43 protein-coding genes (1 of these 43 running past the window's edge) are annotated in these 47,733 nt (G+C 54.8%); 28 read left to right on the forward strand and 15 right to left on the reverse strand.

Features of this window, described 5'->3' with window-relative positions; all coding sequences use genetic code 11:
* Window positions 1-1,314 carry the 3' portion of a putative bifunctional diguanylate cyclase/phosphodiesterase gene (locus tag M6D89_RS14670; protein WP_253968835.1) on the forward strand. Its footprint begins 1,092 nt before the window's first position, so 1,314 of the gene's 2,406 nt are visible here — the last part of the coding sequence; its start codon lies beyond the left edge, outside the window; it ends in the stop codon at window positions 1,312-1,314.
* Between the two features lie 8 nt (window positions 1,315-1,322).
* Here M6D89_RS14670 and M6D89_RS14675 read toward each other — a convergent pair whose 3' ends face one another.
* Window positions 1,323-1,961 (reverse strand): fumarylacetoacetate hydrolase family protein, encoded by a 639-nt coding sequence (locus M6D89_RS14675; protein ID WP_253968836.1) that lies wholly within the window; start codon window positions 1,959-1,961, stop codon window positions 1,323-1,325.
* Between the two features lie 118 nt (window positions 1,962-2,079).
* On the opposite strand from M6D89_RS14675, the gene M6D89_RS14680 reads away from it, so the two are divergent.
* Together M6D89_RS14680 and M6D89_RS14685 are read left to right on the forward strand one after the other, a co-directional pair.
* The gene (locus tag M6D89_RS14680; protein WP_253968837.1) at window positions 2,080-2,613 is read left to right on the forward strand and encodes a hypothetical protein; all 534 of its coding nucleotides are present in this window, start codon (window positions 2,080-2,082) and stop codon (window positions 2,611-2,613) included.
* Between the two features lie 33 nt (window positions 2,614-2,646).
* A complete protein-coding gene (locus M6D89_RS14685; protein WP_253968838.1) occupies window positions 2,647-3,030 on the forward strand; it encodes a hypothetical protein in 384 nt (127 codons plus the stop codon).
* Between the two features lie 50 nt (window positions 3,031-3,080).
* Here the strand turns inward: M6D89_RS14685 and M6D89_RS14690 are convergent, their stop codons facing one another.
* Together M6D89_RS14690 and M6D89_RS14695 are read right to left on the reverse strand one after the other, a co-directional pair.
* Entirely contained in the window at window positions 3,081-5,885 is a 2,805-nt protein-coding gene (locus tag M6D89_RS14690; protein ID WP_253968839.1) for a M16 family metallopeptidase, read from the reverse strand.
* A gap of 372 nt (window positions 5,886-6,257) precedes the next feature.
* Window positions 6,258-6,809 carry a gamma carbonic anhydrase family protein gene (locus M6D89_RS14695; protein WP_253968840.1) on the reverse strand — a complete coding sequence of 184 codons (552 nt, stop codon included), beginning with the start codon at window positions 6,807-6,809 and terminating at the stop codon, window positions 6,258-6,260.
* 75 nt (window positions 6,810-6,884) lie between these two features.
* On the opposite strand from M6D89_RS14695, the gene prlC reads away from it, so the two are divergent.
* Window positions 6,885-8,975: an oligopeptidase A gene (prlC, locus tag M6D89_RS14700; protein ID WP_253968841.1), complete on the forward strand. Its 2,091-nt coding sequence runs from the start codon at window positions 6,885-6,887 to the stop codon at window positions 8,973-8,975.
* Window positions 8,972-9,220 carry a YheV family putative zinc ribbon protein gene (locus tag M6D89_RS14705; RefSeq protein WP_253968842.1) on the forward strand — a complete coding sequence of 83 codons (249 nt, stop codon included), beginning with the start codon at window positions 8,972-8,974 and terminating at the stop codon, window positions 9,218-9,220. The genes prlC and M6D89_RS14705 overlap by 4 nt, the downstream gene beginning before the upstream one ends.
* A 1-nt stretch (window position 9,221) precedes the next feature.
* Here M6D89_RS14705 and M6D89_RS14710 read toward each other — a convergent pair whose 3' ends face one another.
* The 3 genes from M6D89_RS14710 to M6D89_RS14720 form a co-directional block, all read right to left on the reverse strand.
* Window positions 9,222-11,066 (reverse strand): sensor domain-containing phosphodiesterase, encoded by a 1,845-nt coding sequence (locus M6D89_RS14710; protein WP_253968843.1) that lies wholly within the window; start codon window positions 11,064-11,066, stop codon window positions 9,222-9,224.
* A gap of 96 nt (window positions 11,067-11,162) precedes the next feature.
* Window positions 11,163-11,843: a hypothetical protein gene (locus tag M6D89_RS14715; protein ID WP_253968844.1), complete on the reverse strand. Its 681-nt coding sequence runs from the start codon at window positions 11,841-11,843 to the stop codon at window positions 11,163-11,165.
* Between the two features lie 154 nt (window positions 11,844-11,997).
* Window positions 11,998-13,356, reverse strand: a complete 1,359-nt coding sequence (locus M6D89_RS14720) for an MATE family efflux transporter (RefSeq protein ID WP_253968845.1) — start codon at window positions 13,354-13,356, stop codon at window positions 11,998-12,000.
* 334 nt (window positions 13,357-13,690) lie between these two features.
* Between M6D89_RS14720 and coxB the strand changes: the two genes are divergently transcribed.
* From coxB to M6D89_RS14740, 4 genes are read left to right on the forward strand one after another with little or no spacing between them, the layout of a single operon-like run.
* Window positions 13,691-14,833, forward strand: coding sequence for a cytochrome c oxidase subunit II (gene coxB / locus M6D89_RS14725; RefSeq protein ID WP_253968846.1), 1,143 nt, complete (start codon window positions 13,691-13,693; stop codon window positions 14,831-14,833).
* Between the two features lie 11 nt (window positions 14,834-14,844).
* Window positions 14,845-16,395, forward strand: coding sequence for a cytochrome c oxidase subunit I (gene ctaD / locus M6D89_RS14730; RefSeq protein WP_253968847.1), 1,551 nt, complete (start codon window positions 14,845-14,847; stop codon window positions 16,393-16,395).
* 32 nt (window positions 16,396-16,427) lie between these two features.
* Window positions 16,428-17,003: a cytochrome c oxidase assembly protein gene (locus M6D89_RS14735; protein WP_253968848.1), complete on the forward strand. Its 576-nt coding sequence runs from the start codon at window positions 16,428-16,430 to the stop codon at window positions 17,001-17,003.
* 43 nt (window positions 17,004-17,046) lie between these two features.
* Entirely contained in the window at window positions 17,047-17,958 is a 912-nt protein-coding gene (locus M6D89_RS14740) for a cytochrome c oxidase subunit 3 (protein WP_253968849.1), read from the forward strand.
* Between the two features lie 59 nt (window positions 17,959-18,017).
* Here M6D89_RS14740 and M6D89_RS14745 read toward each other — a convergent pair whose 3' ends face one another.
* Complete coding sequence (locus M6D89_RS14745) at window positions 18,018-18,245, reverse strand: DUF2909 domain-containing protein (RefSeq protein ID WP_253968850.1); 228 nt, start codon at window positions 18,243-18,245, stop codon at window positions 18,018-18,020.
* Between the two features lie 83 nt (window positions 18,246-18,328).
* Between M6D89_RS14745 and M6D89_RS14750 the strand changes: the two genes are divergently transcribed.
* Genes M6D89_RS14750 through M6D89_RS14775 form a run of 6 tightly spaced genes read left to right on the forward strand, consistent with a single transcriptional unit; the run spans window position 18,329 to window position 22,694 of the window.
* Complete coding sequence (locus tag M6D89_RS14750) at window positions 18,329-19,102, forward strand: SURF1 family protein (protein ID WP_253968851.1); 774 nt, start codon at window positions 18,329-18,331, stop codon at window positions 19,100-19,102.
* Between the two features lie 10 nt (window positions 19,103-19,112).
* Window positions 19,113-19,733 carry a hypothetical protein gene (locus M6D89_RS14755; RefSeq protein WP_253968852.1) on the forward strand — a complete coding sequence of 207 codons (621 nt, stop codon included), beginning with the start codon at window positions 19,113-19,115 and terminating at the stop codon, window positions 19,731-19,733.
* Entirely contained in the window at window positions 19,723-20,736 is a 1,014-nt protein-coding gene (locus M6D89_RS14760) for a COX15/CtaA family protein (RefSeq protein ID WP_253968853.1), read from the forward strand. Before M6D89_RS14755 ends, M6D89_RS14760 begins: the two co-directional genes overlap by 11 nt.
* Window positions 20,737-20,781: 45 nt before the next feature.
* Window positions 20,782-21,693: a heme o synthase gene (cyoE, locus tag M6D89_RS14765; RefSeq protein ID WP_253968854.1), complete on the forward strand. Its 912-nt coding sequence runs from the start codon at window positions 20,782-20,784 to the stop codon at window positions 21,691-21,693.
* Window positions 21,694-21,727: 34 nt separating this feature from the next.
* The gene (locus M6D89_RS14770; protein WP_253968855.1) at window positions 21,728-22,375 is read left to right on the forward strand and encodes an SCO family protein; all 648 of its coding nucleotides are present in this window, start codon (window positions 21,728-21,730) and stop codon (window positions 22,373-22,375) included.
* A gap of 31 nt (window positions 22,376-22,406) precedes the next feature.
* Window positions 22,407-22,694, forward strand: coding sequence for a hypothetical protein (locus M6D89_RS14775; RefSeq protein ID WP_253968856.1), 288 nt, complete (start codon window positions 22,407-22,409; stop codon window positions 22,692-22,694).
* Between the two features lie 40 nt (window positions 22,695-22,734).
* Here M6D89_RS14775 and M6D89_RS14780 read toward each other — a convergent pair whose 3' ends face one another.
* The 4 genes from M6D89_RS14780 to M6D89_RS14795 all read right to left on the reverse strand — a co-directional run bounded on the left by M6D89_RS14780 (window position 22,735) and on the right by M6D89_RS14795 (window position 24,407).
* Window positions 22,735-22,929, reverse strand: coding sequence for a type II toxin-antitoxin system YoeB family toxin (locus M6D89_RS14780; protein ID WP_253968857.1), 195 nt, complete (start codon window positions 22,927-22,929; stop codon window positions 22,735-22,737).
* 49 nt (window positions 22,930-22,978) lie between these two features.
* On the reverse strand, window positions 22,979-23,251 hold the full coding sequence (locus M6D89_RS14785; RefSeq protein WP_253968858.1) for a type II toxin-antitoxin system Phd/YefM family antitoxin: 273 nt from the start codon (window positions 23,249-23,251) through the stop codon (window positions 22,979-22,981).
* 106 nt (window positions 23,252-23,357) lie between these two features.
* A complete protein-coding gene (locus tag M6D89_RS14790; RefSeq protein WP_253968859.1) occupies window positions 23,358-23,741 on the reverse strand; it encodes a DUF4112 domain-containing protein in 384 nt (127 codons plus the stop codon).
* Between the two features lie 3 nt (window positions 23,742-23,744).
* Window positions 23,745-24,407 carry a DsbA family oxidoreductase gene (locus tag M6D89_RS14795; protein ID WP_253968860.1) on the reverse strand — a complete coding sequence of 221 codons (663 nt, stop codon included), beginning with the start codon at window positions 24,405-24,407 and terminating at the stop codon, window positions 23,745-23,747.
* Window positions 24,408-25,231: 824 nt separating this feature from the next.
* Between M6D89_RS14795 and M6D89_RS14800 the strand changes: the two genes are divergently transcribed.
* From M6D89_RS14800 to M6D89_RS14815, 4 genes are all read left to right on the forward strand, one after another.
* Window positions 25,232-26,281, forward strand: coding sequence for a DUF4062 domain-containing protein (locus M6D89_RS14800; protein ID WP_253968861.1), 1,050 nt, complete (start codon window positions 25,232-25,234; stop codon window positions 26,279-26,281).
* 932 nt (window positions 26,282-27,213) lie between these two features.
* Window positions 27,214-27,852 carry a DUF2959 domain-containing protein gene (locus tag M6D89_RS14805; RefSeq protein WP_253968862.1) on the forward strand — a complete coding sequence of 213 codons (639 nt, stop codon included), beginning with the start codon at window positions 27,214-27,216 and terminating at the stop codon, window positions 27,850-27,852.
* A gap of 214 nt (window positions 27,853-28,066) precedes the next feature.
* The gene (locus tag M6D89_RS14810) at window positions 28,067-28,372 is read left to right on the forward strand and encodes a Dabb family protein (protein WP_253968863.1); all 306 of its coding nucleotides are present in this window, start codon (window positions 28,067-28,069) and stop codon (window positions 28,370-28,372) included.
* A 107-nt stretch (window positions 28,373-28,479) separates the two neighbouring features.
* On the forward strand, window positions 28,480-28,773 hold the full coding sequence (locus tag M6D89_RS14815) for a hypothetical protein (protein ID WP_253968864.1): 294 nt from the start codon (window positions 28,480-28,482) through the stop codon (window positions 28,771-28,773).
* Between the two features lie 227 nt (window positions 28,774-29,000).
* On the opposite strand, the gene M6D89_RS14820 is transcribed toward M6D89_RS14815, so the two are convergent.
* Entirely contained in the window at window positions 29,001-32,324 is a 3,324-nt protein-coding gene (locus M6D89_RS14820; protein ID WP_253968865.1) for an ExeM/NucH family extracellular endonuclease, read from the reverse strand.
* 142 nt (window positions 32,325-32,466) lie between these two features.
* The gene (locus tag M6D89_RS14825; RefSeq protein WP_253968866.1) at window positions 32,467-33,492 is read right to left on the reverse strand and encodes an AraC family transcriptional regulator ligand-binding domain-containing protein; all 1,026 of its coding nucleotides are present in this window, start codon (window positions 33,490-33,492) and stop codon (window positions 32,467-32,469) included.
* A gap of 143 nt (window positions 33,493-33,635) precedes the next feature.
* Between M6D89_RS14825 and lpxC the strand changes: the two genes are divergently transcribed.
* The gene (gene lpxC / locus M6D89_RS14830) at window positions 33,636-34,559 is read left to right on the forward strand and encodes a UDP-3-O-acyl-N-acetylglucosamine deacetylase (protein ID WP_253968867.1); all 924 of its coding nucleotides are present in this window, start codon (window positions 33,636-33,638) and stop codon (window positions 34,557-34,559) included.
* A gap of 39 nt (window positions 34,560-34,598) precedes the next feature.
* Here lpxC and M6D89_RS14835 read toward each other — a convergent pair whose 3' ends face one another.
* Window positions 34,599-37,685, reverse strand: coding sequence for a DUF748 domain-containing protein (locus M6D89_RS14835; RefSeq protein WP_253968868.1), 3,087 nt, complete (start codon window positions 37,683-37,685; stop codon window positions 34,599-34,601).
* Window positions 37,686-37,973: 288 nt separating this feature from the next.
* Between M6D89_RS14835 and M6D89_RS14840 the strand changes: the two genes are divergently transcribed.
* Window positions 37,974-39,737, forward strand: coding sequence for a hypothetical protein (locus M6D89_RS14840; RefSeq protein ID WP_253968869.1), 1,764 nt, complete (start codon window positions 37,974-37,976; stop codon window positions 39,735-39,737).
* Here the strand turns inward: M6D89_RS14840 and M6D89_RS14845 are convergent.
* Window positions 39,726-40,880, reverse strand: coding sequence for an L-lactate dehydrogenase (locus M6D89_RS14845; protein WP_253968870.1), 1,155 nt, complete (start codon window positions 40,878-40,880; stop codon window positions 39,726-39,728). The genes M6D89_RS14840 and M6D89_RS14845 overlap by 12 nt on opposite strands.
* 108 nt (window positions 40,881-40,988) lie before the next feature.
* On the opposite strand from M6D89_RS14845, the gene fucP reads away from it, so the two are divergent.
* The 7 genes from fucP (at window position 40,989) to M6D89_RS14880 (ending at window position 47,627) form a co-directional block, all read left to right on the forward strand.
* Window positions 40,989-42,275, forward strand: a complete 1,287-nt coding sequence (gene fucP, locus M6D89_RS14850; RefSeq protein ID WP_253968871.1) for an L-fucose:H+ symporter permease — start codon at window positions 40,989-40,991, stop codon at window positions 42,273-42,275.
* Complete coding sequence (locus M6D89_RS14855) at window positions 42,268-43,161, forward strand: amidohydrolase family protein (RefSeq protein WP_253968872.1); 894 nt, start codon at window positions 42,268-42,270, stop codon at window positions 43,159-43,161. The genes fucP and M6D89_RS14855 overlap by 8 nt, the downstream gene beginning before the upstream one ends.
* Window positions 43,133-43,930, forward strand: a complete 798-nt coding sequence (locus tag M6D89_RS14860) for an IclR family transcriptional regulator (RefSeq protein ID WP_253968873.1) — start codon at window positions 43,133-43,135, stop codon at window positions 43,928-43,930. The genes M6D89_RS14855 and M6D89_RS14860 overlap by 29 nt, the downstream gene beginning before the upstream one ends.
* 376 nt (window positions 43,931-44,306) lie before the next feature.
* Window positions 44,307-45,326 (forward strand): aldo/keto reductase, encoded by a 1,020-nt coding sequence (locus M6D89_RS14865; protein WP_253968874.1) that lies wholly within the window; start codon window positions 44,307-44,309, stop codon window positions 45,324-45,326.
* Between the two features lie 3 nt (window positions 45,327-45,329).
* A complete protein-coding gene (locus M6D89_RS14870; RefSeq protein ID WP_253968875.1) occupies window positions 45,330-45,656 on the forward strand; it encodes a UxaA family hydrolase in 327 nt (108 codons plus the stop codon).
* Entirely contained in the window at window positions 45,649-46,875 is a 1,227-nt protein-coding gene (locus tag M6D89_RS14875) for a UxaA family hydrolase (protein WP_253968876.1), read from the forward strand. Before M6D89_RS14870 ends, M6D89_RS14875 begins: the two co-directional genes overlap by 8 nt.
* A gap of 29 nt (window positions 46,876-46,904) precedes the next feature.
* Window positions 46,905-47,627, forward strand: a complete 723-nt coding sequence (locus tag M6D89_RS14880) for an SDR family oxidoreductase (protein WP_253968877.1) — start codon at window positions 46,905-46,907, stop codon at window positions 47,625-47,627.
* The last annotated feature ends 106 nt before the right edge of the window (window positions 47,628-47,733 follow it).

Here is a 47,733-nt window from a genome sequence, read left to right on the forward strand (position 1 = left end):
GCCTATTGCGATACCCTGACCGGGCTCGCTAACCGCAACCGCATTCTCGAGCAGCTGCAAGAAGACTTACACAAATGCAAAGCCAGCAACCGCTACGGCGCCGTGCTGCTGATTGATTTAAACGATTTTAAGCGCATTAACGACACCATGGGCCATAGCCTGGGGGATGAGCTGCTGTTACACATTTCCCAACGCATGGCGATGCGGGTGCGCGAACCCGAAACACTGGCGCGCTTGGGCGGCGATGAATTTATTCTCAGTATGCCCGAAATTGGCGCCAGCCCCGAAGAGGCTCGCCACCGCGCTGAGCAGGTCGCCGATCGCTTTTTGCAAACCATTCGCCAGCCCGTTACCCTCGCCAATCAGGACTTTTCTATCAATGCGACGGTGGGTATTGCGCTTTACCCCCAGCGCGACGTTACCGTTGAGTTATTACTCTCTCAGGCCGATACCGCCCTTAACGAGGCCAAGCGTCGCCCCCACGGGCACTACCAGGTGTTTGAGCCGCAAATGGCCGAAGAGGTAAACCGCTTGTTGCAGCTCGAGTCGGATATTCGCGCCGCTTATCAAGAGCATCACTTTACGTTTTACCTGCAACCGCTAATTGATCTGCACGCCCGCGTATTGGTCGGTGCCGAGGCGCTGATTCGCTGGGAGCACCCCACCCGCGGATTGGTGCAGCCGGGTGCGTTTATCGGCTTTTTGGAAAACTCCGATATGATCAACCCGGTGGGCTTGCAACTACTGGACGACGTCTGCCAGTTTATTCGCCGGCAAAAAGAACTGGGGCGGTTTCCTGCCGAATTGCGGGTGGCGGTTAATATCAGCGAGCGCCAGCTTTACGATGCCGACTTTGTAGGCAAATGCTTAAGCGTACTGCATAAATACAAATTGCCCGGCAGCTGCCTGGAATTTGAAATCACCGAAGGGGCGGCGTTGCACAATATCGACGAAGTCGTGGATAAAATGCGCAAGCTGCAAAACGAGGGGATCACCTTTGCCCTGGACGATTTCGGTACTGGCTACAGCTCGCTCAGCTATCTTAAGCGTCTGCCGGTGAATAAAATTAAAATCGATAAATCCTTTATCGACGATATTACCATCGACCCCCAAGACGCTGCCATGGTGGCCTCGATTATCGCCATTGCCAGCAATATGAATTTGCTGATTGTCGCCGAAGGGGTAGAGACGGATGCCCAGGCCCAGTGGCTCAGTCAGTACGAGGGTATTCTGATTCAAGGGTATTTATTCGACAGGCCGCTCCAGGCTCAGGCGTTTGCGCAAAACTATTTGCCCGAATCGCCCACCTTTTAAAAACTCGTTTAAACCACTTTTACCTTTAATTCACAGACATCGTCCAAGGTTGCGACCAGGGTGTCGCCGCGCTCGACCGGGCCCACACCCGCTGGGGTTCCGGTAAAAATTAAATCGCCCGGAGTTAGCGCAATGTAGCGCGACACCTGGGCGATTAGCTCGGGAATACTCCAAATCATATCTCGCCACTCACCGGTCTGAACCAGCGAGCCATTGCGAGTGAGGGACAGTGTAGAAGTTTTCTCTAGATCGGCGAGAGCGCCGGTAACAAAATCAGAGCAGGGCGCCGAGCCGTCAAACCCTTTGGCCAATTCCCAGGGCCGTCCCTGTTGTTTAGCTTGGCGCTGTAAATCCCGGCAGGTCATATCCAGACCAATAGCGTAACCACTTATCTCTGCCTGTTTTGGTTGTAGGTGGCGTCCGCACACGGCAACACGCACCACCAGTTCCAGCTCGTGGTGTACCTCGCGGCTAAAATCCGGGTAGATAAAGTCCCCACCGGATAGCAGCAAAGCGCTGGCCGGCTTAAAAAAGAAAAAGGGCTGGCTGCGCGCCGGGTCGTGGCCCATTTCTGTGGCGTGCTCGGCGTAGTTGCGACCGATACAAATGATTTTATTAGCCGCTGTCGCCATGTTGGTGTGTTGCACTATAGTTTCTCCGTCCGATAGTGCGGTTTCCCGCCTGATGGGTTGTTAACCTTAACTTGCGCTCGGCCACCTTAATGGATTTTAATGACCTTAGTCTAATAGCAAAAGGAATCTTGCCATGTCCAAATACGCTCAGCCCTCACCTCGCTCCACTTTTGTTTCCGTTCTCGCATGGATATTCATTATAGGTGCATCGTTTACCTTACTGGTTAGCGTACTGCAATCGCTAATGGTAACCCTCTTTTTTGATCGTATGAACTGGCAGGCCAGCGCGCAAGGCCATCCCGCCCTGGTGGATTTTATGCTGCAAAACTTTCGCTGGATTGTCTACAGCTTTACCCTAGTAGCGCTGTTTACCCTGATATCGTCGATAGCGCTATTAAAGCGCAAAAACTGGGCGCGCTGGGCGTTTGTAGTCATACTGTCATTGGGTATTTTATGGCAGCTGGCGGGTTTCGTTTTGCAATTTACAATGCTGGAAGAATTTCAACAAATGTCTCCGGTAAGCCCCGATGAGGGCGTTGTGCGTATGCAGCAAGCTGTGCAGTATTTTAGCCTGACATTTGGTTTAGTGATAATCGCGTTGTTCGCCTGGTTGATCAAAAAACTTCTAAGCCGGGAAATAGCGGCGGAGTTTTCTTTAGTCACCTAGTTTACCTTAATGTACTTTAAAAAGGAGAGAGTGATGAACAAAGCAACAAGATTGGCTCTTGGGGTGCTGGCGATGCTGATAGGCATGTGGGCGGTCGGTGAGGGCCTAGCCCTTTTCAATTGGCCCGTTAACACATGGGCAAAAGGCTCTTTACAATATTTTATCGCGGCTGGCATTGGTGCGGCAATCGCGAGGCGTGGCTTTGTTTTCCCCGCTTTTACAGTCTGGGCCATTGTCTGGGGGGTAAGCGTTTATATTTTGTATCAGGTGGCTTTGCCTGCACAACAAGCGCGACCCTTGATCAATATTGTGCTGCAAAATAGTTCAGCAATTGTCGCTACAGCGGTAGCCGTTGTTTTAGGGGTATTGTTAGGGCAAAAACTTCGGAAGGGAAAGTGGTGTGCGACGCATCAATAAACATCAGCCCGCGCCTATTTGTTCGGCACGGGCTGATTAAGTCGGTGTAATTACTCGGCGCCGCTTGCTTGAGCGTCCGTACGGGCTTTATTCATATCCCCCGCTTTAATATAAAGCATATCCTCAGGCGATAAATACTCTTTCATGACTCGCAGCACGTCCTCTTTATTGCTGTCCGCAATGTCGGCTTCAAACGCCTGATGTTGTTCCAAGGTTTCATTGTAAAACATCATCTGCTGCAGCATTTGCGCGAGCTTTTCGTCATCGGCGCGTTGGACTTTGTTGCTTTGCAAAATACCCGAAATACCGTTTTCGACTTCTTGCTCGGTAAAGCCCTCATCCAGAACTTTTTGCAGCTCTTCTTTAAAGCCTCGTTCGATATTGTTCAAGTTTTCCGGGCCACCGATCGCCCACCCCCAGAAAACGGTACGCGGTTGTATGCGGTTTGGATTTAGGGACGATCCTACACCGTAACTCCAGCCCTCTTGCTGGCGCAGTCGAGTCGCCAGTCGACTATTGATAAAGCCGCCGCCAAATAGGTAGTTACCCAACACTAACTCCGGGGCATCTTCGTCGCGAGCATCCAGATCGTAAAGGTTGATGGCAAAGAAAGATCCGTTTTCTTTATCGGGGGTATCAATGATCTTGTCGCTGGTATCAATGGGCTGATAGCCGAGCACGATGGGTTCATAGCTATTGCCAGTGGTCCAGTCGGCAAAATGTTTTTCCAGCGCTTTTACCACTTGGTCGCGGTCGTAGTCGCCCACTATGGTCACCAACATATTGTCGGCACCAAAAAACTCTCGGTGATAATCTACCAGTTGTTGGCGCTCGACATTTTGGTAAAGCGCCAGCTGCTCATCAAAGGTGCGCACATATTGGGGGTGGTCTTGTGCTACAGGTGTTATGCGCCGGTGGGCGAAATTACTGGCCAGGGCCTGGGGCTGACTGAGCGATGACTCGACACTCGCCTGGGCTTGCTGGAGTAACTGATTCAGTTCTTCTTGCGGGAAAGTGGGGTTTTTTAAGCCCTCGGCAATAATGCCCAGCGCCGGCACCAAATTATCGCGGTTACTGGCCAGCCAGGCCCAGCCGCCGCCGGCATTGGCACCAAAGCCGCCGTAGGTTTGAATCCGGTCAAAGGCGCTTTTCATTTCCTCGCGGCTGTATTGCTTAGAGCCACGGCCCAGCATATCGCCCACAATGCCAGCATACTGCGCTTTCCCGGTCAGGCTTTCTAAGCTGCCGTAATTAAATTGAATGTTAAGCCGCACACTCTCGCCGCGGGTGTTCTTTTTAAGCGCCGCCACGCGAATGTTATCGCCGAGGGTAAAAAACTCCGTGCGCGCGGCGATATTTTCCCACGAGGGGTCAAAAGCTTCGCCTATGACAATATCTTTGCGCCCAGTGTAACCCTCAAGCATAGCGTCAATGCTCTCTACCTCGGGCAGCTCGACGCGCTCGGGTTTTTCGGTAGGAATAAAACGCCCGAGGGTGCGGTTATTGCGCTGTAAATAATCACCGGCGACGCGCTGCACGTCCTCAAGGCTGACTTGTTCTATGCGGTCGCGGAATAGAAACAGTAATCGCCAGTCGCCGTTGGTTAGCCAGTCGCTTAACTGAATGGCAATGGCTTGGGGCTGTTCCATGCTTTTTTCAAAACCATTCAGAATCGTGAGCTTGGCACGTTCCAATTCTTCGGGTGTTACGGGGGTTTGCGCAAAACCTTCCAGTTGCTGCAGCAGCGCTTGTTCGGCTGCCTCCAAGGATTGATCGGCATTGAGCAGGGTAAAGCCCATAAACATACTGGAATCGGCTTTTGCGTCTAACCACGCACCGGTGCGCGCGGCTATGCCGGGTTCTACCAGCGCCTTGTGTAAACGCCCGCGGGGTTGGTCGGTTAATATATTGGCCAATACCGCCAAAGCCGCCGAGTCCGAATGCGCCGCCGGGGGTGTGTGATAACCCACCATGGCCAGAGGGGTATCGCCCACCCGGCGTACGGTGACGCTGCGTTCGCCGTCCGAGGCGGGCTCGCGGGTATACATCTCGGGCAGGCTGCGTTCGGGCTTGGCAATACCGCCAAAGTGTTGCTGGATTTTATCCAGAGCTTTAGCGCTATCAATTTTCCCCGCGACAATCAGTGTGGCATTGTCCGGCTGGTAGTACATCTCATAGAAGGCGCGCAGCTTTTCAATAGAAACATGTTCCAGATCAGAGCGTGCGCCCAGAGTATGGTTGCCGTAGTTGTGCCACAGAAAAGCTGACGAGCGAAGCTTTTGCATGGTGACGTGAAAAGGGCTGTTCTCGGCTCTTTGGAGCTCGTTATATACCACCGTCATTTCCGATTCTAAATCCTCGGCACTGACAAACGAATTGACCATGCGGTCGGATTCCATCGACAGCGCCCAATCTAAATTATCGTCGTTAGCGCTAAAAGTTTCGAAATAATTGGTTCGGTCCAACCATGTAGTGCCGTTTGATTGCGCGCCGCGCTGGCTCATCTCGTCGGGAATATTGGGGTGGTTGGTAGAGCCCTTAAACAACAAATGCTCCAGCAAATGGGCCATACCGGTCTCACCGTAGTTCTCGTGCTTAGAGCCCACGTGGTAGGTCACATTAACGGTGATGTTTTCTTTGGTCGGGTCCGGAAACAACAACACTTGCAGACCATTAGCCAGCCGGTATTCGGTAATACCTTCTACACTGGTGATTTTCTCGATAGGGGCGTTTTGCGCTGCATTCGCGCTGTCGTCCTGGACATTGCTCTGGCAGCTGGTTATTAGCAAAGTGCTGATGAATGTGAGTAAAACAGTAAATACTGGCCGGATATCGGCAATACGGGAGGGCCGCATGGTTTCTCTCCTTAGATATAATTATAAGGGCTTGCTAACACTAACTAGATGCAGCCTGTTGCGTCTAAAAATTTGTCAATCAAGGCGCGAGGAGAGTAGTTTGGTCACTCCAAATGAACGACGAGCAACGCAGAGTGGCGGATTTTTAGCCGCAACCCGAAGGGCTGGAGCCAGTTTTGTCCCCAGCGTCGTTGCCGATCGCTTATTTGGAACAACCAAACTTCGCTCACGGCGCCTAACTGGAAACAAAACTGGCTTCCAGCAGGTGCATCTAGTTAGTGTTAGCAGGCCCTAGTTTCCAATCGTGCCCGGCCAGTATAGAGGCTTGTGGTTGCTGTGACTACCAGCGGCAAAATCGTCAGCCGTCAGCCGTCAAGCAAGATACTCATCCTTCAACTTCACATAATTACCCGCCGAATAGCGGAAAAACTCTTTTTCGCTGTCTTTTAACGGCCGCGCCTGCTTAGCCGGCGAGCCCACATACAGATAGCCGGATTCCAGCCGTTTGCCCGGTGGCACCAGGGTGCCGGCGCCGATAATCACCTCGTCCTCCACCACCGCACCGTCCAGTACGGTTGCGCCTATACCCACCAGCACCCGGTTGCCAATGGTGCAGCCGTGCAGGCAGGCGCTGTGGCCCACGGTTACATCATCGCCGATGGTGAGGGGAAAGCCCTCGGGGTTAAAGGGGCCAGCGTGAGTAATATGCAACACGGTATTGTCTTGAATACTGCTGCGCTCGCCTATACGTATAGAGTGCATATCGCCGCGCGCCACAGCAAAGGGCCAGACGGATGAGTCGGCGCCGATGGTGACATCGCCAATAACCAGGGCGCAGGGATCGATATAGACGCGCTCCCCCAAGGTCGGGGTAGTATTTTGAAAAGAGCGAATGGATGTGCCGTTATGCTGTTTTGAATTCACGGGAATACCTCGTCGCGGGGCGGATTAACCCGTGTATCATACCCAAGACCCAGAGTCGTCCCAACCGGAGGAAGAATGACCCAGCCAGCCAGTGAAAATCCACTGTTATCCCATGCGGTGTTGCCGCCCTTTAGCCAGATTAAGCCCGAGCATGTAGAGCCCGCCGTCAGGCAGCTGATTGACGAGGGGCGGGCGCATTTACAGCGTTTGCTGGCGGAGGTTGACGTGCCCACCTGGGACAATCTGGTGGCGCCGCTGGAGGCGGAGGACGACAAGCTGGAGCGCGCTTTCTCGCCGGTGAGCCACTTAAACGCGGTGGCCAATAATTCCGAGCTGCGCGACGCCTACAATGCCAGCATTGCCCTGCTCACCGAGTACAGCACCGAGGTATCGCAAAATCGCGAGTTGTATCAGGCCTATCAGCGCCTGGCCGACAGCGACGAATACCAAAATTTGACCGCCACCCAGAAAAAAGTGGTGGATAACGCCCTGCGCGACTTTAAGCTGGGTGGGGTGGCGCTGGAGGGCGACGACAAGCAGCGCTATGGCGCCATCGCCCAGCGCTTGAGTGAGTTGTCCACCACCTTTAGCAACAATGTGCTGGACGCCACCGGCGCTTGGTACAAGCACTTTGAAAACGCCGAGCCTTTGGCAGGCTTGCCCGATTCGGCTCTGGCCCAGGCGCAGCAAGCCGGCGAGCAGAAAAAGCACGACAATGGCGAGCCCCTGGGGGGCTATGTCATCACTCTGGATTTTCCGTCCTATTTGGCGGTAATGATGTACGCCGACGACCGCACCCTGCGCGAAGAAACCTATCGCGCTTTTGTCACCCGCGCGTCGGCCGAAGGGGTTAAAGCAGACGGCTCCAGCGCCGCCGAGTGGGATAACACCGGCCTAATTGCCGAAACCCTGGCACTGCGCCACGAACAAGCGCGCCTGCTGGGTTTTGATAACTACGCCGAGCGGTCGCTGGCGACCAAAATGGCGGATACACCCGAGCAGGTGTTGGACTTTTTGCGTGAGCTGGCTGACAAATCCAAACCCCAAGCCCAGGCGGACTTTGCCGAGCTTAAAGCCTATGCCGCCGAGCAGGGCTGCGCCGACATTCAGGCGTGGGATTTGGCCTACTACAGCGAAAAGCTGCGTCAGCAAAAATACGATATCTCGCAGGAAGCGCTGCGCCCGTATTTCCCCGCCGAAAAGGTGATAGAGGGTATGTTCGAGGTGGTGGGGCGCCTGTTTGGTATTGATATTTTGCCGGTCGCCAGTTTCGACGGCTGGCACCCGGATGTGCGCTTCTACCATATTTACCAAGACGGCGAGCAGATCGCCAGCTTCTACCTGGACCTGTTCGCCCGCGAGCACAAGCGCGGCGGCGCCTGGATGGCCGATTGTCGGGTGCGTCGGCAAACCGAGCACGGCCTGCAGCTGCCGGTGGCCTTTTTAACCTGTAACTTCACCCCGCCGGTGGGTGATACGCCGTCGCTTTTAACGCACGACGAGGTCACGACCTTGTTCCACGAGTTTGGCCACGGTTTGCATCATATGCTGACCCAGATTGATGTCGCCTCGGTCAGCGGTATTAACGGTGTGGCCTGGGATGCGGTAGAGCTGCCCAGCCAGTTTTTGGAGAACTGGTGCTGGCAGGAAGAGGTCATCGGGCTGATCTCCTGTCACTATGAAACCGGCGAGCCTCTGCCCAAGGCGCTGCTGGATAAAATGTTGGCGGCCAAGAATTTCCAGTCGGGTATGCAGATGATGCGACAGCTGGAGTTCTCGCTGTTCGACTTGCGCCTGCACGCCGAGTACAACCCCGAGCACCCAGTGCCAGCCGCCGAGTTGATTGACCAGGTGCGCCGCGAGGTGGCGGTGATTCCCCAGCCCGCCTTTAATCGCTTTGAAAACGGCTTTGGGCATATCTTTGCCGGGGGCTATGCCGCCGGTTACTACAGCTATAAATGGGCCGAGGTACTCTCCGCCGACGCCTTTTCGGCGTTCGAGGAAGAGGGGGTGTTTAACACCCAGACCGGCACCCGCTTTTTGCAAGAGATTCTGCAGCGCGGTGGCTCACGCGACCCTATGCATCTGTTTGTAAGCTTTCGCGGTCGCGAACCCTCCATCGAACCGCTGTTGCGCCACAGTGGATTGCTGGGGGAGGCATCGTGAGTACCTACAGCACCACACCCCGGTTTTTGGCCGGGGCCGTCTGCCCGCGCTGCGAGGCACTGGATCGGATTAAGGTTTACAGCAAAGATGATAAAGACTACCGCGAGTGCGTGGCCTGCGGCTTTTTGGACGAGCTGCACTTTCCCGGCAATACGCGCGAGCTACCCACCCGAGTGAGCGCGCCCGAGCCGTCGGCGGGGGAGGATGTGGTGAGAATTCTGCCGGGGGATTCCGGCAAGTCTTAGACTACGTCGGGCCGCGGGAGTGCAGCCAGTCGCTCAGCGCCGCCAGTGCCATGGGGCGGGCAAATTTATAGCCCTGCAGGTAGTCGACCCCCTGTTGGTGTAACCACTGCTGCTGGACATCGCTTTCTACTCCTTCGGCGACAATAGACATGTCCAGACCGCGCGCCAGTCCGAGAATGGAGTGGATAATAGCGCAGTCGGCACCGCTGAGTGGCAAATCGTTAATAAATGAGCGGTCTATCTTTAACTTGCGAAACGGCAGATGCTTTAGCCGCGACAGCGACGAATAGCCGGTACCAAAGTCGTCAATGGCCAGGGTGGGCCCCTGTTTAACCAGCGCCTGTAGCGAGGTTCGCAATTGGCGCGAGTCGTGCTGAATGACGTCTTCGGTCACTTCAAACTCGAGCTGGGTGCCGGGCAGTTGATAGTACTGCAGTAATTTTTCAATATTGTCGGCCAGCGCCGGGTGCAGTACTTGTTCAGCACATAAATTGATGGCGATGCGCGGTGGCGTCAGGCCCTCGTGCTGCAGCTGCTGTAGGTCCTGGCAGACTCGGTGCATCACGCACTGGTCGATGTCATACATTAATCCTGCCGCTTTGGCCAGGGGCAAAAACTCGCCGGGGTTGAGCAGACCGCTTTGGGGGTGGTGCCAGCGTACCAGTGCCTCTAGCGTCACCAGCTGGCCACTGCCGGCGGCGACAATGGGTTGGTAGTAAACGTCCAGGGTGTGGCGTTCGGTGGCTTCGCGTAAATCACGCTCCAGCGCAAACAGCGCCTTGGCTTGCCGCGAGATTTGGGCGTTAAAAAATTGTGCGCAATTGGTCCCCTGTGATTTGGCCTGGTACATAGCCGCCTCGGCGTGGCGCAGTAACGCAGTGCTGTCTTTGCCGTCTTCGGGATACAGGCATAGGCCTGTTGTCAGGGTGACGTCCAGCTTGTGACGCGGCAGTGTCAGGGGCTCCAACACATGCTCGACAAAGGTGTCTATGCTTTGCGCCAGGGTGTCGTCGCCGCTGTGCGGTTTTACTACCAGGGCAAATTCATTGCCTCCCAGGCGTGCAATGGTGTCGCGGTTGTGGTGTGACAGCTGCCGCAGTTTTTCGGCCACGGTGACGATAACCGTATCGCCCACATCTGGCCCCAGCCCTTCGTTTACCTGTTTGAGCTTGTCAATGTTAATCCAGGCCAGGGCAAAGGCGTTGTCGCCGGTTTGCGGGCGCTGTTTTATCAGTTTGTCCAGGTTTGCGCGCAGCGCGCGAAAATTGCACAGCCCGGTTAAGTCATCAAAGTGGGTAACATAGTCCAGAATTTGCTGGCTTTGTTGCCAGGCTTCGTAGGTGTTAATCAGGCTGACGGTATCGGCCAGGGCGCAGGCAAAGGATACCTCGGGCAGGGTCCAGTCGCGGGGTTGGCAGCACTCTAAGCACAAAATGCCGTAAATCTGGCCGTGATCGAAAATGGGGGCATCCAGCATAGAGTGAATGCCGTGCAGGCGCAGGTAGTCTTTGGCGAAGCTGCGGGTGCGTATATCCTGGGCGGCGTCGCTGGCGTCTATCACACGTTCGCGCAGCAGGGCCGAAAAATAGTCGGGGTGGTCTTTTTGCGGGATGGTTTCGGCGCTGTGGACAAAACCCTGGCGGGTATCGAACAGGGTAATCTGCTCCAGCGCCATCTGGCCTTTGGTAAGTCGCCAGAAGCTGGCTCGGTCAACGCCCAATAGTTGGCAGCACTGGCGCGCTAGCTCGTCCAGTTTGCTTTGCCGCGAACGGTGAATAAAATCCTCGCTGTGGCTCAGCTGCATCAACTGTTTGTGCAGTTGAATAAATCGTTCGTTCTCGTGCATGGGCCAGCTGTTTGTTGGGCCGTGGTTGGATGTCTGTCACTATGGCATTGACCGCTCCGCTTGTCTAATCACACAGAGCCTGGGGGGCAGTGAAGGCTACCCCGGATTGAAATTTAAAAATATTGAACGGTCGGCGGCCAGACAGGGCCAGCGCGATAACTCGGACGACCAGCCGTGCTGGCGGTGCTGGGCAAAAAAGCGGTCGAAGGCTTCACCCTTAAAGGTGTACTCGGCCAACAGCAAATCGGCGGAAAACAGCACCGCCTGGTCCAGCTCGTTGGCGAAAGGCTCGCCGATCAGCTCGTGGGCGATCAGGTTGGCGCGGGTGGTGTCCATGGGCGCCAGCGGGGCGCCGCAGCGGCCGATAAAGCGGTCGTTAACTTCCTCCAGCAGGCGGTGGGCCAGATAGGCTTCATCCAGCAGCGATTCCATGGGGCTGTGGTCGCTCAAAAGCTCCGGCGGGTGCAGAAAGTAATCCACGGCAATGGTTAGTAGCGGCTCAATACCTTCTAAAATATCCGCCTCTTGGGCAATGGTGTATATGGCCTCGATAAAATCTGGCACATGCTCAATATAGCGCACCACAAAGTCCGCCAGCTGCAAAGGGGCGGTGTCCGGGGCCAAGCGAATAGCACTGTGTAGGCTAAGGCTGCGCTGGTGCAGCCTGTCGACCAGGGAGACGGTTTCCCCCTCGGTCTGGGCGGCCTCGTCGATCAAGTGGCGAATGGCATCCACTCGCGCGGCCAGTGTTGGGGTTTGGGAGGTGGCCGGAGGCACAATACCCTCTGCGTGTAATAGTTTGTGAGCCCGCAATGCATACCTGCCTTGGAATAAAACGAACGGGATAGAAGTTAACTAAAAAATAATATAAAAGTGCAGCTTTGCAAGCTCGGGGGAGCAACAAAAGTGTAAAGATGTTTGCGAGAGGCCACTATCCTAGCTTGCGCTGCAAATAACGCCAAAATACCCACCCCATGGCCAGGCTGCGCGCGCCGTTAAACGTGCTAAACGCCAGCCACAGGCCGGTATTGCCCAGCCCCTGAGTGATAAACCACAGCGGAAAAAAGACCCCCAGCATGCACCCCAACATGGTGTATTGCATGGCGCGGGTTAATCCCGCCCCCAAAAAGATCCCGTCCAGCTGATAGGCCCAAATGGTCAGCAGCGGCAGAGCGATCAGCCAACCGAACTGGCGCGAGGCCTCGGCCAGTACCGGGGCGATGGCGGTAAAGGCGTCCAGCCACAGGGGTTCGCCCAGCGCAAAGATCAGGCTAATACCCAATGCTGTGGCCAGGGCCATGGAGGTGGTGGCGCCGCACACCCGGCGAAACTCCGCCCAATTGCGCTGCCCGGTGGCCTTGCCGCACAGGGCCTCGGCGGCGTGGGCAAAACCGTCCAGCGCGTGGGATGTAAGCATGAGTAGCTGCAGTAAAATGGCGTTGGCCGCGACCACATGGGTGCCCGCCCGGGCGCCCTGGGCGGTAAAAAAAGTAAACACCCCAAGCAGGCAGGCTGTGCGCACGAAAAGGTGGCGATTAACCGTTAAAAGCGGCAAATAATCGGCAAAATGACGTAAACGGGTTAACTGATCGGTCAGTGAACGACGCCCGCTTGGCAGTTGATAAAGCTTGCGCGCCAGCAGCCACAGGCCCAGCAATAGCGCCGCGTACTCGGCGCTTACACTGGCCCAGGCGGCGCCGTCACTGTTAAGGCCCAGCCCCCAAATAAACACCATATCCAAAACGATATTCACGCCGTTGGTGAACACCAATATCAGCAACGGTCGGCGGGTATCCTGCTGGCCGATAAACCAGCCAATTAAGGTGTAATTCAGCAGCGTGGCCGGGGCACTAAGCAGGCGAATATGGCTGTAGCTGGTGGCTAAGGGGGCAATGTCGCTGGCCGGGGCCATAAGCTCTATGGCAAAGGGCACCAGCCATTGGCCCAGAGCGATAAGCATCGTTGCCAGGCATAGGGCCAGCACCGCCGAGCGCAGCCACAATGCCAGGGCCTCGTCCTGGTTTTCGGCCCCTACTGCCCGCGACACCAGGCTGGTGGTGCCCATCCGTAAAAACCCCAGTGACCAGAACACCATAGTGATAATACTGCTGCCCACGGCCACGGCGCCCAAAAAGCGCGCCTGGGGCAAATGGCCCAAAATGGCGGTATCCACCGCGCCCAGCAAAGGCACGGATAAATTGCTCAGTAATATCGGCCACACCAGCGGCCAAATGCCGCGGTGGTAGTGGCGCCAGCGGGTGATGCCGGGTGCTGTAAGGCGTTTATTCATTGCGCTGCTTGCGTGCTTAGTGATCGGTTTGGCGATAAATTGATTGACATTTTTGCCGCCCTATGGCCACATTATCGCCTGTAGTTGCGACGATTTGCCGCAGTTTATTTGTCGTACCCTTCCGTTTTTTTCGCCGGTACTAATAAACTCACATAGCGAATCCCACTCGTTGTAACAAAGTGGCGATAGCTTTGCGGGTAAGTTTTGGCAGTAATTCGGGCGGGCACCTTAAAGGGTGGCGGTGAATAAGCGCAACAAAATAAAAAGGGGGCCAGAAGGTATCGTGCTCTCTTAACAATAATCATAACGAAACCATTTACGGAGAAGATGGGCAATGTTGAAAGCAGCAGGTGGGCTCTGTGCCCGTGTGCTCGGTTTCGCAGTGCTGCTGATGAGCCAACTGGCTCTGGCAGACGAAACTGAGTCGTTGAAATACAACATGACCCGGGGGGTGACGCCGGTCAGTCAAGACATCCACGGTCTGCATATGCAGATGTTCTGGTGGTGTGTCGGTATTGGCGTGGTGGTGTTTGGCATCATGTTTGTCAGCATGTTTTTGCACCGCAAGTCCCGTGGCGTCAAACCGGCCAATTTTCACGAGAGTACCTGGCTCGAGTTAACCTGGACCGCTATCCCGATTTTAATCCTGGTGCTGATGGGCATCCCCGCCTCCAAATCCCTTATTAATTTGTACGATACCCGCGAATCCGAAGTCGATGTATTAATTACCGGCTATCAGTGGCGCTGGAAGTACGAAATTCTGGGCGAGGATGTCAGCTTCTTCAGTAACCTCTCTACTCCGCGCGACGAAATTGAAGGCTTCGCCGAGAAAAACCCCAACTACCTGTTGGAAGTGGACGAACCCCTGGTGCTTCCAGTGGGTAAAAAAATCCGCTTTATCGTCACCGCCAACGATGTGATTCACAACTGGTGGGTACCCGACTTTGGCGTTAAGCGCGACGCCATTCCCGGTTTTACCAACGACTCCTGGGCGATTATTGAAGAGCCCGGCACCTACCGCGGCCAGTGCGCTGAGCTGTGCGGTAAAGACCACGGCTTTATGCCCATTGTGGTGGAGGCCAAAACCGAGTCCGAGTACCGCGCCTGGTTGGACGAGAAAAAAGCCGCCGCCGCTGCCCTGGCCGAGTTGACCGAAAAAACCTTTACCTTCGACGAGCTCTACGCTCAGGGTGAAGAGGTCTACAACCGCTCCTGCGCCGCCTGTCACCAGGCCAATGGTGAGGGCTTACCGGGCACCTTCCCCAGCCTTCACGAAGGCATTGCGGTAGGGCCCATTCAAGATCACATTGACGTAGTGGTAAACGGCGTGCCCGGAACCGCTATGCAGGCATTTGGTGAGCAATTGTCTGAAGTCGATATCGCCGCCGTGGTTACCTACGAGCGCAACGCTTGGGGTAACAACATGGGCGATCTCGCTCAACCGCTCGATATTTATAACCATAAACAGGGCAAATAAGGAGGTAGACAATGGCTCACGGTCCCGCAAAAGGCATTACGCGCTGGTTGTATACCACCAACCACAAAGATATTGGCAGCATGTATCTGTGGTTTAGTTTTGCCATGTTTTTTCTGGGCGGTATTTTCGCCCTGGTGATTCGCGCCGAGTTATTCCAGCCCGGCCTGCAAATCGTTGAACCCAACTTTTTTAACCAAATGACCACCATGCACGGTTTGGTGATGGTGTTCGGTGCGGTGATGCCGGCCTTTGTCGGCCTGGCAAACTGGATGATTCCCATGCAGATAGGCGCGCCCGATATGGCACTGCCGCGCATGAATAACTGGAGCTTCTGGATTCTGCCGTTTGCGTTTGCAATGCTCTCGTCCACGCTGTTTATGGACGGTGGCGCTCCCAACTTTGGTTGGACCTTCTACGCACCGCTTTCCACCACCTACGCTCCGCCGTCGGTCACCTTCTTCATTTTTGCCATCCACATTATGGGTGCCAGCTCGATTATGGGTGCGATTAATATCATCGCCACCATCGTCAATATGCGCGCCCCCGGCATGACCTACATGAAAATGCCGCTGTTCGTCTGGACCTGGTTAATCACCGCTTTCTTGCTGATTGCGGTTATGCCGGTGCTGGCGGGCGTGGTCACCATGATGCTGATGGATATTCACTTTGGCACCAGCTTCTTTGACGCCGCCGGTGGCGGTGACCCGGTACTGTTCCAGCATGTGTTCTGGTTCTTCGGTCACCCCGAGGTGTACATCATGATTCTGCCGGCCTTTGGTATTGTTTCGGCGATCATTCCCACCTTTGCGCGCAAACCGCTGTTTGGCTACGCGTCTATGGTGTACGCCACTGCCGCCATTGCCTTTTTAAGCTTTGTGGTCTGGGCGCACCATATGTTTACCGTGGGTCTGCCCATTGCCGGTGAGCTGTTCTTTATGTGGGCCACCATGCTGATCGCCGTGCCCACCGGGGTAAAAGTGTTCAACTGGGTAGCGACCATGTTCAAAGGTGCCATGACCTTTGAAACCCCCATGTTGTTCTCCATTGCCTTCGTGATTTTGTTCACCATCGGCGGTTTCTCGGGCCTGATGCTCGCCATCGCCCCGGCGGACTTCCAGTACCACGACACCTACTTTGTGGTGGCGCACTTCCACTATGTGTTGGTGCCCGGTGCGATTTTCTCCATCACCGCCGGTGTGTACTACTGGCTGCCCAAGTGGTGCGGCAATATGTACAACGAGACCATGGGCAAGCTGCACTTCTGGCTGGCGTTTATCGGCCTTAACGTGACTTTCTTCCCCATGCACTTTTCGGGCTTGGCCGGCATGCCCCGTCGTATCCCCGATTACAACATGATGTTCGCCGACTGGAATATGATTTCCTCCGTGGGCGCCTTCTTGTTCGGTGCGGCGCAGGTACTGTTTTTGTACAACGTGATCGCCACTATTATCGGCGGCAAAAAAGCCACCGACGAAGTGTGGGAAAACCCCGAAGGCTTGGAGTGGACGGTACCTTCACCGGCGCCTTACCACACCTTTGAAACGCCTCCGGAGTACAAGTAAGCATCGGTGAGCGGGCGGTATAGGGAGCGAACATGAAGTGGTTGCCGGAAAACCCCAACACACGATTAACGGTAAAGTTAACCGCCATCGTGAGCTTCATGTTCGTTTTTGCGATTTTTATTATGCCGCCGCTGTACGATGCGTTTTGTGAAATAACCGGGTTAAACGGCAAAACCGGCACCAAGTACGAAGCGGTGGATGCAGTCGTCGACACCAGCCGAGAAATTAAAGTGCAGTTTGTCGCCACCAATAACGAGGGTATGCCCTGGCAGTTTGGCCCCGAGGTAAAAACCGTAACGGTGCACCCGGGCGAGCAAACGCGGATTAATTACCGGGTAAAGAACACCACCGGTAAAGATATGATCGGCCAGGCGATTCCCTCGCTAACGCCCTACAAGGCGAGCAGTTATTTTCACAAAACCGAATGTTTTTGTTTTAACCAACAGGCGCTGTTGGCGGGCACCGAGGCAGAACTGCCGATGTTTTTTATCATCGACCAGGATCTGCCCGAATACATCAAAACGGTAACGCTTAGCTATACCTTGTTTGATGTCACCGACCGCTTCAGCAAAGACGAGTTGTTAAGCATGGTCGTTACCGACCAATAACATTAACCGCAGAACAATAACATTTTGCGCGGGGAGTAGAATTATGAGTGGAGGAACCTACTACGTACCGGAACAGAGCAAGCTGCCAATTTTTGCCAGCTTTGGTTTGTTTTTAACGGTATTTGGTGCAGCCAATTGGATGAATGGCAATTCGTCTGGCCCCTGGCTGTTTTTTGCCGGTGGCTTAACGTTTGCCGCGGTGCTGTGGAACTGGTTCAGCATTGTCATCAGCGAAAATATGGCGGGGCTTAACAGCCCGCAGTTAAAGCGCTCCTACGTGATTGGGATGGGCTGGTTTATTTTCTCTGAGGTCATGTTCTTTGCCGCCTTCTTCGGTGCGCTGTTTTATATTCGCGCTTTGGCACTGCCCTGGTTGGCGGGCGAGGGCGACGGCGTAGACAACGCCCTGCTGTGGCCGGGCTTTGCCAACGAGTGGCCGCTAATGACTACCCCAGATATGGCCGCCAACGGCGAGAATGCTATTCAAAAAGGCCCCGAAGCCGCCATGAGCTGGCCGGGTTTTGGCGGGCTGTTTAGTTGGCTGCCGTTCTGGAACACCGTGGTGCTGTTAACCTCAAGTGTCACCGTGCACTTTGCTCACACCGCCATCAAAAACAACAACCGCAAACAGTTCAACATTATGTTGGGCGTGACCGTGCTGCTGGGCTTTATCTTTTTGTTCCTGCAGGCCGAAGAATATATTCACGCTTATCACGAGCTGGGTCTGACGTTGCAGTCCGGTATTTACGGTACCACCTTCTTTATGCTCACCGGCTTTCACGGTGCCCACGTGACCATGGGCACCATTATGCTGCTGGTGATGTGGTTGCGCTCGGTGCTAAAAGGTCACTTTAAACCCGACGATAACTTCGGCTTTGAAGCGGCCAGTTGGTACTGGCACTTTGTGGATGTAGTCTGGGTAGGCTTGTTCTTTGTGGTGTACGTATTTGGTTAACGCTTTTATCCTGGGCCAAGGCTAAGCTTGGCCCAGGGTATTAAAGCCAGCACTGAGTTTTAGCGCAGGTGCTGATCCCAGGGCGCGGTGTCGGTCAGAATACCACTGTAAAAACCGTAACCCACGCAAATCATCATTAAGATAGCGAGGGTAATGCGAATGCCCAGCGCGTAAAGTGTTCGCTTGGTGCCGGGCACACCGGCATCGCGCAGTAAATAATTTAATCCGGCGGTCAGGCTTAAGACCACGCCGATAAACAAAATTAAGATAATAATTTTAAGCCACATAGCAAACCCTGATTATTAGAATACGAATGGATAGACAGCGATAGTAACGCAAAGCCAGATAACTCTAAACGCTTGTTGATTAAATGAGTTATCAACGATGTAAGGCAACCCAAACCGTGATACCCCGAGGTAAACCCACTTTACGCTTTACACCCAATACCTGGATTTTGGTGCTGTCACTGGTATTTCTGCCGCTGTTAATCGGCCTGGGAGTATGGCAACTAAGCCGCGCCGATGAAAAGCGTGGCATAGAGGCGCAGCTGGCGCAAAGGCAAACCGCCGCGCCGGTTACTTTGCAAAGCGTAAAAAAACCGGCAGCCTATACGCGTATTTTGGTCGAAGGACAATTTGATTCTGATCACACCTGGCTGGTGGATAATCGCCAGCGCGATGGCAAGCCAGGCTACGAAGTGGTGCAGCCCTTTGTATTGAGCAATGGCAAAAAGGTGCTGGTTAATCGCGGTTGGCTGCCTGCCCCGGCGCGGCGTGAACAGTTGCCAGAAATAAAAAATATTGTGGGCCGCAATACTATTTTTGCCGAGGTGGCTTACCCCAGTAATCACCCTATGTTGTCGGCCACGAGCGAGAGAAAAACCTGGCCCAAAGTGATTACAAAGATTGCCCCCTCGGTGATGAGCGAGGCATTGGGTGAGCCGCTAGCGGGTTACTATTTAAAACTGGATGCCGCCAGCACGGGCGCTTTTACCACGGCCTGGCAGCCCATTAATATGAGTTCGGCCAAGCATACCGGTTATGCGGTACAGTGGTTTGCCATGGCGCTGGCCCTGGTGATTTTAAATGTGTTCGCCAACACCAATGTGGCGCAAGTACTAAAACATAAAAAGCACAGGCAGTAGAGAGGTGTGTATGAGCGGGGAAGATAAAGCGCCCAACAAAAGGCGCGGACAAATTCAGGCGTTACTGTTAATGCTGGTGGTGGCGCTGCCCATGATCGCCGCTTATGTGATTTACCACACGGGTGTGGGCATGCCCGAGGGCACCGTCAATAAAGGCAAGCTGTTGCAGCCACCCCAGCACCTGCCGGATTTACCCGTGCGCTTTGCCGACGGCGGCGCCTGGGACTTTGCCGAACAGCCCGTGCGCTGGCGCTATGTGATACCCGGTAGTGGCAGCTGCGACCAAGTGTGCCGCGACAACCTGTACTTGACCCGTCAGGTGCATATTCGCCTGAATGAAAAAGCCCGCCGGGTAGAGCGCTATTACCTGCTGCTGGACGGCGCCATTGAGCCCCAGTTTGCTGCCTACCTGGAAAAAGAACACCCCCGCTTGCGCATTGTCGAGGCCCCGCGCGAAGCATTAAACGACGCACTTGCCGCGACCGATGAAACACAAAACCCCGACCGCGCCGGGCGTTACTTTTTGATGGATCAGGAAGGCTACTTAATGATGAGCTACGGCCCCAATACCGATGGCGCCGACTTATTAAAAGACGTTAAAAAAATGCTGAAGACATCCTATGAAGAGTAACGTTACCTGGGGTTTTCGCCTGGCGCTGTTAGCCACCGCGCTGGCATCTGTGGTGGTAGTGCTGGGCGCTTTTACTCGCTTGGTGGATGCGGGCCTGGGTTGTCCCGACTGGCCCGGCTGCTACGGGCATTTAACCTGGCCCACCACCGAAGAGCATGTGGCCACCGCCGAGGCGCTCTTCCCCGAAGCGCCGGTCGAGCACGACAAAACCTGGCCGGAAATGGTGCACCGGCACTTCGCCGGCTTGCTGGGTTTACTGATACTGGGGCTGACTATTTTTACCTGGCGCCGCGCCGCGCAAACCGGCCAGCCTTTACCCAAGGGCCACACCCTGGGCCTGCTGATTTTGGTGATTATTCAGGCCGCCTTTGGTATGTGGACGGTCACCCTCAAGCTATGGCCCCAGGTGGTTACCGCGCACCTGTTGGGGGGCTTTGCCACCTTAAGCCTACTGTGGCTGCTCGCCCAGCGCCTGGGGCCCTGGCAGTGGATTAGCCAGCAGACCGGCAAAATACGCGCGCTTAAACCACTGGTGCTGTTGGCGTTAGTACTGGTGGTGATACAAATTGCCCTGGGCGGCTGGACTAGCTCGAACTACGCGGCCCTCGCCTGTACCGACTTTCCCACCTGCCACGGCAAGTGGTGGCCCGAGATGGACGTAGCGCGCGGCTTTAATCTGGCGCAGACCATTGGCCCCAATTACTTGGGCGGCCTGCTGGAGGGCGAGGCGCGCACCGCCATTCACATGGCCCACCGTTTGGGGGCCATAGTTGTCACCCTGGCGGTTTTACTGTTGGTCGCGCGGTTATTTAGCATCCGCTGCGCCCGGCCCATGGCGGTCACCTTGTTGGCCGTGCTGGCGCTGCAGGTCAGCCTGGGCATTACCAATGTGATGGCACATTTGCCACTGGCGGTCGCCGTGGCACACAACGCCGTGGGGGCGCTGCTGCTGCTCACCCTGGTTACCTTGACGCACCGGGTGTTTACGGCGCAAAGTACTTAACGCTAACGACAACGCACCCGATATAAGAATGATATAGGTACGCATATGGCACAAACACAGGCACTGGCCCAATCGCCCAGCTGGCGCGATTACTACGAGCTGACCAAACCCAAGGTGGTCATGCTGATGATCCTCACCTCGGTAATCGGCATGCTGCTGGCGGTGCCCGGTATGGTGCCGCTGGATGTCCTGCTAATTGGCAATCTGGGCATCGCCCTGTGCGCCGGTTCGGCGGCGGCGGTCAATCACCTGGTGGATCGCACTATTGATCAGAAAATGGCGCGCACCTTAAACCGCCCGGTGGCCAAGGGCCGGGTCGAGCCCATGCAGGCACTGCTGTTTGCCGGGGTGATCGGCGCTTTGGGTATGACCCTGCTGGTGGTGTTTATTAACACCTTAACCGCCGTGCTCACGCTTATTTCGCTGCTGGGTTATGCGCTGGTGTACACCCTGTTTTTAAAGCGCGCCACCCCGCAGAATATAGTGATTGGCGGCATTGCCGGGGCCGCGCCGCCGCTGCTGGGCTGGACGGCAGTAACCGGCAGCATTGATGGCCACGCGCTCTTGCTGGTGCTGATTATTTTCGCCTGGACGCCACCGCACTTTTGGGCCCTGGCCGTGCACCGCAAAGACGATTACGCCAAGGCCGACATTCCCATGCTGCCCGTTACCCACGGCGAGCAGTACACCAAGCTGCATATATTCCTGTACACCATCATTATGGTGCTGGTGACCTTGCTGCCGTTTATTACCGGCATGATGAACTGGATTTACCTGGTGGGTGCGCTGGTGCTGGGGGCCGGGTTTTTGTACTGGTCGTTTATGCTAATGGTGAGCAAGCGCGAAGGCCTGGGTATGGAAACCTTTAAGTATTCCATTATTTATTTAATGGCGCTGTTTGTGGTAATGCTGGCGGACCATTATATTCTGCCCGCGCAAACCATAGGCGCGGTTTAACCTTTTAATTAAGTGACGTTTAGGTAAAAGCGCAATGAGCAGTTCGTCCAACCGACGCGGTATTATCATCACGGTTTTGTGTTGCGTGGCATTTATGTCGCTGGTGGTAGCCGGAGTAGTGCACAAGCTGCTTAGCCCTCGGGTGATGACGCAGAGCGAATTGCAGCTTAACGGCGCTATCGTGTTCGATAAACCCCGCCGCTTTGAAGACTTTGAGTTACTCGATCAAAACGGCGAACCTTTTACCAAAGACGATTTAACCGGCCAGTGGTCGCTGCTGTTTTTTGGCTTTACCCACTGCCCGGATATCTGCCCCACCACCATGGCCGATATGGCGCGCCTAAAACAAAACCTGCCCGCCGACATTGCCGAACAAACTCAGGGCGTGCTGGTCAGCCTGGACCCGGCGCGCGACACCCCCGAGCTGCTTAACGATTACGTCGCCTATTTTGACCCCGAGTTTGTCGGCGTCACCGGCGATTTTCTGCAAATCCGCCGCTTTGCCAACCAGGTGAACGTCGCTTTTACCAAAGTCACCCAGGGCGACGACTACACCGTAGACCACTCGGGTAATATCGTTATAATTAACCCCTACGGCGATTACCACGGTTTTTTTAAGCCGCCGTTTGAGCTGGCAAAATTAAAAGCCACTTATAGCTCAATCGTTACCCAATTCGATTAACAGCCTGTTAAACGACTTACCAAGGAAGGTTATGAAGTCTTTCCCGTTATTGTTTTTAATCCTGCTGAGTGGTTGCGTTGCCACGCCCAAAACCGTCCATGTGTACGACCCCGAGTGTGATATCCACGTGCGAAAAGCCACTCTGGAAGCCAATCAGTCTACTCTAATAAAAAATTGCACTAACGAGACTTGCGTCGGTGAGTTGGTCGGCGCCAGTGTTATCGGCACGGGTAGTGTGATTATATCCGGCAGCATTGTGGTGGTTTCCAATGTGGTCTACTGGATTGAGCGGGAGCAAAATTGCCGAGCGGTAGATTAGGCGGTTCGCGCGTTAATAGACTCTTGGGGAAGTCTGTTTTCTATTCGTAATGCCCACCAATGGCGAAAATATAAATTGCCTGGTCGTCAAATTTATAAATCAGTCGATCTTTGTGCGAGATGCGTTTCGACCAAAAGCCGGTAAGGTTATGTCGAAGCTGCTCGGGCTTACCCATTCCTTTGCCCTGATCTTCGCGCAGCATTTCTTTAAGTATCTTGCACAGGGCTTTGTGCAACTATTTATCCTTTGCGCGAAGCGCTTCGTAGGTTTCCCAGGTTCTGCCTTCAAATACCAGTGATCTCATCCATTTCCTCACTGCTGGGACTATAGTCTTGTCCCCGTGTATGGGTCTGCGCAGACTCTGCGATTTGCTGCATCAAACTGGAGTTTTGTAGCACGTACAGGGTTTCCTGCTCCCGCTCCCAGTCATCGGCGCTCATGACCACAAAAGCTTCGCCGGCCCGTCGGGTTACCTTGAGCGGGGTGTGGTTACTAATTGCCTGATCGACAAAGGTTTTTAGCTTATCTCTAAACTGATTGACACTGACCGTATCCATAAAAGGTACCAAAAGTACGGGGTTTCCGTTCATAATGGGGCGTTGTATAAAATTTAGCAACCAGACGCTCTGGTATTACACCAGGGCAACCTAAGCTCAGAAAGGTTTAATTACGTTCTTCCAGATGTTTTCTGAGTATTCGGGTATTGCGTGTATTGGCCTTAAAATAGGCATCAAAAATATCGCCCACCAGTGGCACCAGCCCCCCGAAGAAGTCGATGGCCATGTTGGTGGCAATCTTAACCTTTACCCCTGTACTGGCGCCGGCGCGCTGGGCTTCAAGCAGTACATAGCTCGACAGCAACAAACCGGCAAAATCGCCAATAAACGGTACCAAGCCAATAATGGCCTCAAAGCCCACGCGAAAGCCGATAAGAGGAATGCGTACACTACTGTCCATCAAGCGGCTGAATTTGTCCAGCCGCGCCAAAATGGCCTGTTGCTCAGCGCGCTGCGTGGCCTGAGTTTTTTCCTCCACTGAGTCGTTCACCGCTTAACCTTTCTCCGCTTGGTCTGCTTCGGCGCTAATGTCTTTAAAGGCCTGTGCCAGGGTGGCGGGCTCCTGCGCGCCCGAGATTAAATACTTCTGGTTGATAATAAACGCAGGCACCGCCGTTACGCCCGCCTGCTGGTATCGGGTTTCGTCCTCGCGCACCGTTTGAGCGTATTGATCAGATGCTAATACCGCGCGGGCGGCGTCTTTATCCAATCCTACCTGCGCGATACACGCTAACAGAACCTCGGGCTGGGAAACATCTTCGGCGCGGCCAAAGTAGGCCTCAAACAGCGCCTGTTTCATCTCGGTCTGTTTGCCTTGCTCGCCCGCCCATTTCACCAGCCGGTGGGCGTCAAAGGTGCTGCAGGTGTAGCGCTCTTGCAGCTTGTCAAAGTTGACCCCCAGGCCCGTGGCAATTTGAATCATCTCGTCCTGGGTGGCGCGCACGTCTTCTTCGCTGCGGCCGTATTTGCGCGCCAGGGCGGGCAGTATGTGTTCACCTTCGCCGCTGTGCTCGGGGTTTAGCTCAAAGGCGTGCCATTGCACGTTAAATTCGTACTCGGGGCTCAGCTGTTGCATGGCCTTTTCCAGGCGGGCGTAGCCAATGGCGCACCAGGGGCAGGCGATGTCGGAGACTATGTCTATTTGGATGTTGGGCATGGGGTGTCCTGTTGCGTTGGGTGGCTTTATAGCCTTAGGTGGGGATGGTTTGGGGTTTTTTCACCCGTTTGATGGGTATTAGATGGTTGTTTTCGTAATTCTCGCCCTCTTTCGCCGGGCGGGGCGAAGCGTTTTATAGGCCCGTGTCGCCGGGCGTTGCGAGGTACTTTTGGTCTTGGCCAAAAGTACCCAAAAGCCGCGCCCCAACATCTGGCCCTGCGGGTCCCCTCATTCCAATCGATTTTAGCGGGCCGTATCGACAGGCCGTCCTTGGCCTGACGATACTTGCGCAAACGTCCTGTTTGCTTACCCCCTAAAATCGATTTCCATTCGGCCTAGATGTAAACGGGGCAAAAAAGCAGTGCTTCGTAGCTAAGTTGAGTCCATCGGGCCTAAAGAGGCAAAGCCTTGCTCTAGCGTCAGACCTCCGACATCAGACGTCCGACGTTAGCCCGTTGCAAAACGGGCTAACGCATGGCACTATTTTCCTCATCAAACATGCGTTTATTGTTGTCACGCAGTACAACTATAAATCAGTGGCGTAGCCAGGAGGCCAGGAGGCTGGGAGTGGGACAGGGCAGTACTAAGAGTTGACGCATGCCCTTCTTTTTCAGATTCCGTGTTGTTCGTTTTTCAGGGGAAACCCTTGAACACCGCGCGTTAGAGTTCTTGGAGTTAACTAAAAAAGCCATTATTTTCAGTGAGTTGATTGTATCTTTCGACAAGTTAGGTAGATTCGCTGAATGCGGTATTAGTGCGTCTGAGTCGCATGAATTAGCTGTTAACTTTGCCTCCATTTGCCATTTTTATCGTTCGGGAAAGGTATGACTAAGAAGTATCAGGTTTTTGTTAGTTCAACTTATGAAGATCTCAAGGATGAACGAGATCAAATAATCAAAGCCATACTTGAAATGGGGCATATCCCTGTCGGTATGGAAATGTTTAGCGCAGCTGACGAAGAGCAGTGGAAAATCATAAAACGGCAGATTGATGAATCTGACTACTATGTAGTCGCAGTGGCTCACAAATACGGTTCTGTAACCGAGGAGGGAATCAGCTACACGGAAAAAGAGTATGACTATGCAGCTGAAATTGGAGTTCCTGTTCTCGGGTTTGTTATAGATGGAAGTGCATCATGGCCTTCGAACTTAATGGAGGACTCGGCCGATAGGAGGGCTTCTCTTGAGGCATTTAAAGATAAAATAAAAGGTAGGCTCGTAAACTTCTGGAATGGGAAAGACGACTTGCACGCGAAAGTCTCTATTTCCTTGATGAAGTCTATCTCCACGAACCCACGTACCGGCTGGGTAAGATCAGATGAAGTTGTGGGGCCGGATCTGATAAAGGAATTAACGCGTCTAAGTACTGAAAACTCTTCATTACGAAAAGAGCTCTCGATTCTTCAAGAAGAAAAGCGCAAGGCTGAACGAGAGAGTGACGTAAAAGGGGAGCTCTTTGACACCTTGCGAAAGAATAAAGTCGATGTGTATGTTTGGATGGATGGTGATGAGAATTGGGGAGATCCAATCGAAGGTAGTTTGCTGGGGGTTTTTCAGGCTATAGCACCCAACTTAATGGTGGAGAATGATTTTGAGAACATTGGTAGAGATATCGCTCTTAGATATAAAGGTGTAAATTATAGGCAATGGTTTCCAGTTCCCAAAAACCTAATTAGTCATTGGTTAGCGGATTTGGCATCGCTCGACCTTATAGAGCCCTCCAAAAAGAAACACCCTGTAAGCGACAAAACGGATTATTGGTCGCTATCTAAAGAGGGTCGATCATTCTTGAAAAAACTAAGGAAAATTCAGTTGGAGAGGGGGCTGGTCGAAAAAGAAAAGCCAGAGAATGAAGCCTCTCCACCAGAAAGTTAAGGGTCAGATACCCTCTTGAAAATCAAGATCCGAAAGTGGAATTTTCGCATTAAAATGGGTTTCTGACTTTACTACGCCGTAGATCATGTGAACCAAATAAATAGGACACCCACAGTCTAAAGAAGCTTAGTTATTCTTGGCCGGTTCAAAAACGGTTTTATGTTCTTGAGCCATTGCAGCTTGAGCTAATGGGGAATCTGATCAAATCACGCAATTTCAAACATGCCGGTCCGTGCCCTGGGTTCATCCGGCAGGAATTTCTATGGAGGGTAAGTATTTAGCCAGTCGTGGGGTACAGCCTTCGGCAGTTTCGCATACCATGTATCCAGTTTAGGTTTAATACGTCGCAAAGTTCGGTAACCTTGGCGATTGGTCCGATGGCTCGGCCAAAGCGTCTCTCGATATGGCAGCAGGTGTCCAGCCAGTCTTTGGCGGGCAGCCCGAGCCGATCAAGTATGTTGGGAAGTCGATCGCTAATAGCCCCACGTTTGTCGCCTCGAATGGCTCGGCCGGTCCAGTCTACAAGCTCCAGGTAATCGGTCAGGTCAAATGGAATATTGTGTGCCTGGTGATCATTATGTTCATTCCCCGAGAACGGTAAACGCTCGGCGAGGCGTAAGGGTTCTTTCGGATCGTTATCAAATTTATGGGTGTCCCGTTTTAAAAATGGAAAAAATAGAAGCTAAGGGATTTTACTTCACTCATTCCCCTTTGCTTTATCACAAACCATTCACCACATCCGGCATCGCGCTAGCATCTACTGTGGCTGGTACAAAACCTGCTTTATTGGTGTTCTCAAGTATAATTTGCTCTAAAACACGCCCTTAGCAGCGCCAAGAGAGCAAGAATCACAATCTTAGCCGCGCTTTTGACAATTTGGCGGGCGATTTAGGGTTTTAAGCCAATCAAGCAAAAGGTGAATACGCATGTTAATGAATCGTTGGTTTCTTAGTTCTTTTCTGGTCGTGAGTCTGGCAGGTTGTCAGTCGGTGTATTACGGGGCGATGGAGAAGGCGGGGGTTCATAAGCGCGATATTATGATTGACCGCGTGGAGTCGGCGCAGGAGTCACAGACTGATGCCAAAGAGCAGTTCGAGTCTGCGCTGGAGCAGTATCAATCGATTGTGACGATTGAAGATCAGGACTTAGTAGAGCGCTACGAGAAGCTCAACGACGAATACGAGGACAGTAAAGCGGCGGCCGAAAAGGTGTCTGAGCGAATTAATTCGGTGGAAGATGTTTCAGAGGCGCTGTTCGATGAGTGGGAAGATGAGATTGATTTGTACAGTAATGCTAACCTAAAGCGCCAAAGTGAAGCCAAGCTGCGTCAGACCAAAAAGCAATACGAGAAACTGATTACGGCTATGCGCAGCGCAGAGTCTCGCATGGACCCCGTGTTACAAGTGTTTCAAGATCAGGTCTTATTCCTGAAACATAACTTGAACGCCCGTGCGATTGACTCGCTGCAGGGTGAGCTGGGAAATGTAAACACTGAGGTTGCCGGGCTTATTAGAGAGATGGAAAAATCCATTGCCGAGTCGGAAGCGTTTATTAGCAGCCTTAAGAATTAACAGGTAATCTTTACTGGCGCCGCCATGAAATATATGGGTATTCCAGTTAAGCGCTTCGCAGTTAACGAGAGATATTGCAATATTGGAAGAAACTCTCTAGATTCACCCCGAATCAGAATCGGAGGACTAGGTCGTGAAAAAATGCCTTATGTTCGTAACAATTTTAGTTTCTATGCTGGTTACTACCGGCATTACTTATGCGGAGGAAAATTCAGTGCGTCACATCGTTGTTTTTAAATACAAAGAAGGGGCTACCCAAGAACAAATTCAGACCATTACCGACGCGTTTAGCCAGCTGCCGGAAAAAATTCCCGGTATTGTTGATTTTGAGCATGGTGAAAACAACAGCCCGGAAGGGTTGAATAAGGGCTTTAATCACGTTTACGTGGTTACATTCGACAGTGAAAAGTCCAGGGACGAGTATCTGCCCCACCCGGAACATAAGAAGTTCGGAGAGCTGCTAGGGGATATGGATATTCTGGAAGACGCATTTGTCATTGACTATTCACTGGATAAGTAGGCTTTTTTCTTCGAAGCGCCGACAGTAATGTATGAATATCTGATCCGAATCAAGTTTGGTTAACTCTATCTATTTAAAATACCCCCTAGTATCAAAAGGGGGTAAACATGTCCTACAAAAAAATGGCGGGTACCTGCGCTGTATTTATCGATGAGAATGATCCTAACAGCTCTGCCCAGGAGCGCGATGGATTAACCTGGTCGGCGGAGGAGTTGCATGTGTCTGACATACCCGAGCAGTTAACTCGCAAAGCGCCGATGCAGAATAGCTTGTCGCTGGAGGGGTTGGAGGATTACGATCCGCCCAGTCATGGTGATGTGCGTTTAATGCAGTGTATCAATTCTGATTTTGTGTATATCGTGACTGTTAAAGCCTGGGTGCAGTATCAAAGCTGCAATTAACCCGGTGGTAGTATATGCCGGGTTAATAGGCGGTGCAGGGATGCACCGCCATGAGCCGAAGGTTCATGCGAGCCCTAAAAATCCAGGGTTTTCGCACAAAGCCGCCTGATTTTTAGGGCGAAGGGTAAATAGATCAGGCCGATCTATTTATCCACCAAGTTAATAGTTAAGCGACCCGCATAAATTAAACCGCCAGCGCTTTAACGCTGGCGGTTTGTTCTTACGGGTTAATCACACTTGGTGGCAATAACACCTGCTAGGGCACTGTTCCAATCACTTAAACTCTCCCCTGTAATCCAATCGCTGCGTCCGCCATCGGAGTGCTTGGCGGCTTTGTTCAAAAAATTACAGGCTTGGTGCTCACGGCCGCGGTTATCAAACCATTGGGCTTTCTCTAAGGTGGCGTAGTAGAGAAGGGCCTTTATGGATTGAATGACGGACCAGCGTCCATTGCCCTGCAGTTGGCCGGTCAGCAGCATTTGCTGGAAGCTATCGATCAATGCATCCAGGGTCAGGCTCTGGCTTTGCAGTTGCAGGCCCACGATTAACGGGTCGTGGTCCGAGCTGCGGTAGGCCGTGCTGGCGTCAAAGTAGCCGGGGTTGCGCCCGTAGTCCAGGTTGTAGTCCAGCGCGTCGGCTTCGTCGGCGTTAATGTTCCAGATCGCATGGCCCGCCAGTTTGTCGGCTAAGGCGCTGCTGAGCAGAACATAATCCAGAGTACCGGTTTGGCCGTCGAAAACGTACGAGTAATCGCTGGCGGTTTCGGGGTTTACATAACCCTGATCCAACAGATACTGCACCGGTGCTTCGGCGGCATAGGCATTGAGGTCGCCGGCGATGGCCACTTGGTCGGTATCAACGCCGGTGGGCGCAGTTTCCAGCCAGTTGATCAGAGCGGTGGCGGCGTCCAGGCGACGTTGGTTCCAGAAACCGGCGCCGTCGTTTTGGTCGTAGTTGATATCGCCGGTGTCCTCCAGGCTGGAGCTGCCCTTGGATTTAAAATGGTTCGCCACCAGAGTAAAGCGTTCGCCGGATTCGCTGTGGGTAAAACTTGCTGCCAGTGCCACGCGGTTGGTGGCCGGGCCGTTAAAGATAGGGTCGGCGTTAAAGTCGCGCGTGGCAAACACATCTAGACTGGCGGCGGCTGAGTCGTCCAGCAGGGCCGGTGTGCTGCCTTCGGCCAGGGTTAAACTGTCGGTTTGGTAAATAATCGCCACGGCAATGGCGTCGGTGCCGACAAATTGTGCGCCGGGGTAAACATAATCGTAAGTTTGGTTACCCAGCTCGGCGTTTACCGCATTGACTAAGGTTTCCAGCGCGGTGGAACCGTCGTTGGTGTTATCAAACTCGTTTTCAATTTCCACCAGTGCCAGGGCGTCGGCATCCAGTTGCACAATGGCGTTCACCAGCTTGGCTTGCTGGCGCGCCAGCTCGTCAGCGGAATCGGCGCCGCGCGGGCTCATACCCACGGCGGTGCTGCCACCGTTATCCAACGTGGTGAAATAATTCAGCACATTCAGCGAGGCGAGTTTTACATTGCCCGCCACCGAGGGTGCGGCAGGGCGTGGTTCGCTGCTGACTACTTGGTTAATGCCTTCACTGTTCGCGCGCACACGCCAGGTGGCGCCCGAGGCGGAGTTACCCGCCCATTTGTAATCCAACACGCCGGTTAGGTTGCTGATGGTATCGCCCATGCGCGGTGCGGTGGTTTCGCTGTAGGGGGCGAAACCGTCCAGGTTGTTTACGCTGGCGTTCTGCTCGTTTAAACCATCGTCGTACACAATGCTGCGAGCACCCAGGTTTTCTAAATGAGTCTGCAGGCCGCTAACGCTGGGTGCATTCAGCTGGGTAAACTGCATGGGGCGTTCGCCCGCCACCAGGCGTACCTCGTTAAAGCGATCCAGCTGGTATTGTTCGGTTAGGGTGAGCGTATCGGTAAAGGTGATCAGCATGCCTTCGTAGGCTTCTAGATCAGGCTGGTAGTTGCCGCTCTGGCCCTGGGTAACCGCGATGTTATTGGTCAGAGAAATGCTGGCGGTAGTGACTTCGCCGAGGGCATTGCTGGCGATAATCTGTAAATCGCTAACATTGGAAAGTTGCGTCTCGCCGTAGTACTGATCCACCCGTGCGGTTAAGCGCACTTTATCGCCCAGGTTAACGTCGGTATCACTGTGGTAGACAAACACGCCCTCGGAACTTGCCGGGTTGCCGTCTTCGTCCAGGGTTTCTTCCTGCAGGTAAAAGCCGTTTAGATTGCGGCTGTCGTCAGCGTCGCCGTTTTGAAAATCCCCCACCACCACCGCCTCAACGGTCACGGTTTGGTTGATCAGCGGGCTGACATCCGTCTCGCCATAACTGTTGCTGCCGTAGTTTTCGGGATTGCCCTGAATGGCGGAGATTAAGGTCAGCTCGGCCGCCACTGGCTCGCAGTTATTGGCGCTGCCCGGTGTGGGGGCTGCCTGACTATAGCTGTCGGTGTTGCGGGCTCCGCCGGCGCCATTGGCGCAGCGCTGGTTGGAATCCACCGGGCTGCCGTTGGCGGCACTTTCGTTTATCTGCGTCTGGCCCTCATTTAACAGCGCCAGCAAGCCGGTGTCGTCGGCGTCATTGGTGCCGTAAACCAGTGCGTCCAGAATGTTATCGGTAGGCAGGGCGCTGCCGTTGGGAAAGCTGGCGGCCTGTGCACTGACCAATACGGCGGCATCGGCGCCGTTTTGTACGCTGTTACTGGTACCGATCACCCAATCGACATTGGGGTTGCCCAAGACAAAGTAGCCTTCGGCATTGGTGCTGTAACCGCTTAAATCAAAGGCGGCGTAGCTGGTGTCGCTGCTGCCGTTATACAGCACTAGGGTCAGGCCGCTTAGGTCGGTATTGCCCGTGCCGCCATCGTACAGCTCAATAAACTCAAGCTCATCGGTGCCGTCGGTATCCGCGTCCAGTTCGTTAATAATCACGCTTGCCGGGGTTGGGGTGGTGTTGCCGCCAAAGCTGCCCAGGGGAACAGGGCTGGCGGCACTGGCGTTTGTCGCCTCACCGTCCAGCGCATTGGCACCGCTGTACAGCCAGTCGCCCGGGGTAAACTGATCGGAAACCGAGGCGCCGTCCTGACGGTAAGCCCAGCCGTCCTGGTAATCCCAGACGGTCCCCGTCCCGTCTGTGTCCTGCTCGCCGAAAACATCAACTACTGCGCCATTGTGGAACAGCTCGATGGCGTCATCGCCGTTAATGCTGGCAACCGAGCCTGTGTAATCCGGAGCAAAACCAAAGAAGTCGCTAAAACCAATGTCTTCACTGGCGACGGTAATAAACGTGCCGGCCGGTACGCTCACGGGCGGGAACACAAACTCTTCCCCGTCGCTGCCGCCGCCATTGTTGGCGCTACCCAGGCCGTATTCGCTCAGGTCGGTAATATCGGCGCTGGCGTAGACCTCAATGCCTTTGGGCAGGCCGCCCGGCAATGGGCCGTCGAATACAGAGGTAATCAGTAAATCGGCATTTGCGTGACTGGCTGCCAGGGCGATGGCCGCCGCCAGAATTCCTTTTTTCATAAAGCACCTGAATCTTGGGTTGGGTGTGTTAGACGACAGCGCCGAAAATTGGGCGCCTCGTGCAGGTGCTTTATGGAAACAGACAAAAGTGACAGATTCTTAACGTATTTGTGGCAGTTCTGGTGAGATTATATGACAGGGTTTAAAACTGTGCGCCACCGCTCTTGCCAAGGTTGGCCGGGTTATGCGCGCTGCGATACTGGGAGGGCGACATCGCAAACCAGCGCTTAAAGGCGCGGCTAAAACTGGGCTGGTCGCCATAGCCCAGCAGGTAGCTGATTTCGCTGAGCGAGTGCTCGCCGAGCGACAAATACTGCTTGGCCAGTTCGCGGCGCACTTTATCCAGCAGCTGCTTAAAGCTGGTGCCCTCGTCGTGCAGGCGTCGCTGCAGGCTGCGGGTACTAAGGGCCAGCTCGGCGGCGATGGATTCTTCCGATACCTCGCCCGAGGGCAGACGCGCGGCAATGGCCTGGCCGATACGCGCCCGGATATTACTGTTTTGCAGCTTACTCAGGTTTTCCAGCGCCAGCTTTTCGTTGACCTCGGCCAGCTGAGCATTGGCGCCGGGTAAGTGACTGTGCGCCTGCTGGCGGTCAATGGCGAGCAGGCTGTCGGCGCAATGGGTATCGGCCGGGCAGGCAAAAAAAGTTTGCGCCGCTGGGCTTAAGCGCTGCCCCTGCAGTGGCAGCCCCAGAGATACCGGGGTAAAGCTTTCGCCCAACAGGGCCCGACACATGGTGACCACCGCCGCTAAACCTGCCACATTCGCCGCCGCCGGGCTTTGCGCGTGGGGCACAATATGCACCTGATAGGTTGTGCCGGTGGCGGTTAACTCGGCCTGTAGTCCGCTGTTGACCAGCTGTGCGTAACGCACCAGTCGCTCCAGCGCCTGGTGCAAAGTGTCGCTGGCCAGCCAGGCAAAGCCCAGGGCGTTAAAGCTGGTGGGGTGCCAGCGGCAGCCCACATCCAGGCCAAAATCGGATTTAGAGTAATGCCGCTCGGCGCTCAGCCACAGCTTATGCATGCCCGCTACCGGGTAGCGACCGTTGGAGTCCGACAGCAATGCCGGGTTAAGCCCTGCCTGGGCAAAGGCGGCGCGGGCGTCAAGGCCATCATCGCTTAGGGTTTGCCAGATTAATTTGGCCCAGCTGGTGAGTGTGGTGTTCATACGCCCCTTCAATCGCAGGTTTTACCCAGTGTAAGCAAAAAAAACCGGTTTGGCAGCAATTGCTAAGCACTTGGCGGCTGCGGACAAAACAGCCGGGCGCGCCGGACATATTCTGAACCTGTACCCCACAGGAGGAATATGGGATGAAAACTTCACAATACTATCAGCACACAATCAATACACCTTTTACTTGCTTTGGTCGCGGCCTGCACACCGGTGTTCCGGTGGTGATGAAAGTCTTGCCCGCGGATGAAAATACCGGCCGTACCTTTGTGCGCCGCGATTGCCTGTCCGGACAAAACCACGTGCGGGCGATTTGGTTTAATGTTCGTCACACCCAGTTAAATACCAAACTGAGTAATCGCTTTGGGGTAACGGTAAGCACGGTGGAACATTTAATGGCCGCCTTTGCCGCCCACGGGGTCGACAATGTAAAAGTAGTTCTGGATGGTCCCGAGGTGCCAATTTTGGAAGGCAGCTCGCGCACCTTTTCCGATTTAATTATGGCTTCGGGGTTAAAACAACAGCGCGCCCGCCGCAAAGTGATTGTGGTAAAAAGACCGGTAAAAATTGCGCAGGATGATCGGGTGGGCATGTTATTGCCCAGCAGCGGCATGATGGCCGATTTGGAAATCGATTTTTCCGCCCCCGCAGTGGGACGCCAGAAATTGCAACGCATTAACATGAATGAAGAAACGTTTGTGCGCAGTATTCGCGATGCCCGTACCTTTGGCATGGCGGAAGACGTGGAGCACTTAATCCAAAACGGTTTTGCGCGCGGTGCGTCAATGAAAAACGCGGTGGTGGTAAAGGGCGATCGTATTCTTAACCCCGAAGGACTGCATTACCCGGATGAATGTGTGCGCCATAAAGTGCTGGATTTATACGGTGATTTGGCCATGGCCGGCGCGCCTATTCAAGGTCATTTTCGCGGATTTAAAAGTGGCCACCAGATAAACGCCGGCGTGGTAACCAAACTTTTGACCGATTCGCAAAACTTTGATTTTGTGGATGCCGAGCAGGCCGATATATACGGGAAAGATTCCGCCCAGCAACGCACGGCTTAATGATGCAAAAAAACGCGCGACTGAGTCGCGCGTTTGGCGCTATTGCGATTCCACCTCAAATTTTAATGTGGTTCCGCTAAGGGCGCTACTGTAAGCTGGTTTTAACTTCAGCTTGTTTTCGTTCACGCCGTCATCCAGCAGTTGGTCTACGACTGCTTGGCTGCGGGCATCGGCCATGTCTTCCAGTTGTTGCTCGGTAATTTGAATGTTTTCTCTAAGTTGATCAAACGCCTGAAGCTGAGCGGTTTGCTCGCCATTCTCTTCGCCAGAGGCACTGAGAATGTTCTGCAACTGCTCCAGGGTTTGCCCGCTCGATTCACTGTACTGTTTTTCTAAATGGCGCCGCGCGGGGTTTTCCGAAAGCGCCGTTAAAAGCGCTTCGTCACTCATGGGTAAGCTCGGCGGTTCGGCATCGTCTTTTTGTAGCTGGCTTAGCAGTTCCCGACGTTGCAGTTGCAGTGTGTCAGCTTGACGGTCGGCGTTGCCTTGTACCACCAGAAACAGCTCGGGCTTTTTGCTCAGGGCATCGGCCAGGTGCGATAAGGTTTTACGCTGATCTTTACTCAGCGTGGTGCTGCCCGGTTCAAACTGAACCTCGCCCAGATTCTCGTCGCTGCTTACCAGCGATCCCAGTAGCGTAAAAGGCGAGGCCGCCGCTTTAACCAAAATATTGATAAAAGTTTTGGTGATTAACCCCGGAATATTAAAACCGGGGTCGCTCTGGTCGCCGCTAATACCCAAGTCCAGATTAATGTTGCCCTGCAAATCTTTTAGCAACGTCAGCCCCAATTTAATCGGCGCTTCAATGGCCTGGTCGCTTTCTACCGAGTCGCCCAGTTCAAATTGTTGCGCGACGATATCATTGGCGCCGGTAATTTTGGTTCCTTCCAGGGTGTAGTCAAAGTGATAATTTAAATCACCTTGATCAACCTGGTAGCCAATGTAGGTGCCGGTGTAGGGCGTTAGGCCTTTTAAGCTGAGCGCGTTTACCGAGCCCTCAATTTCTTTTTTATTGGCGGTGGTTTCGGCCGTAATGCTGAGGGGGGCGTGTTTATTAATGCTGGCCTTTAGCGTGGCCGACAGGTTTTGCGCATCGCGGGTGGAAAAGTCGGTCAGCGACATCTCGATATCGTTAATCGCCGAGGCGAACTCGGGCTGGATTAACTGATCTTTAAAGTAAACGTTGCCCCCGTTAATCTCCAGGCGCGCAATGCTCAGGGCCAGGGGGTTACCCTGTTCCGCATCCGCATCCGCATCCGCATCCGCATCCGCATCCGCATCCGCATCCGCATCCGCATCCGCATCCGCATCCGCATCCGCATCCGCATCCGCATCCGCATCCACATCCGCATCCGCATCGTTTGAGCTCGCTGGTTCTTTAACAAGCGTTTCCCAGGTGGACGGAGTGGCACGGGTCATACTCGCCCAGGGTGAGGTGAGTGCAATCGACTCAATGGCCAGCTCCATTTGCGGGTATTGAAACTGGGTGTTGCTAATGGCTAAGTTTTCCCAGCTTAAAAACTTGTCTTGGCTGACCGTGTTAATAAAGACGGCGTTGGCCAGTTCGGTGTTAGCGGTGGCGGTAACGCCAAGCTCGGGTTGGGTGGTCAGCGCCAGTTGTGCTTGGGTGGTTAGCGCGCCATCGTCAATGGCGATATTGGTTGCCTGGTTTAAATAGGGCGTGACAGGGGCGGTTGCCAATTGCTCCAGCGCGACATCCAAGGTGATGCCAATGGGGTCGAGCGTTAATTGCCCGCCAATGGTTAAGGGGGCCTGGTTGAGTTGAGCGCTTAAGTTTAATTCGGCGGGCTCGCTGCTATTGAGCACAATGGGGGCCAGAGAGGCTTCCAGTTGTTCCAATGACCAGCGCACCGGTGGGTTAACCTGGCGGTCGGTAAAATGGGTTTGTGACTGGCTGATTTTAAATTCGCCCAGGCGCAGCTTCCAGGGTGTTTGATCGGTTTGCTTGTCATTGGCCGTTGAAGGCGCGGGGGCTTGTTTGGGCTGCTCGGCCGGGGGCGCGGTTTGCTTGCCTGCCGAGGCCATGGTTTGCTCGTGGGCATGCAGCAACAGTGATTGGTAGCGCATAGCGCCGTCTTCATCCAGCCACTGGTTAACACTCAGGCCGTTCACGGTAACGGTGCCTATGTCCAGGCTGCGCTCTTGCACATCCAGCTGTATGGCATCAACGGCAAAAGTGTCCAGGCGCAGCAGTGGAGGATCGAGGGTTTCATCGTCTACCGCCAGGTCGGTGACCGCGACTCGACTTTGATTGAGGGTGATTTGCGTGGCTGAGTCTGTCGAGGGCTTGACGATACGCACGCTTGCCTGGGCGTCAAGGGTACCGTTTTTTAAATCGGCGTTAATCACATTGCGGACAAAGTCGGCAAAGCCCGCCAGATTAATGGCCTGGGCCTGCATACTGATGTTGAACAGCAGTGGTTGTAAACGGTAATCGCCGTTTAGGTTGATGCTGCCGCCATCGGCCAGATCCGCAGTAATATCAAAGGGGTTACTGTTACTCGCGCCTGTGTCGATATATAAATCGTTAAACACCAAATTAAAGTCTTCAATGCCGGAGTCGGCGGGCACTCGGCCGGCGGTGTCTTGGTAGTGAAACGCGCCGTCGGCAATTTGTATCAGCTTGACTTCAACCCCAATCGGCTCGCTTTGCTCTGTGTTCTCGGCTTCGGGCTCGGCGCTGGCGGTTTTCTGGTTAACGCTGTCGATAACGGAGTCAAAATTAAAGCCATCGGCGGTTTGCAATATATTGATTTGGGGGCCGGCCAGCTGTACTTCTTTAACCACCAGGTGCCAGTTGAACAGCGAGGGCCAGAAGTCCACGTTGACACTCAGGTGATCCCAGTGTGCCAGAGGTTTATCGGGGCGATCGGCAATGGAGAAGTTTTCCGATTGCAGTTCCAGGGCGAACGGGTTGTAGGCGAAAGACTCAACACTAACCTGGCGGCCCAGATAGTCGCTGCCCTGGTTTTCTGCCACTTGTTTCAATTTGCCGGGCAGGTACCAGTAGCCGAGGGCGAGGTACAAGACATAACAAAATGTTAATAAACCGGCTGTGGTCAGGGCAATGCGTTTCAGCCATAGCCCAATGCGGGACTTATCCATATCTCACCTCGGTTGGAGACAACTTCATATCTGTATGCGGTACGGCGCTAAAGGGGCGATACCGTCGATTATGACGATGATAACTCAGGTGTATGTTTGTGTGTGTAAGGCTGGGGCTGATTGCGTTAACCGCTGGCAGCCCCTTTGTTACATTTTTGTCACATGCGTGTGCGCTCAGTCATTGTAGAATAGCGCCTTTTCGCTTTTTACACGGATCGTTTTATGCTCGCAGTGTGGCGCCATTTGGCGCTTAAAATAATCTTGTTGCTTGCCAGCGTGGCTTGCTTGATGACAGCTTCAAACTGGGGCGGCCTTGGTGTTGCCGATGTCACTTTGCATCGCGACGGGCAGACCCAGTCGCTGGCAAGCTTGCCGCTGTCGCGCTCGCTGACAGGCGATTACAGTATTTCCCTTAGCTTGGACTCTCGCGGTAAAGAGTCAGTGGCGCTGCGGCTGATTCCCGACGATGAGCTGCACGCGGTCACCCTTAACGGCGAGCCGGTGTCTTTGCAGAAGTTCTCTCGCAGCCAGCGCCGCGACTATAGCAAGGGCTTGGTCTTGCCCCTTGCGGGTTTAAACCCCGAGGCGCCCAATACCTTGCGCTTTGAGCTGAGTAACGCCAGTAACCCCGCGGGTTTTGACTTGCGCCCGGTGGCCAGTTTTAGCGCGGCGCAAATGGGTTTAGTGGTGTTCGCCTTTTTACTGCTCGCCGCTGCACTGTATCGCCCGCTGCCCATTAGCAAGGGGCAGGGGTTGGTGCTGGCGCTGGGTTTAATCGCCTGCCTAGTTTATTTATCCCAGACAGATTCTTACACCCGAACCTTTGATGTTTACGAGGGCGGCGGCCATCGGGATTACATTCACTATGTGATCGAGCACAAAAGTTTTCCCCCGGCCTCGGAGGGCTGGGAATACCATCAGCCGCCTGCGTATTACACCCTGGCCGCGCTGGTGAAGGTCTTGTGGGTAGAGGCGGATGGCGACGATGATCGCTGGGGCCAGTGGTTGGCCCTGTGGCTGTGGGCGATCTTTTTGTGGGCCTCGCTGGCCGCGCTGCGCTTGGCGTTTCGCGCCCATCCCGGGGCCTTGCTGCTGGCCAGTGTAGCGCTGTGTCTGTGGCCCTCGGGTATCGTGCACAGCATTCGCATTGGCAATGATGTGCCTTTGTACACCTTTTACGCGTTGGGTTTTTATTTTTGTCTGCGCTGGTGGCAAACGGGCGCCAGCCGTGCGCTGGCGTGGGCGGCGTTTTGGGCCGCCTGTGCGCTGCTAACCAAGTCCAACGCGCTGGCACTGTGGGCGGTGCTGGGGTGTTTGTGGTTTTTGCGCTCGGCGCGGCACGGGCGAGCACTTTTCCTTTTGCCCAGGTATCGCACCCAGGCGCTCCGGGCGATGGGTATTTTAGGGGGCTTTTTTGCCGTGGCGGTGGCGCTGAATCTGGGGGATAACCTCTGGCACTACTGGCAAGGTGAATCCGCCGACTGGTTATTGTCCAATGTCAGTACCACGATTAACCCCGGGTTACAGGTCGCCAATAAGCCCTTTAACTATCTGGTGTTGGATATCGCCACTTATCTGCAGTACCCGTTTATCAGCAGTTGGGATGATCAGTACGGACGACAGTATTTTTGGAATTATCTGTTGCGCTCCAGTTTGTCGTCGGAGTTTTTCTACCAGGGACAGGCACTGGCCCTGTGGGGCAAGGTGAACGGTGTTTTGCTGCTGGCGATGCTGGTGGGGCAAATCTACTTTGCCGCCATCTACCATAGCACTCTTGCAGCCTCGCAGCGCTGGCGGCGTCTTTACCGGGCTGCGCCCTGGCTGTTGGCCATTGTCTTTCCGCTACTGTTGCTGCTGGCGTATCGCATCAAAGTGCCGCTGTCGTGCAATACCGATTTCCGCTATGTGTATATGCTGCTGGTGCCTTTGTTGTATGTATCGGCCCGGGTGTGGACGCGGCAGTGCCAGTGGCTGGCCAAGGCGCTCGCCTTGGCGGCGCCTTTGATTGGCCTGCTGAGTGTGTTCTGGCTGGCGGTTTTACTACAACAGTGAGCGCTCAATTAGAACGTCGCGAGTGATCTGCTCGGTGCGGGTGCAGCCGGTTAGCGCCATGGCCACACGCATTTCTTTGGCAAAGCATTCGATAATCTCGGCCACACCTTGCTCGCCCCCAGCGGCCAGGCCGTAAACCCAGGGGCGGCCAATCATTACCGCGCTGGCGCCCAACGCGAGGGCGCGCACAATGTCCACCCCGGTGCGTACGCCCGAGTCCAGGAGAATATCTAACCGGCCGTCCACCGCCTGACTAATGGCGGGCAGGGCGGCAATGCTGGAGCTGGCGCCATCCAGCTGGCGTCCGCCGTGGTTGCTGACCACAATGCCGTCGGCGCCGGTAGCCAATGCCGCGCGGGCGTCTTCCGGGTCGAGAATGCCTTTGATCACCAGTTTGCCTTTCCACAGCTGGCGAATCTCGGCCATATCGTCCCAGGTGACGGTGGGGTCAAAGTTTTGCGCCATCCAGCCCCAAAACTCGTCAATGCCGGCGTTATCTCCCAATACCGGAGCGATATTACCCAGGCTGTGGGGGCGACCCCACAGGCCTACATCCCAGGCCCAGCGGGGTTTTACCATGGCTTGGCCCGCGCGGGCGAACTTGCGTCGCCAGGCACTGCCGCCGGATAAACCGCTGCGAATGTCCCGGTAGCGGGTGGCGGGTACGGGCATATCCACGGTAAAAATCAGGGTGCGGCAGCCCGCTTCCCAGGCGCGCTCTAGCATGGCTTTAAGAAAGCCGCGATCGCGAATCATGTACAGCTGAAACCAGAAGCCGGAACCGGCTTTTTGCGCCACTTCGTCTACCGAGCAGGCGGAGACGGTGCTTAGGCAAAAGGGAACCTCGGCTTTTTGCGCCGCGCGCACGGCTTGCACTTCGCCCCGGCGGGCGTTGAGCCCGGCAATACCCACAGGTGCCAGTACCAGCGGCAGGCTGGCAGATTGCCCCAGAATATGGGTGGCGGTGGTGGTGTTATCGACATTTTGCAGCACCCGTTGGCGCAGGCTATAGCGTTCAAAATCACTCTGGTTACGGCGCAGGGTAGATTCGCTAAAGGACCCGCCGTCGATATACTCGAATAAAAATTTGGGCAGGCGCCGCTGGGCGAGCCGGCGGTAGTCGCTGACGCTGGCTGGTATCATAGGCAGGCTCTTTATGAATTTCATTTTAAATATAAATTGAATTTTACTTGCAAATTTAGCCGTGGTATACAGGATGCAAATAAAATAACAATAGTGACCGGAGGAGATGTGACAGTATCACATGCCCAGGCAAAACCGTTTACCGGGGCCCGATTATGGGTCCCTCTGTTTTTAATTGTCAGCCTCTTTTTTATGTGGGGGGTGGCCAATAATCTTAACGATATTTTAATTACCCAGTTTAAAAAGGCCTTTGTGCTCTCCGATTTACAGTCGGGTCTGGTGCAGTCGGCGTTTTACTTTGGTTATTTTGTCTTTGCTATTCCCGCCGCCCTGGCCATGAAATGCTTTGGTTATCGCGCGGCGATTGTGTTTGGCTTATTGCTCTACGCCGCCGGGGCCGCGCTGTTTTATCCCGCCGCCCAGGCCCACGAGTACGCTTACTTTTTAGCGGCACTGTTTATTATCGCCAGTGGTCTGTCGTTTTTGGAAACCTCGGCCAACCCCTTAATTGTCGCCATGGGCGACCCGGATACCGCCGAACGCCGTCTGAACTTTGCCCAGTCGTTTAATTCTCTGGGTACCATTTCGGGGGTGTTGATCGGGCGCGAGTTTATTCTCTCGGGGGTGGAGCACAGCTCCGAAGAGCTGGCGGCCATGAGCGATGTCCAACAGACCGCGTTTTACACCAGCGAGGTGCAGGCGGTGGCGGGGCCCTACCTGGCCATTGCGGCGGTGGTGCTGTTTTGGGCGCTGTGTGTGGCGCTGGTGAAGTTTCCCGCGCTGGCGCGCTCGCCCGCTGACGAACCAAAAGGGTTTTGTCTGGCGGATTTTAAAGCACTGTTGGGGCGCGGGCATTATTGTTTCGGGGTGACGGCGCAGTTTTTCTATGTGGGGGCGCAGGTTTGCATCTGGAGTTTTATGATCCGCTACGGCCAGGAGGTTATGCCCGGCACGGGTGAGAAAACGCTGGCTACCTATCTGACGCTGTCGTTGGTGGCGTTTATGGTGGGCCGCTTTTTTGCCACCTGGCTGATGGGCTATATCAAACCGGCGCGCCTGATGGCCTGGTATGCGCTGCTTAACATCGCCCTGTGTGCCTTTGCCATGCTTGCGGCTAATCACGCGGGGCTGGTGGCCCTGGCCGCGACCAGTTTCTTTATGTCGCTGATGTTTCCCACCATTTTCGCCCTCAGTATTAAAGGCCTGGGGGCCGAAGCCAAGGCCGGCTCGTCGCTGTTGATTATGGCGATTATTGGCGGCGCTATTCTCACCGCCCTGATGGGGCTGATATCGGATTTAACCAGTATGCACACGGCGGTCATTGTGCCCTTGCTGTGTTTTGCTGTGGTTTGGCTGTTTGCCCGTCAATGTCAGCGAGGGGCGGTGAGTGTCTGAGTTTGCGATCATTGATGCTCACCAGCACTGTTGGCAGTTGGCCAATACCCGGTGGCCTACGCCCGATCTGGCGACTATTTATCGCGATTTTGGCCCGCCCGATTTTCTCGCCGCCTGTGCGGGGGGCAAGGTAGCAGGCTCGGTGCTGGTGCAATCGCAGCCAGCGGCGGCCGATACCGATTATTTACTGGCCCAGGCCGAGGCTCATCCGCATATTCTGGGGGTGGTGGGTTGGATTGATTTGGCCGCTGACGATGCTCCCGAGCAGATCGCGCGCCGCGCCGCCCACCCCGCTTTTTGCGGGGTAAGGCCCATGCTGCAGGCGCTGCCCGATGATGCCTGGATTGCCGGACCCCAGTGCGACGCCGGGCTGGAGGCTTTGGCTGCACATAAATTGTGCTTTGACGCGCTGATTTGTAGTCGGCATTTGCCCTACATCGAGCAAATCGCTATTCGTCACCCGAACCTGTCTATTGTGCTCGATCACGGTGCTAAACCGGATATTGCGGCGGGCCAATGGCACACTTGGCACCAGGGGTTAAGCCGCTTGGCGGCGCTCCCCAATGTCTGGTGCAAGCTGTCGGGGTTAATAACCGAGGCCCGCGCCGGCGCCGACATGGCCGCCGTGCAGCCCTATGCCGAGGCTATTTTGCAGCTGTTTGGCCCCCGCCGGGTGATCTGGGGCAGCGATTGGCCAGTGTTAAACCTCGCCACAAGTTACGATCAGTGGCTGGCTTATTGCAAACAGCTGGTACAATTATTCACCAAGGATTCTCAGGCGGCGATATTGCGTGACAACGCTGTCGCGTTTTACGACCTGAAGACCAATAAAAACAAACTTTTTGAGCAGCGACACGATGACAGAAACGTTAGCAAACAAGTCTGAGGCTAAGGCCGAAGACAGCCGCAAATACAAGGCGCCCGCGCTGGAAAAAGGGCTGGATATTCTCGAGCTACTGGCCGCCACCAGCGAGCCTATGACCACCTCGCAAATGGCGGCTAAATTGGGCCGCTCGGTCAGCGAGTTGTTTCGGATGGTGCTGGCGCTGGAGTTTCGGGGTTATATAGCCCCTGCCACCGACGGGCGCGATGGTTACACCTTGTCGAACAAGTTGTTTACCCTGGGTATCGCCCGCGCGCCCACTAAAACCCTGCTGGAGATTGCCCTGCCGGTGATGGGCGCGCTGAGCCGCGAGATCGGTCAATCCTGCCACCTGGCGGTCGCGTCGGGGGACCAGATTGTGGTGATCGGGCGGATTGAAAACCCCGGCGATCTGGGCTTTGCGGTGCGCATTGGCTATCGCCGGCCGTTGATTAAGTCGGCTTCGGGCAAAATCTTATACGGCTTTCAGGCGGATGATTTGCAAGAGCCTATGCGCCAGTCGTTAAAGGCGGACGATAGCGCCGAGTTGGAGCAATTTATTGCCAGTGCCGCCCAGGCAAAGGTCGACGGTTACGTTCGTAAGCCCAGCGATTTTATTGACGGGGTAACGGATCTGTCGGTGCCGGTCATGGGTTACCGTGGCGCCCTGGCAGCACTGACAGTGCCCCATGTGGTGTACCACCCTGAACCTTGCAGCGTGGAGCGCGCCCTGGAGGGGCTGCAACAGGCCGCCCAGAAAATCTCCCAGCAGCTGTCCGAGCAAAGCCACTAAACGCCTTTGACGCCGGGGTGCTTTTAGCAGCACCCTGAGTCCCTGCAGCGCACTTTGCGCCCGTGCCTGGTTTGAGCCTAGCGGTTTCCCGCGTCCTCGGTCCCTCTCCCGAACGGCAACCCGCAACTCCAGCGGGTTTAGGTTTTCTCCGTCAGTGGTTCCTTCCAGTGCGCCGAATCGTGTGTATGTGGGCTTAAAACTTCTTAAATTTGCCCCCTGCTGCCGAGTCTACCTGTCGCAGGTATTAACGACCTGTTATCTTATGGTTTATGTGACTTTTAGTTGACCCGGAAGGCTGAAACCGGTTGACTTTTAGTGCCTATTAAATTTTACTTGTGAGTATATTTTTAATTATAAAAAAGGTTGGTTCTTCGCCGTGAATCTTTCGCCGCGTCGCCGTGTGGCTAATACCCAAGTTTATTTACCGCCTTTGGGCATGGGAGCGGCGCCCTTGGGTAATTTGTATCGCGAGATCAGTGATACCCAGGCAAGGCTCGCGGTACAGGCGGCCCAGGCCTGCGGCATTGGCTATATCGATACCGCCCCGCACTATGGATTCGGGCTCAGTGAGAGTCGCCTGGGCGGCGTTCTGCCGGGGGCTGACTGGCTGATTTCTACCAAGGTGGGGCGGCGCTTGGTGCCTATAGCGCCTGCCGAGCGCGCCGATGTGCGCCTGGGTTTTGCCGCTGCCCCGGATTTAAAGCCGGTATTTGATTACAGCTTTGCCGGGGTCATGGCCTCATTTGAAGCCTCGTTGCAACGCTTGGGGGTGAGCCACGTGGACATGGTTTTTGCCCACGATTTGGGCGAGCTGACTCACGGTGCCGAACACGAAGCCCACTGGCGGCAATTTTGTGAGGGCGGTATACGCGCCCTGCAACAGCTTAAAAATGAGGGCCGCATCGGCGCCATTGGCCTGGGTGTGAACGAGGTCGCGGTGTGCGAGCGCGCCCTGGACGAGTTAGATATTGACGTGTTCTTGCTCGCGGGGCGTTACACCCTGCTGGAGCAGACCCCCTTGGCATCGCTGCTGCCGCGCTGCGCGGCGAGCGGCGTATCGGTGATCGCCGCGGGGCCATTTAATTCGGGCATTTTGGCCGCCGATTTGGACGCCGAGGTGTTGCACTACAACTATCAACCGGCACCCGCCGATGTCATTGAGCGGGTGCGCCAACTGCGCGCTGTATGCACTGAATACCAAGTGCCGATTCAGGCCGCGGCGCTGCAGTTTCCCGCCGCTCATCCGCAGGTCGTGAGTGTGTTGGCGGGGTTTGCCAGTGCCGCCGAGGTGAATCAGGCGCACCAGTGGCTACAAACACAGATACCTGCAGAGTTTTGGCGCGCACTGCAAGCGCGGGGGTTACTGCACCCGGATGCGCCAGTGCCAACGGAGTGATCTATGAGTTCGACCCCAAGCGCCGCGCCCCAGGTGGTGTTGCTGCACCCGGACGACAATGTCCTGATCAGCGTGACGCCCCTTGCCCGCGGCAGTGTTATCGATTTTGAAGGGCGCGAGTATCGCCTTAACCAAGACCTGGCACTGGGGCACAAATTGGCGCGCCGTGACTTACCCGCTGGCACAAAAATTTTGCGCTACGGCGCGCCCATTGGCTCTTTGTACAGCGATGTCAAAGCGGGCGAGTGGGTACATATGCACAATTTGAAAAGCGATTATCTGGCCAGTCATACACGCCAGGGGCGGGCCCGGGGAGACAGTGGTGAATAACAGCAGTCAACAGCAGGCGGCGCTGCGCGGTTATCCGCGCGCCGATGGCCGCAAAGGCATTCGCAATGTGGTGGTGGTGGCCTACTTGGTTGAGTGCGCTCACCATGTGAGCCGCCGGATTGTGACCCAGGCCGATCACAGCGAAGTGCACCTGATAGGTTTTCCCGGTTGCTACCCCAACGAATACGCCAGCGAGATGATGCGCGCAATATGCACTCACCCCAATGTGGGGGCTGCGCTGTTAGTCTCTTTGGGGTGCGAGAGTATGGACCGCGACGCGCTCTTGCAGACTGTGCGCGAGTCCGGCCGCCTCGCCGAACTGTTGGTGATTCAGGAAACCGGTGGCACCGCCAGTACTATCGCCGAGGGTGTGCAGCGAGTGCAGCAAATGCGCACCCAGCTGGATGCCCAGCAGCCGGTGCCCATGGCCATTGAAGAATTAGTGGTGGGCACGATTTGCGGCGGCAGCGACGGCACCAGTGGGGTTACTGCCAACCCGGCGGTGGGACGCTGTTTTGATGCGCTGGTGGCCGATGGCGCCGCCTGTATGTTCGAAGAGACCGGCGAGTTGATAGGCTGTGAAAACATCATGGCCGACCGCGCCGCGACCCCCGAGCTTGGCAAACTGATACAAGAATGCGTCGCCAAGGCTGAGCGCTATTACACCACCATGGGGTTTGGCAGCTTTGCCCCGGGTAATGCCGACGGCGGCCTGACAACCCTGGAAGAAAAATCCATGGGCGCCTATTCCAAATCGGGATCGTCACCCATCACCGGCTTGATTAAGCCCGGCGATGTTCCCCCCACCGGTGGCTTGTACCTGCTGGATGTTGTGCCCGACGGCGAGCCGCGTTTTGGTTTTCCCAATATTGCCGACAACGCCGAAATTGTCGAAATGATCGCCTGTGGTTGTCATTTGACCTTGTTTACCACCGGGCGCGGTTCGGTGGTGGGCTCGGCGATCTCACCGGTCATAAAAATTTGCGCTAATCCCGATACCTACCAGCGTTTGTCTGGCGATATGGACGTTAACGCCGGAAAAATTTTGACCGGCGAGGCGACTCTGGATGAAGTGGGGCAGGAGATTTATCAGTGCGTGCTGGATGTTGCCACAGGCGGGCAGAGTGTTTCCGAGGCGCTGGGACATCAGGAATTTATTTTAACCTACAAATCCTTTGAGCCCATTGGCCCCGGCTGTTTGCCGGTGCGCCAGTTATAAATTGCGTTAGCCTACTGGATACAAGAATAATGAGACTAAAAAATAAAATTGCCTTTATCACCGCCGCCGGGCAGGGCATAGGGCAGGCGACCGCGCGCCAATTTATCGCCGAAGGCGCGCGGGTTATTGCCACGGATATTAATGCCGAATCGCTGCGCGCATTAGATTGCGAAACCCATGTGCTGGATGTGACCGATACCCGGGCGGTCAATGCCATGGCGAAAAAAGTGGGCGCGATTGATGTATTGTTTAACTGCGCGGGCTATGTACATTCGGGGACGATTCTCGAGTGCGACGAAAATGAATGGCAGCGCTCGATGGATATGAATATCAACTCTATGTATCGCACCATTCGCGCATTTTTGCCCGCCATGCTGGACACTGGCGGAGGCTCAATTATCAATATGTCATCGGTAGCAAGCTCCATTAAAGGGGCGCCCAATCGCTGCGCCTATGGCATGACCAAGGCGGCGGTTATCGGCCTGACAAAAGCGGTAGCGGCGGATTTTATAACCCAGGGTGTGCGCTGCAACGCCATATGTCCGGGCACGGTAGATACGCCTTCGCTGCAGCAACGCCTGGCCGAAACCGGTGACTATGAGGCCGCCCACAAAGCGTTTGTCGCGCGCCAGCCCATGGGGCGTTTGGGAACAGCCGAAGAGATGGCGAAGCTCGCGCTGTATTTGGCGAGCGATGACAGTGCATTCACCACGGGCACCATTAATGTTATTGATGGTGGGTGGAGTAATTGATTAGATGTCAGACGTCGGACGATAATTTTGCTGAACGCTGAACGCTGAACGCTGAACGCTGAACGCTGAACGCTGAACGCTGAACGCTGAACGCTGAACGCTGAAC

The sequence above is a fragment of the Gilvimarinus xylanilyticus genome, from assembly GCF_024195295.1.
GTDB classification, from domain to species: Bacteria; Pseudomonadota; Gammaproteobacteria; order Pseudomonadales; family Cellvibrionaceae; genus Gilvimarinus; species Gilvimarinus xylanilyticus.

Excerpts from the sequence above, each read along its gene's own strand:
- M6D89_RS14680 (WP_253968837.1), top strand. The coding sequence starts at position 2,080 with ATGTCCAAATACGCTCAGCCCTCACCTCGCTCCACTTTTGTTTCCGTT.
- M6D89_RS14685 (WP_253968838.1), top strand. The coding sequence starts at position 2,647 with ATGAACAAAGCAACAAGATTGGCTCTTGGGGTGCTGGCGATGCTGATA.
- M6D89_RS14690 (WP_253968839.1), bottom strand. The coding sequence starts at position 5,885 with ATGCGGCCCTCCCGTATTGCCGATATCCGGCCAGTATTTACTGTTTTA.
- prlC (WP_253968841.1), top strand. The coding sequence starts at position 6,885 with ATGACCCAGCCAGCCAGTGAAAATCCACTGTTATCCCATGCGGTGTTG.
- M6D89_RS14710 (WP_253968843.1), bottom strand. The coding sequence starts at position 11,066 with ATGCACGAGAACGAACGATTTATTCAACTGCACAAACAGTTGATGCAG.
- M6D89_RS14720 (WP_253968845.1), bottom strand. The coding sequence starts at position 13,356 with ATGAATAAACGCCTTACAGCACCCGGCATCACCCGCTGGCGCCACTAC.
- coxB (WP_253968846.1), top strand. The coding sequence starts at position 13,691 with ATGTTGAAAGCAGCAGGTGGGCTCTGTGCCCGTGTGCTCGGTTTCGCA.
- ctaD (WP_253968847.1), top strand. The coding sequence starts at position 14,845 with ATGGCTCACGGTCCCGCAAAAGGCATTACGCGCTGGTTGTATACCACC.
- M6D89_RS14735 (WP_253968848.1), top strand. The coding sequence starts at position 16,428 with ATGAAGTGGTTGCCGGAAAACCCCAACACACGATTAACGGTAAAGTTA.
- M6D89_RS14740 (WP_253968849.1), top strand. The coding sequence starts at position 17,047 with ATGAGTGGAGGAACCTACTACGTACCGGAACAGAGCAAGCTGCCAATT.
- M6D89_RS14745 (WP_253968850.1), bottom strand. The coding sequence starts at position 18,245 with ATGTGGCTTAAAATTATTATCTTAATTTTGTTTATCGGCGTGGTCTTA.
- M6D89_RS14750 (WP_253968851.1), top strand. The coding sequence starts at position 18,329 with ATGAGTTATCAACGATGTAAGGCAACCCAAACCGTGATACCCCGAGGT.
- M6D89_RS14755 (WP_253968852.1), top strand. The coding sequence starts at position 19,113 with ATGAGCGGGGAAGATAAAGCGCCCAACAAAAGGCGCGGACAAATTCAG.
- M6D89_RS14760 (WP_253968853.1), top strand. The coding sequence starts at position 19,723 with ATGAAGAGTAACGTTACCTGGGGTTTTCGCCTGGCGCTGTTAGCCACC.
- cyoE (WP_253968854.1), top strand. The coding sequence starts at position 20,782 with ATGGCACAAACACAGGCACTGGCCCAATCGCCCAGCTGGCGCGATTAC.
- M6D89_RS14770 (WP_253968855.1), top strand. The coding sequence starts at position 21,728 with ATGAGCAGTTCGTCCAACCGACGCGGTATTATCATCACGGTTTTGTGT.
- M6D89_RS14775 (WP_253968856.1), top strand. The coding sequence starts at position 22,407 with ATGAAGTCTTTCCCGTTATTGTTTTTAATCCTGCTGAGTGGTTGCGTT.
- M6D89_RS14785 (WP_253968858.1), bottom strand. The coding sequence starts at position 23,251 with ATGGATACGGTCAGTGTCAATCAGTTTAGAGATAAGCTAAAAACCTTT.
- M6D89_RS14795 (WP_253968860.1), bottom strand. The coding sequence starts at position 24,407 with ATGCCCAACATCCAAATAGACATAGTCTCCGACATCGCCTGCCCCTGG.
- M6D89_RS14800 (WP_253968861.1), top strand. The coding sequence starts at position 25,232 with ATGACTAAGAAGTATCAGGTTTTTGTTAGTTCAACTTATGAAGATCTC.
- M6D89_RS14805 (WP_253968862.1), top strand. The coding sequence starts at position 27,214 with ATGAATCGTTGGTTTCTTAGTTCTTTTCTGGTCGTGAGTCTGGCAGGT.
- M6D89_RS14815 (WP_253968864.1), top strand. The coding sequence starts at position 28,480 with ATGTCCTACAAAAAAATGGCGGGTACCTGCGCTGTATTTATCGATGAG.
- M6D89_RS14820 (WP_253968865.1), bottom strand. The coding sequence starts at position 32,324 with ATGAAAAAAGGAATTCTGGCGGCGGCCATCGCCCTGGCAGCCAGTCAC.
- M6D89_RS14825 (WP_253968866.1), bottom strand. The coding sequence starts at position 33,492 with ATGAACACCACACTCACCAGCTGGGCCAAATTAATCTGGCAAACCCTA.
- lpxC (WP_253968867.1), top strand. The coding sequence starts at position 33,636 with ATGAAAACTTCACAATACTATCAGCACACAATCAATACACCTTTTACT.
- M6D89_RS14835 (WP_253968868.1), bottom strand. The coding sequence starts at position 37,685 with ATGGATAAGTCCCGCATTGGGCTATGGCTGAAACGCATTGCCCTGACC.
- M6D89_RS14840 (WP_253968869.1), top strand. The coding sequence starts at position 37,974 with ATGACAGCTTCAAACTGGGGCGGCCTTGGTGTTGCCGATGTCACTTTG.
- M6D89_RS14845 (WP_253968870.1), bottom strand. The coding sequence starts at position 40,880 with ATGATACCAGCCAGCGTCAGCGACTACCGCCGGCTCGCCCAGCGGCGC.
- M6D89_RS14860 (WP_253968873.1), top strand. The coding sequence starts at position 43,133 with ATGACAGAAACGTTAGCAAACAAGTCTGAGGCTAAGGCCGAAGACAGC.
- M6D89_RS14870 (WP_253968875.1), top strand. The coding sequence starts at position 45,330 with ATGAGTTCGACCCCAAGCGCCGCGCCCCAGGTGGTGTTGCTGCACCCG.
- M6D89_RS14880 (WP_253968877.1), top strand. The coding sequence starts at position 46,905 with ATGAGACTAAAAAATAAAATTGCCTTTATCACCGCCGCCGGGCAGGGC.